The sequence below is a fragment of the Gilliamella sp. B3817 genome, from assembly GCF_026536705.1.
GTDB lineage: Bacteria > Pseudomonadota > Gammaproteobacteria > Enterobacterales > Orbaceae > Gilliamella > Gilliamella apicola_I.
On sequence record NZ_JAFNNV010000002.1, the window covers coordinates 115344 to 173014 of the forward strand.

At 35.4% G+C, this 57671-nt stretch carries 52 protein-coding genes, 3 pseudogenes and 1 riboswitch (2 of these 56 cut by a window edge); of the genes and pseudogenes, 15 read left to right on the plus strand and 40 right to left on the minus strand.

The features are described from left to right. The 5 genes from eno to ilvI all read right to left on the minus strand — a co-directional run. Positions 1-775, minus strand: the 5' portion of a protein-coding gene (eno, locus tag J3U36_RS03235; RefSeq protein WP_065559328.1) for a phosphopyruvate hydratase. It extends 527 nt beyond the left edge of the window; the window shows 775 of its 1302 coding nt (coding positions 1-775); the start codon lies at positions 773-775; its stop codon lies off the left edge, out of view. Positions 776-824: 49 nt separating this feature from the next. Further along, positions 825-2462 (minus strand): glutamine hydrolyzing CTP synthase, encoded by a 1638-nt coding sequence (pyrG, locus tag J3U36_RS03240; protein ID WP_267352489.1) that lies wholly within the window; start codon positions 2460-2462, stop codon positions 825-827. Positions 2463-2692: 230 nt separating this feature from the next. Next, the gene (locus J3U36_RS03245; protein WP_267380720.1) at positions 2693-4402 is read right to left on the minus strand and encodes an IgaA/UmoB family intracellular growth attenuator; all 1710 of its coding nucleotides are present in this window, start codon (positions 4400-4402) and stop codon (positions 2693-2695) included. Between the two features lie 75 nt (positions 4403-4477). Further along, positions 4478-4975 carry an acetolactate synthase small subunit gene (ilvN, locus tag J3U36_RS03250; RefSeq protein WP_267352487.1) on the minus strand — a complete coding sequence of 166 codons (498 nt, stop codon included), beginning with the start codon at positions 4973-4975 and terminating at the stop codon, positions 4478-4480. After that, positions 4975-6693, minus strand: coding sequence for an acetolactate synthase 3 large subunit (gene ilvI, locus J3U36_RS03255; RefSeq protein WP_267352486.1), 1719 nt, complete (start codon positions 6691-6693; stop codon positions 4975-4977). Before ilvI ends, ilvN begins: the two co-directional genes overlap by 1 nt. Positions 6694-6964: 271 nt before the next feature. On the opposite strand from ilvI, the gene ygfZ reads away from it, so the two are divergent. Continuing rightward, the gene (gene ygfZ / locus J3U36_RS03260; RefSeq protein WP_267380722.1) at positions 6965-7843 is read left to right on the plus strand and encodes a tRNA-modifying protein YgfZ; all 879 of its coding nucleotides are present in this window, start codon (positions 6965-6967) and stop codon (positions 7841-7843) included. Between the two features lie 139 nt (positions 7844-7982). Here ygfZ and J3U36_RS03265 read toward each other — a convergent pair whose 3' ends face one another. The 5 genes and pseudogenes from J3U36_RS03265 to ppdD all read right to left on the minus strand — a co-directional run bounded on the left by J3U36_RS03265 (position 7983) and on the right by ppdD (position 12831). After that, a complete protein-coding gene (locus tag J3U36_RS03265) occupies positions 7983-9137 on the minus strand; it encodes a M20 aminoacylase family protein (RefSeq protein WP_267380724.1) in 1155 nt (384 codons plus the stop codon). A 205-nt stretch (positions 9138-9342) separates the two neighbouring features. Beyond that, complete coding sequence (locus J3U36_RS03270; RefSeq protein ID WP_267380726.1) at positions 9343-10092, minus strand: prepilin peptidase; 750 nt, start codon at positions 10090-10092, stop codon at positions 9343-9345. Further along, the gene (gene hofC, locus J3U36_RS03275; protein ID WP_267380727.1) at positions 10092-11267 is read right to left on the minus strand and encodes a protein transport protein HofC; all 1176 of its coding nucleotides are present in this window, start codon (positions 11265-11267) and stop codon (positions 10092-10094) included. Before hofC ends, J3U36_RS03270 begins: the two co-directional genes overlap by 1 nt. After that, a pseudogene (locus tag J3U36_RS03280) lies at positions 11264-12355 on the minus strand (GspE/PulE family protein); the annotation flags it as partial. The pseudogene J3U36_RS03280 and the gene hofC, both read right to left, overlap by 4 nt. Before the next feature lie 44 nt (positions 12356-12399). Next, positions 12400-12831: a prepilin peptidase-dependent pilin gene (gene ppdD, locus J3U36_RS03285; protein ID WP_267352480.1), complete on the minus strand. Its 432-nt coding sequence runs from the start codon at positions 12829-12831 to the stop codon at positions 12400-12402. 200 nt (positions 12832-13031) lie between these two features. Here ppdD and ampD point away from each other — a divergent pair. Beyond that, positions 13032-13574, plus strand: a pseudogene (gene ampD / locus J3U36_RS11380) (1,6-anhydro-N-acetylmuramyl-L-alanine amidase AmpD); the annotation flags it as partial. Beyond that, positions 13575-13892, plus strand: a complete 318-nt coding sequence (locus J3U36_RS11385; RefSeq protein WP_416379856.1) for a YqcC family protein — start codon at positions 13575-13577, stop codon at positions 13890-13892. It begins immediately after the preceding pseudogene. Between the two features lie 98 nt (positions 13893-13990). Here J3U36_RS11385 and mltG read toward each other — a convergent pair whose 3' ends face one another. Next, the gene (mltG, locus tag J3U36_RS03295) at positions 13991-15004 is read right to left on the minus strand and encodes an endolytic transglycosylase MltG (protein ID WP_411596888.1); all 1014 of its coding nucleotides are present in this window, start codon (positions 15002-15004) and stop codon (positions 13991-13993) included. A gap of 6 nt (positions 15005-15010) precedes the next feature. Beyond that, the gene (alr, locus tag J3U36_RS03300; RefSeq protein WP_267380734.1) at positions 15011-16099 is read right to left on the minus strand and encodes an alanine racemase; all 1089 of its coding nucleotides are present in this window, start codon (positions 16097-16099) and stop codon (positions 15011-15013) included. Between the two features lie 242 nt (positions 16100-16341). Between alr and J3U36_RS03305 the strand changes: the two genes are divergently transcribed. After that, positions 16342-17103: a DeoR/GlpR family DNA-binding transcription regulator gene (locus J3U36_RS03305; protein ID WP_267380735.1), complete on the plus strand. Its 762-nt coding sequence runs from the start codon at positions 16342-16344 to the stop codon at positions 17101-17103. Between the two features lie 37 nt (positions 17104-17140). Here the strand turns inward: J3U36_RS03305 and J3U36_RS03310 are convergent, their stop codons facing one another. Both J3U36_RS03310 and clpB read right to left on the minus strand, forming a co-directional pair. Continuing rightward, positions 17141-17944, minus strand: a complete 804-nt coding sequence (locus J3U36_RS03310; protein ID WP_267380737.1) for a Cof-type HAD-IIB family hydrolase — start codon at positions 17942-17944, stop codon at positions 17141-17143. Positions 17945-18287: 343 nt separating this feature from the next. Beyond that, entirely contained in the window at positions 18288-20858 is a 2571-nt protein-coding gene (gene clpB, locus J3U36_RS03315) for an ATP-dependent chaperone ClpB (RefSeq protein ID WP_267352474.1), read from the minus strand. Positions 20859-21141: 283 nt separating this feature from the next. Beyond that, a riboswitch (PreQ1 riboswitch) is annotated at positions 21142-21187 on the plus strand. A 3-nt stretch (positions 21188-21190) separates the two neighbouring features. Between clpB and queD the strand changes: the two genes are divergently transcribed. Both queD and J3U36_RS03325 read left to right on the plus strand, forming a co-directional pair. After that, a complete protein-coding gene (gene queD, locus J3U36_RS03320; RefSeq protein WP_267380739.1) occupies positions 21191-21613 on the plus strand; it encodes a 6-carboxytetrahydropterin synthase QueD in 423 nt (140 codons plus the stop codon). 2 nt (positions 21614-21615) lie between these two features. Beyond that, the gene (locus J3U36_RS03325) at positions 21616-22230 is read left to right on the plus strand and encodes a 7-carboxy-7-deazaguanine synthase QueE (RefSeq protein ID WP_267380740.1); all 615 of its coding nucleotides are present in this window, start codon (positions 21616-21618) and stop codon (positions 22228-22230) included. Between the two features lie 354 nt (positions 22231-22584). Here J3U36_RS03325 and pgeF read toward each other — a convergent pair whose 3' ends face one another. Together pgeF and rluD are read right to left on the minus strand one after the other, a co-directional pair. After that, the gene (pgeF, locus tag J3U36_RS03330; RefSeq protein ID WP_411623332.1) at positions 22585-23352 is read right to left on the minus strand and encodes a peptidoglycan editing factor PgeF; all 768 of its coding nucleotides are present in this window, start codon (positions 23350-23352) and stop codon (positions 22585-22587) included. 10 nt (positions 23353-23362) lie between these two features. Next, positions 23363-24337, minus strand: coding sequence for a 23S rRNA pseudouridine(1911/1915/1917) synthase RluD (gene rluD / locus J3U36_RS03335; protein ID WP_267380742.1), 975 nt, complete (start codon positions 24335-24337; stop codon positions 23363-23365). 89 nt (positions 24338-24426) lie between these two features. Here rluD and bamD point away from each other — a divergent pair. Further along, a pseudogene (gene bamD, locus J3U36_RS03340) lies at positions 24427-25149 on the plus strand (outer membrane protein assembly factor BamD); the annotation flags it as partial. Positions 25150-25326: 177 nt separating this feature from the next. Here the strand turns inward: bamD and J3U36_RS03345 are convergent. Together J3U36_RS03345 and J3U36_RS03350 are read right to left on the minus strand one after the other, a co-directional pair. Further along, entirely contained in the window at positions 25327-25947 is a 621-nt protein-coding gene (locus tag J3U36_RS03345) for a hypothetical protein (protein ID WP_065559308.1), read from the minus strand. Positions 25948-26421: 474 nt separating this feature from the next. Continuing rightward, entirely contained in the window at positions 26422-27039 is a 618-nt protein-coding gene (locus J3U36_RS03350) for a hypothetical protein (protein ID WP_267360175.1), read from the minus strand. A gap of 228 nt (positions 27040-27267) precedes the next feature. Between J3U36_RS03350 and leuS the strand changes: the two genes are divergently transcribed. From leuS to infA, 5 genes are all read left to right on the plus strand, one after another. Next, the gene (leuS, locus tag J3U36_RS03355; RefSeq protein ID WP_267380744.1) at positions 27268-29850 is read left to right on the plus strand and encodes a leucine--tRNA ligase; all 2583 of its coding nucleotides are present in this window, start codon (positions 27268-27270) and stop codon (positions 29848-29850) included. A 33-nt stretch (positions 29851-29883) separates the two neighbouring features. Then, the gene (lptE, locus tag J3U36_RS03360) at positions 29884-30378 is read left to right on the plus strand and encodes an LPS assembly lipoprotein LptE (RefSeq protein ID WP_267352465.1); all 495 of its coding nucleotides are present in this window, start codon (positions 29884-29886) and stop codon (positions 30376-30378) included. Between the two features lie 7 nt (positions 30379-30385). Then, positions 30386-31390 (plus strand): DNA polymerase III subunit delta, encoded by a 1005-nt coding sequence (holA, locus tag J3U36_RS03365; protein WP_267380746.1) that lies wholly within the window; start codon positions 30386-30388, stop codon positions 31388-31390. Continuing rightward, the gene (gene nadD / locus J3U36_RS03370) at positions 31384-32040 is read left to right on the plus strand and encodes a nicotinate-nucleotide adenylyltransferase (protein ID WP_267380748.1); all 657 of its coding nucleotides are present in this window, start codon (positions 31384-31386) and stop codon (positions 32038-32040) included. Before holA ends, nadD begins: the two co-directional genes overlap by 7 nt. 231 nt (positions 32041-32271) lie before the next feature. After that, entirely contained in the window at positions 32272-32490 is a 219-nt protein-coding gene (gene infA, locus J3U36_RS03375) for a translation initiation factor IF-1 (RefSeq protein ID WP_025315083.1), read from the plus strand. Positions 32491-32612: 122 nt separating this feature from the next. Here infA and J3U36_RS03380 read toward each other — a convergent pair whose 3' ends face one another. Together J3U36_RS03380 and J3U36_RS03385 are read right to left on the minus strand one after the other, a co-directional pair. Beyond that, on the minus strand, positions 32613-34055 hold the full coding sequence (locus tag J3U36_RS03380; protein ID WP_267360167.1) for an amino acid permease: 1443 nt from the start codon (positions 34053-34055) through the stop codon (positions 32613-32615). 213 nt (positions 34056-34268) lie between these two features. Continuing rightward, on the minus strand, positions 34269-34535 hold the full coding sequence (locus tag J3U36_RS03385) for a YkgJ family cysteine cluster protein (RefSeq protein WP_267380750.1): 267 nt from the start codon (positions 34533-34535) through the stop codon (positions 34269-34271). A 116-nt stretch (positions 34536-34651) separates the two neighbouring features. On the opposite strand from J3U36_RS03385, the gene yeiP reads away from it, so the two are divergent. Together yeiP and ttcA are read left to right on the plus strand one after the other, a co-directional pair. Continuing rightward, positions 34652-35224 (plus strand): elongation factor P-like protein YeiP, encoded by a 573-nt coding sequence (gene yeiP / locus J3U36_RS03390; protein ID WP_220216846.1) that lies wholly within the window; start codon positions 34652-34654, stop codon positions 35222-35224. A gap of 14 nt (positions 35225-35238) precedes the next feature. Then, entirely contained in the window at positions 35239-36135 is an 897-nt protein-coding gene (gene ttcA, locus J3U36_RS03395) for a tRNA 2-thiocytidine(32) synthetase TtcA (protein WP_267360163.1), read from the plus strand. A gap of 169 nt (positions 36136-36304) precedes the next feature. Here the strand turns inward: ttcA and glnE are convergent, their stop codons facing one another. The 6 genes from glnE to rplM form a co-directional block, all read right to left on the minus strand. Continuing rightward, positions 36305-39133: a bifunctional [glutamate--ammonia ligase]-adenylyl-L-tyrosine phosphorylase/[glutamate--ammonia-ligase] adenylyltransferase gene (gene glnE / locus J3U36_RS03400; protein WP_267380752.1), complete on the minus strand. Its 2829-nt coding sequence runs from the start codon at positions 39131-39133 to the stop codon at positions 36305-36307. Between the two features lie 1133 nt (positions 39134-40266). After that, positions 40267-41211, minus strand: coding sequence for an inorganic triphosphatase (locus tag J3U36_RS03405; protein WP_267380754.1), 945 nt, complete (start codon positions 41209-41211; stop codon positions 40267-40269). 153 nt (positions 41212-41364) lie between these two features. After that, positions 41365-41775, minus strand: coding sequence for a ClpXP protease specificity-enhancing factor (locus tag J3U36_RS03410; protein WP_267352457.1), 411 nt, complete (start codon positions 41773-41775; stop codon positions 41365-41367). 47 nt (positions 41776-41822) lie between these two features. After that, positions 41823-42455 (minus strand): glutathione S-transferase N-terminal domain-containing protein, encoded by a 633-nt coding sequence (locus J3U36_RS03415; protein WP_267352456.1) that lies wholly within the window; start codon positions 42453-42455, stop codon positions 41823-41825. 317 nt (positions 42456-42772) lie between these two features. Then, on the minus strand, positions 42773-43165 hold the full coding sequence (gene rpsI, locus J3U36_RS03420) for a 30S ribosomal protein S9 (RefSeq protein WP_034901366.1): 393 nt from the start codon (positions 43163-43165) through the stop codon (positions 42773-42775). Positions 43166-43176: 11 nt separating this feature from the next. Then, positions 43177-43605, minus strand: coding sequence for a 50S ribosomal protein L13 (gene rplM, locus J3U36_RS03425; protein ID WP_034901369.1), 429 nt, complete (start codon positions 43603-43605; stop codon positions 43177-43179). A gap of 274 nt (positions 43606-43879) precedes the next feature. Here rplM and J3U36_RS03430 point away from each other — a divergent pair, with 274 nt between their 5' ends. Continuing rightward, entirely contained in the window at positions 43880-44500 is a 621-nt protein-coding gene (locus J3U36_RS03430) for a YrbL family protein (protein WP_267380756.1), read from the plus strand. On the opposite strand, the gene pmrB is transcribed toward J3U36_RS03430, so the two are convergent. The 14 genes from pmrB to J3U36_RS03500 form a co-directional block, all read right to left on the minus strand. After that, positions 44472-45575, minus strand: a complete 1104-nt coding sequence (gene pmrB, locus J3U36_RS03435) for a two-component system sensor histidine kinase PmrB (RefSeq protein ID WP_267380757.1) — start codon at positions 45573-45575, stop codon at positions 44472-44474. The two genes, J3U36_RS03430 and pmrB, sit on opposite strands and share 29 nt — an antisense overlap. Before the next feature lie 30 nt (positions 45576-45605). Continuing rightward, entirely contained in the window at positions 45606-46268 is a 663-nt protein-coding gene (gene pmrA, locus J3U36_RS03440; RefSeq protein WP_267360152.1) for a two-component system response regulator PmrA, read from the minus strand. A 134-nt stretch (positions 46269-46402) separates the two neighbouring features. Beyond that, on the minus strand, positions 46403-46930 hold the full coding sequence (locus J3U36_RS03445) for an undecaprenyl-diphosphatase (protein WP_267380759.1): 528 nt from the start codon (positions 46928-46930) through the stop codon (positions 46403-46405). 143 nt (positions 46931-47073) lie between these two features. Continuing rightward, positions 47074-47757, minus strand: coding sequence for an amino acid ABC transporter permease (locus tag J3U36_RS03450; protein ID WP_267380761.1), 684 nt, complete (start codon positions 47755-47757; stop codon positions 47074-47076). 15 nt (positions 47758-47772) lie between these two features. Next, on the minus strand, positions 47773-48498 hold the full coding sequence (locus tag J3U36_RS03455) for an amino acid ABC transporter permease (RefSeq protein WP_267380762.1): 726 nt from the start codon (positions 48496-48498) through the stop codon (positions 47773-47775). 4 nt (positions 48499-48502) lie between these two features. Further along, on the minus strand, positions 48503-49330 hold the full coding sequence (locus J3U36_RS03460) for an ABC transporter substrate-binding protein (RefSeq protein ID WP_267380764.1): 828 nt from the start codon (positions 49328-49330) through the stop codon (positions 48503-48505). A 534-nt stretch (positions 49331-49864) separates the two neighbouring features. Further along, positions 49865-51265, minus strand: a complete 1401-nt coding sequence (locus J3U36_RS03465; RefSeq protein WP_267380766.1) for a hypothetical protein — start codon at positions 51263-51265, stop codon at positions 49865-49867. Then, positions 51265-51525: a PAAR domain-containing protein gene (locus J3U36_RS03470; protein ID WP_267380768.1), complete on the minus strand. Its 261-nt coding sequence runs from the start codon at positions 51523-51525 to the stop codon at positions 51265-51267. Before J3U36_RS03470 ends, J3U36_RS03465 begins: the two co-directional genes overlap by 1 nt. A gap of 30 nt (positions 51526-51555) precedes the next feature. Then, a complete protein-coding gene (locus tag J3U36_RS03475) occupies positions 51556-52491 on the minus strand; it encodes a hypothetical protein (protein ID WP_267385838.1) in 936 nt (311 codons plus the stop codon). Continuing rightward, complete coding sequence (locus J3U36_RS03480) at positions 52481-53287, minus strand: hypothetical protein (RefSeq protein WP_267385839.1); 807 nt, start codon at positions 53285-53287, stop codon at positions 52481-52483. The genes J3U36_RS03475 and J3U36_RS03480 overlap by 11 nt, the downstream gene beginning before the upstream one ends. A gap of 1 nt (position 53288) precedes the next feature. Then, positions 53289-54224: a hypothetical protein gene (locus J3U36_RS03485; protein WP_267379914.1), complete on the minus strand. Its 936-nt coding sequence runs from the start codon at positions 54222-54224 to the stop codon at positions 53289-53291. Next, on the minus strand, positions 54214-55020 hold the full coding sequence (locus J3U36_RS03490) for a hypothetical protein (RefSeq protein ID WP_267385840.1): 807 nt from the start codon (positions 55018-55020) through the stop codon (positions 54214-54216). Before J3U36_RS03490 ends, J3U36_RS03485 begins: the two co-directional genes overlap by 11 nt. Beyond that, a complete protein-coding gene (locus tag J3U36_RS03495; protein WP_267379942.1) occupies positions 55021-57627 on the minus strand; it encodes a hypothetical protein in 2607 nt (868 codons plus the stop codon). It lies immediately after the preceding gene. A 3-nt stretch (positions 57628-57630) separates the two neighbouring features. Further along, positions 57631-57671, minus strand: the final stretch of a protein-coding gene (locus J3U36_RS03500; RefSeq protein WP_267385841.1) for a type VI secretion system Vgr family protein. 2497 nt of this gene lie beyond the right edge of the window; only the last 41 of its 2538 coding nucleotides appear in the window; its start codon lies beyond the right edge, outside the window — the gene reads right to left on this strand; its stop codon occupies positions 57631-57633.

The following is a 57671-nucleotide window of genomic DNA, read 5'->3' on the forward strand; positions in this document are numbered from 1 at the left end:
TACCTGTTTCTTTGTTATAGAATTCAGAAGCAGCACAGTCCATCGCTAAAGTAATATCTTTACCTAGTACATAACCCGCTTTTTCTACAGCTTCTTTGATACAAGCTAATGCTTCAGCATTTGAATCTAAATTAGGGGCAAAACCACCTTCATCGCCTACAGCAGTATTCATACCTTTAGCATGTAAAACTTTCGCTAAGTTATGGAATACTTCAGAACCCATACGGATTGCTTCACGTACTGTTTTCGCGCCAACTGGTTGAATCATAAATTCTTGTAAATCGATGTTATTATCCGCATGTTCACCACCATTGATGATGTTCATCATCGGTAATGGCATTGAATATTGACCTGGCGTACCATTCAAATCAGCAATATGTTGATATAGTGGAACACCTTTTGCTGCTGCTGCTGCTTTAGCATTAGCTAATGATACTGCAAGAATTGAGTTTGCACCCAAGTTAGATTTAAAATCAGTTCCATCTAAATCAAGCATGATTTGGTCGATAGCCGCTTGATCTAACGCATCTTTACCCACAACTGCTTTCGCAATTGGTCCATTTACGTTTTCAACTGCTTTTAAAACACCTTTTCCTAAAAAGCGAGATTTGTCACCATCACGAAGTTCTAATGCTTCACGCGAACCAGTTGATGCACCAGATGGAACGATTGCTAGACCAACAAAACCACCTTCTAAATGAACTTCAGCTTCAACTGTAGGGTTCCCACGAGAGTCGATGACTTCACGACCATGTACTTTAACGATTTTTGCCATGTTATTTTCCTCTATATGACAGATATATTACAAATGTAAAACTTTAAAACTATTTTTGTTGTAGCTGCTGATACTCCTTGGCAGCTTTTATAAAACTACTAAACAGTGGATGCCCATCTCGTGGTGTCGAGGTAAATTCCGGGTGGAATTGACAAGCAACAAACCATGGATGATTAGGAACCTCAATAATCTCGACTAATTTTCTATCAGTTGAAAGTCCTGTTACTTTTAATCCTGCTTTTACAATTTCAGGTAATAAATTATTATTCACTTCGTAACGATGACGATGACGCTCAGTGATTGACTCTTTTTTATACATATCAAATACTAATGAGTCTGGTTCTAAATGACATATCTGAGAACCAAGTCGCATAGTACCACCTAAATCACTATTTTCATTACGTTGGACAACATTACCCGATTCATCACTCCATTCAGTGATTAACGCAATGATTGGATTCGCACAATCTTTAACAAATTCTGTAGAATTTGCGTCTTTAATTCCAGCCACATTACGAGCATATTCAATCATGGCAACTTGCATTCCAAGACAAATACCTAAATAAGGTATTTGGTTTTCACGCGCATAGCGAGCAGCAATGATTTTACCCTCAACGCCACGATACCCAAATCCACCCGGAATAAGTATTGCGTCTAAGCCTGAAAGTAAATCCGTACCACGCGATTCAAGATCTTCAGAATCGATATAACGAATATGAACAGTTAAACGGTTTTTCAACCCGCCATGTTTTAATGCTTCGTTTACAGACTTATAAGCATCGGGTAATTCAGTGTATTTACCCACCATACCTATTGTGACTTCACCAACAGGATTGGCCTCTTCATAAATCACTTGTTCCCACTCTGATAGATCTGCTTCAACGCAATCAAGGTGGAATCGATTGCAGACAAAAGTATCTAAATTTTGTGATTTTAAAAGAGCAGGTATTTTATAAATTGAATCGACATCTTTTAATGAAATAACTGCACGTTCAGGCACATTACAAAATAGTGCAATTTTTGCTCGCTCATTAGCTGGAATGATACGATCTGAACGACAGATTAACACATCAGGTTGAATACCAATAGATAACAACTCTTTGACTGAGTGTTGTGTAGGTTTTGTTTTAACTTCTCCAGCAGAAGCTAAATATGGCACTAGGGTTAAATGCATAAATAAGGTATGTTCTCGACCTACATCAACCGCTAATTGACGAATCGCTTCTAAAAATGGAAGTGATTCAATATCCCCAACTGTGCCACCGATTTCAACAATAGCAACATCGAAGCCTTTAGCTCCTGCAATAACGCGAGATTTAATCTCATTGGTAATATGGGGAATGACTTGAACAGTTGCACCTAAATAATCCCCACGACGTTCTTTGCGTAATACATCGGAATAGATACGCCCTGTTGTGAAGTTATTTTTGCGAGTCATTTTAGTGCGAATAAAACGCTCATAATGACCTAAATCAAGATCCGTTTCTGCCCCATCTTCCGTCACAAAAACTTCACCATGCTGAATCGGGCTCATTGTACCCGGATCGACATTAATATAGGGATCAAGTTTTAACATGGTGACTTTTAAATTGCGGGCTTCTAAAATTGCAGCGAGTGATGCTGCGGCAATGCCTTTACCAAGAGAAGAAACGACACCGCCTGTAACAAAAATATAATTCGTGACCATTAATACCAGACCATTATTAATTTATAAGAACAATATTGCGTCGTTTTCAAACGATAAAAGCAACACAATATACGATAAATCAGACGGGAAAATAGTATAACAGAATCTGACCTTGCTCACAATTGAATAATTATCTTTAACAGATGTTTTATTAAGCTGATTAGATAAATTTAATGCTACTCAATCTAATCAACTTTAATTTGAAAACAGAATTATCTTCGACAATCAATCTAAACTGTAAGATTAGCATAAAAGTTATTAATCTTATTTTTTCGAACTCGATTTTGTATCCGTTTCCAAATGAAAATTAAACCATTAAAAATCGTACTTAATGCAAAAAAAGCAAATAAAGAGATACTTAAAATAATGGGTAACCACCTGTCTTGTTCATTAATTTGATATCTAATGTCAGGATTAATCGTAAATCCTGAGATAGAATTATCATCTCGATAATAAATATCTGAGACTAATCCAGAAAAATTGACTCGCCCCGATTGGCTATTCAAACTATTTTGAAAAGTTGAATTCGAAACCCGATTAGATTCTAAATCCTCTTGGTCTTTGCTATCTGTTTCGTTAAAAAACTTATTTTTCAGCGTAATGAAGAAAGAAACATTATCGGTTTGATTATGGATTTCTACTTTTCCGCACTTACTATTCACCTTTTTGTTATATTTATCACAAAGTGCCCCTTCCGTGGTAACATTTACCCAATCGCCCTCTTTTAGATTGTTGGTTAATAATTGTGAACTATCATCAAAATTCCAACTTTTCAGGTCATGATTAGCAAAGTGATACATATAAAAGATATTATCTTTAACATTGGATTTTGCATAAACAATAAATGTCAAAATAATACCTACAAGAAATAGCCATAAATTACGTCCCGCAAACTTTGGTGGTCCAAAATTTTCAATCTCTTTCGAAACTGACAATGTATAACCATAACGAATTATTTTTTTATCCTCAAAAGTAACATCAAGCTCAACATTAGTTAATGTATGTTCGGGAATATATGCTTGCCAATTATCAGGATAATTTAAAATAGAATTATGACCAACAGTAATTTGTTTCGTTTTAGAGTTTTTATTTTTAACTTTTCCTCTTATTCGATTAACAAATTGAATTTTTACTTTAGACTTTGGTTTACGACAATAAAAATAGATAACTGCTAGTAAATTTATGCCAAATAAAAACAGATCAAATAGTTCATTACTTTGCCAAAAATCTAAAAAATAATTAATTGTTAAAAAGCAAAAAAATACCGCAACTATCCCTTTATTATTTTTATTCCGATACGCTGATTCTAACGGTGTTTCTTGCCGTGTCATTAAAATTTCATAACCAAATTTTTGTTGATTTTCAATGCGATTGTTTATAGTCTCATTGTCATGATTATGATTATAATTTTCTGGATGTTGAACATCAAACAATTCACTTGCCCAATACTCCATATCATCTTTTTCTAATTTTTTTTCATTGATGATATTTTGATGCGCTGCATAACGAATATCGTGATCATTTAACCTAATCACAATGGCATAATCTTCAGTGAAAACTACTTCAGCCACATTATCATCTAAGATAAAACGATCCATATCATAGGGGATAATGACATCAATATTATTAATTTTATAGAAAAGTGTTTCGCCAACATAGTGATTGATATTTTGTTTGACTAGTTTGCCAGATATTGATATTACATCTGAATTTATTAATGACGATTCTTTTACCTCTGAAGATAAATGTTTTGTTGTTTTTAGATAAGGTGTTATAAGACGTTCTTCTAATGTGGACAATTGCCTAATAGGCCTAAGATCAACAATATAGTTTTTTTCAATTAACTTTTTCTTTTTTTTGTTACTTTTGAAGTTTTTTCTAATCGACGAAACGATCAAAACCAAAATGTGAATGACTAATATTAAACCAAATATATTCATTTTGTGACTTATTCCTTATGAAACATTATTATAGTTATATTTAACTGATAAAATTGGTCAATCTGATTCTTTTATTTAGTGATTTGCCGTTTTTTCACTACGCGATAATCCAATAATTCCCGATCGAACCATTTCGACAATATGACAAGTTTCACGTATCGACGCTAAGAAAGAATCTAGTTTTTCACTTGTACCCGATAATTGAACAATGTAATGCGTTGCGGTAACATCGACAATCGAGCCTCTAAAAATATCGGCACAACGTTTAACTTCATCTCGTGCATCAGACCCTTTAGCAGCCACTTTCACTAACATAATTTCTCGTTCAACATGAGGCCCTTCGGTTAAATCATGTACACGGTAAACATTGACAAGTTTATGAAGCTGCTTTTGAATCTGCTCTAGCACATGTTCATCACCTGTTGTTTGAATGGTCATTCTGTGCATGGTCGGATCTTCTGTCGGTGCTGTCGTAATGGTTTCAATATTAAAACCACGTTGTGAGAACAGACCAATAATTCGAGATAAAGCCCCTGGTTCATTTTCTGTTAAAATTGATAAAATATATCGCATTAGGTTCTCTCCGTTTTACTCAGCCACATTTCGTTCATTGCTCCACCACGTATTTGCATTGGGTAGACATGTTCAGTTGCATCGGTCATGACATCAATAAAGACTAATCGATCTTTAATTGACAAGGCTTTTTTAAGTTTTGTTTCCAGATCTTCACGCTTGGTAATGACCATACCAACATGACCATAAGCTTCTGCTATTTTTGCAAAATCAGGCAATGATTCCATATACGAACAAGAATGTCGCCCAGCATAAATCATATCTTGCCACTGTTTAACCATGCCTAAAAAACGGTTATTCAGATTTAAAACAATAACCGGTAAACCATATTGTAAAGCGGTAGAAAGTTCTTGAATATTCATTTGAATACTACCATCACCGGTTACACACACGACACATTGATCTGGAAAAGCAAGTTTCACCCCAAGCGCAGCCGGAAGACCAAACCCCATGGTACCTAGACCACCAGAAGTAATAAAATGACGAGGTTTATCAAATGGATAATACAAAGCAGTAAACATTTGATGTTGACCTACATCAGTAGTGACAAATGCATTACCTTGAGTCAATTTATATAAAACTTCGATTGCTTCTTGTGGTTTGATGCTTTCACCTTCATGACTATAAGCTAAACAGTGACGTGAACGCCAATGATCAATTTGTTTCCACCAATCCACTAATGCATCAAGATCACGATCAGCTTGCAATTCATTAAGTTCGGATAACATCGTTTCAACCACTACTTTAGCATCACCCACAACAGGAATAGTGGCAGAAATTGTTTTTGAAATTGATGTTGGATCAATATCAATATGTATTATTTTTGCTTTCGGACAATATTTTTCAACATTATTGGTTGTTCTATCATCAAATCTGGCACCAACAGCAAATATTACATCGGCATTATGCATCGCCATATTGGCTTCATACACCCCATGCATTCCAATCATGCCTAAATAGTGTTTATCTGTACCAGGAAAAGCGCTTATCCCCATTAATGTTGACGCAACAGGGAGATTCAATTTTTCGGCTAAACGTTTAATAGCATCACTTGCACCGGCGCTAATTACTCCGCCACCAATAAACAAAACGGGTTTTTTAGCTGCCAATAATGTCGTTAATGCTTTTTTAATTTGTCCTTTATGTCCTTGAATAGTTGGATTATATGAACGCATTGAGACAGATTTAGGATAATGGTAATTATATTTATTTGCAGGATTAACAATATCTTTTGGCAGATCAATCACAACTGGGCCAGGTCTACCTGTTGACGCAATATAGAAAGCTTTCTTAATAATTTCAGGAATGTCTTTACTGTCTTTTATTAGAAAACTATGTTTGACTATCGGGCGTGATATACCGACCATGTCGCACTCTTGGAAGGCATCATTGCCAATCAAGTTACTTGCTACCTGACCCGAAATAACAACCAATGGCACAGAATCCATGTAGGCAGTCGCAATACCAGTAATGGTATTGGTCGCTCCAGGCCCTGATGTTACGAGTACAACACCAACATCACCTGTAGCCCTAGCATAACCATCAGCCATATGTACAGCGGCTTGTTCATGACGAACTAATATATGCTCTATGCCACCTAAAGTATGAATTGCATCGTAGATATCAAGAACACTACCACCGGGATAACCAAATATCTGTTTTACTCCTTGATCAATCAAAGATTGAATGACCATTTCTGCGCCTGACAGTTTTGCCATCGTTGTTGCCTCCAATATTACAAATTAGTCATTTATTTTGCATTAACTACTACATTAAATCAATAAACTGTATAAGGTTATTAATTTTCTTTATACGATAACAGCGTAAACAAACGCTAATAAAAGTCAATATAAAACATATTGTTAAAAAATTTAACGCAAAATATAATTTTTGTGTTTTATTGTTATTTTTATGTTTTTTCTATACACTTTGGAAAAGTCTATTTAAGTCTTATCTAAACCCGACATATTATTCCTAAAAGGTATTATCATGAGCAATTATTCTTTGGAACCTATCTCGCTTACTGATTGGCAATTAGTAAAAGTGACAGGAGAAGACAATCTTAAATATTTACAAGGTCAAGTGACTATTGATATGAAAAATCTTTCCGAGCACTCAGCATTGTTTGCTGCTCATTGTGATGCTAAAGGGAGAATGTGGAGTAATCTATTATTATTTATGCGCGGTGCTGAGATATATTATTTATTGCGTAAAAGTGTTGCAGAAAAGCAAATTACCGAACTAAAAAAATATGCTATTTTTTCCAAAGTGACGATTGAAAAGGAACAAGATTTAAATATGTATGGGATTATGGCTGATGCATTACCAGCGCAAATACTATCAAAATTCAATGATGATAATTGTGTTAATGATAATGACACTACTTATATTAAATTAATGTTACCTCAACCTCGAATCATTGTCATTACACCACAGCCTATTGAAAGTCATTTACAACCAAGCAATAAATGGTTACAACTTGATTTAGAAGCAGGCTATGCCATTATTGATAGTGAAAATACAGAAAGTTTATTACCACAAGCGTGTAATTTACAACTCTATAATGCCATTAGTTTTGATAAAGGTTGTTATTGCGGACAAGAAATGGTTGCTAGAGCGCAATTTCGTGGCACAAATAAACGTGGACTTTATCTATTATCTGGCAAAAGTGATGTACTACCTATCATTGGTGATACGATAGAATATCAAATAGAAGGAAATTGGCGAGAAGGGGGAAAAGTGTTAGCAGCACTAAAACTTAATCAAAATCATGATGTGTATGTACAAGTAGTACTACCTAATGGTATAAATATCAATACTGACTTTAGAATTAAAGGACAATCAACAAGCAAGCTAAATTTTCATTGATTAATTAGTTGCTATTAATCATTCCAATTAAAAACGATATCGATTTTTCAATTTATATTCATTAAAATTAAACAATTTGAATTGATAAGAATAGCTAGAATATAGATAAATATATTCTAGCTATCAATGAAATCTTTAATTATCCCTTACCTAACTCTTGATAAACAATTTGCACAAAATAGTTTACACCCGTTGTTAATAGCTCATCATTAAAATTATAAGCAGGATTATGCAAATTTGCTCCTTGCCCTGCACCTAACCAAACATAAGCACCAGGAACCTTTTGTAACATAAAGGCAAAATCTTCAGATCCCATTGAAGGAGGAGGATCAATCGTTACATTATCATCGCCCACCACTTTTCTTGCAGCGCTAATGGCTATATCCGCCTGCTTAGCATAGTTTATGGTAGCAGGATATCGGCGCTGATAATTGACTTCCGCTTTGGCGTCAAAAGTTGATGCGATACCCTGCGCTATCTGTTTGATTCTTGATTCAGCCATGTCCTGAACATCGGAACTAAATGCTCTAACCGTTCCTCGAATTACAGCTTGTTGAGGTAATACATTCCAAGTATCACCACTATGAATTTGTGTTACGCTGACAACTAAGGAGCTAAGAGGATCGGCATTACGGCTCACAATACTTTGTAATCCATTGACGATTTGTGTTGCAGTTAAAATTGTATCTTTACCCAGATGCGGTGCCGCTGCATGTGAGCCAACACCTGTCACATTAATTTCAAAGATATCATAAGATGCCATTATTGCACCGTGATTAATATAGAAATGATTTAATGCCATATTGGGCTGATTGTGAATTCCATATACTGCTTCAATAGGCAATTTATCAAATAGCCCATTTTCCGCCATTACACGGCCACCCCCTTCGTTTTCTTCGGCTGGTTGGAAGATAACAACTACCGTTCCACTAAAATCACGATGCTGGCTCAAATATTTTGCCGTTCCCAATAACGTTACTGTATGACCATCATGACCACAAGCGTGCATTTTTCCGTGTATTGTTGAACAATAATCAATATTATTCTCTTCGGTAATATCCAAGGCATCAATGTCAGCTCGTAAAGCAATCATCCGCCCTTCTTTATTACCTTTTATGATGCCAACAACCCCTGTGGGTGCAAAGTCAGTGTATAATTCTGATATACCAAATGATTTCAACTTTTCAATGATAAATTGAGTGGTATTAGTTTCTTCAAATGCAGTTTCGGGATGAGAGTGAATATAGTGACGCCATGAGATCATCTCATTTTTTAGTTGTGTAATTGAGTCCATTAATTATTCCTTTCTGACTAATTGATTTACCAGTTATACCTCGAATTAATAGCCACTATAATACGATATCATTCTTAATAAAAATAACTAATTTTACTATGATTATTAATTTTAGTTATAAGTTTCACATTTAAAACTAGTTAAACGCCTCTATTTTCAATCAAACATTAAAACGGCTTTGAAAACAGTATATAACTGAAAAAACTCACACATGGTAATACAAAATCAAATAACCCGACATTAACAAAAACGGACCAAATGGAATTACAGTTATTGATTGATCACTTAATCCATAACGCAAAATAAGATAATAAACGATAGCTAAAAATGATGAAAAAACTAACAACAAGGGAAGATCTTCATAAGATATCCATGCGCCTAAAGCAGCCAATAACTTAACATCACCCTGCCCTAGTCCCTGTTTTTTGGTCAGCAAATAAAATAATTCTTTAGGGACAATTAATAAAAAATAACCCCAAATAATGCCAGTGATCGCTTTATTTAACGTAATGCCAAACAGATTAAAATAGCCAGCTAAAATCCCTAACCATAGTAGGGGTTGAGTAAATAGATCTGGCAATAAATAATATTTTAGATCTATCATTGCCAATAAGACAAAATAACACGCTAATATCATTAATAAAATCGTATTTAAAGTCCAGCCTTTTGTCAAAAATAGAATAGCAAAAATAACCGCAAATAAAATCTCAAATACGATATAACGATAATGAATTTTCCCTTTGCACGCCCAGCATTGTCCCTTCAGTAATAGCCATGAAAAAACAGGAAACAGTTGCCAAAATCTAAGTTGTTTGTGACAATGTGGACAACGAGAGCGATGAAAAGAAATAGCAATTAAATATTCATACCCTGAATAGATAGGCTTAAAACGACAGTAAGCCACATGAATGAAGCTTCCCAAACACATTCCCAATCCAATAATTAACCAAATCATCAATGAATAACATCCCCCAATTGGAAAATCGGTAAATACATGGCAATAATTAAGCTACCAATAATCAAACCTAGAATTAACATCAATAGCGGTTCAAACAACTGTATCATATTATCAGTCAGCGTTTGATGTTGTTCCTGATAATATTCTGCTAGTTGTTTTAGCATCAAATCTAATGTACCAGACTCTTCACCAACCAAGATCAATTGACTGCACAATGGAGGTAATAAACTTTGCTGCTCGATAACAGCACTGAATGAATAGCCTTGTTCAATTCCGGCGATAATTTGATAAATAACATGACGATAATGGTAATTTTGCATAATTGTTGCAACCGCATTCAACCCACTCAATATAGGAATACCTGCTATTTGAGTTATCGAAAGAGTCTGAAATATTTGGGTTAAATGCAAAGTATGAATTAACGAATTCAAGAATGGTAATTTCAATATTAATTTATCCATTTTTGGGGCGTAAGATTTTTTTAAGTGATAATGATAAATAAGCCAAAACAAACCAATCATGCCGACCCATTTCCCATAGTTATTCTGAATATAGTAAGACAAATCAATAATCAATAATGTAAAAAAGGGAAGTTCAGCGTCAAAACTTTGATAAATATCTACAAATTTAGGTAATACGATCAATAACATAATTAGTGTTACAACAACTGACATAAACAAAAGAAATAATGGATAACGCAATGCCTTTTTTAGTCGTTTTTGTAAATTAATTGATGCCTCTATTTGAAAAGCCAATTGTTCAAAACTCAAATCAAGTTGTCCTGTTAATTCCCCTGTTGCAATAATTTCAGCATAAAGTGGTGGAAAGACAGATTGATGTTGAGTTAGTACTGTTGATAGTCGTTCTCCTTTAGCTAGTTGCCCTGCAATTTCCGTCAATAAACATTGCCAATGCTGTTTAGGGTGTTCATGCGCAAGTAAATGCAAAATTTCAAGCAAAGGTAATCCAGCTTTTAGCATGGTAGCCAGTTGTTTTGTCAAGATAAATAATTCAATACGCTTAAAACTACTTGAAAATACATAGTGACCTGCCTTGAATTTTATAGCGATATCACCTTGCAATAATAATTGCCGTCGCGCATCGTTTTGTGAAGCCGCTATAATTTTATGTTCTACAAAATTGATGTCGTACCAATAATAGAGCCTTTTCATGTTTCACCTAATACTCTATTTATTTCTGCTAAGGTCGTTATCCCTTGCTGTATTAATTGTTCAGCTGATTGCCTTAAAGAAATTTGATTTGAAGGTGTTATAACCTGTTGATTTAAAATTTGGTGTTGAATTTCAGGGGTGATAGTTAAAAATTCATATAACCCTATTCGTCCTGAGTAACCACCTACACAGTTCTCACATCCGATTGCGACATAATGTGGAATCGGCTTTTGTCCTAGCCTAATCAGCTCGCTCGCCACCACTTTACAATGACAACATAACTTACGTACTAATCGTTGAGCGATGATTAATTTAACACTAGCAGAGATGAGATATCGTTCTATTCCCATTTGATTCAAACGTGTTATTGCTTCTATACTTGAATTAGTATGTAAGGTAGACAGGACTAAATGTCCGGTTTGTGCAGCTTGAATGGCTATTTCTGCTGTTTCATGATCACGAATTTCACCAATCATCATCACGTCAGGATCTTGCCTTAACAAAGCACGTAAAATGGTTGCAAAACTTAACCCAATTTTCATATTTACAGATGTTTGATTAATGCCTTCAACCGGTATTTCTATCGGATCTTCCACGCTACAGATATTACAATGAGGCAAGTTTAATGTTTTCAGTCCACTATAAAGCGTTACCGTTTTACCGCTGCCTGTCGGTCCTGTAACTAATATTAGTCCTTGTGGGTAATTTAATATTTGTTGAAATTGAGCAAGATCCCTATCCGTAAATCCTAAATCGTGAATCGACAGCGGTGAATCATGATTATCGAGTACGCGTAACACCACTTTTTCACCATTCATAACCGGTAAGGTTGAAATCCGCATTGCATAACGATCTATTACTAATTGCCCATCCTGGGGTAATCGCTGTTCTGCAATATTCAACTTTGCCATTATTTTCAATCTGGCAACGATTTGCTTTGCCAGTGTTAAAGGAGGAGCCAGTATGGTATGCAATACACCGTCAATCCGCATACGAATGCGATAACTTTGTTGATAAGGTTCAAAATGAATATCCGAAGCACGTTTTTTTAAAGCTTTAAGCAATAATTTATCAATACTGTCGACTAGTTGATCTTCTTGCATGACTAAAACCATTTCATTGTTGCATTAATTTAAAATTTAAAGATATCTTCACATACACTATTTAAGCTTACATCAACAGGATTAGTTACACAGGTACGTGACCAATCAACACTACCATGGGTTATATTCAGCGTCGGTGTCATCGTTACTGTTAAGCCAGATAAGGCATTTTGTCCAACTAATTCAATCATTCCATTTGTGACTGTCACTGAGGTGACATAATTGGTTGATTTAGTCATTGGAATACCATTATTTGCATTATTACAATTTGCTAATCCACCTTGCTCAATTACACATATTTCTACCGCTGTTTTGTAAGCGGTCATGGCTTGTAGCATATCGGTCATGGCTGCTTTTTTTACATAACCTTGATAAGCAGGCAAACCAATTGCCGTTAAAATAGCAATTACTATAATTGCTATCATGAGTTCAAATAAGGAAAATCCCGATTGTTTGTTCATATTCATTCTCTGTTATTAAATTGCTAACGAAACACAAGCAACTTTATAGCGTTTAAAAAAAATGAAATAATAACGGTATGCCAAGTATGGAAAAAGGATAACAATAATTGTTTTTCTGATTTCATCATTATTTAAATTATTGGAAGTCAAATCACAAATCAGTCATTTGATAACAAAGTTTTATAAGATAAGGAGTCGATATGTCCTTAAAGATCGTTAATGGTTGGTTACAAGGTGTAAAACAGGTCATTTCACCATTTTATAATGATCGACCAAGTGATAAACCCATTTCATTATTAGTGATTCATAATATAAGCCTTCCACCCAATCAATTTGGTGGCCCTTATGTAGAACAGCTGTTCACAGGTCAGCTTGATCCAAATGAACACCCTTATTTTGCCGATATCTATCAAATGCAGGTATCAAGTCACCTATTTATTCGTCGTGACGGTGAGATAATTCAATTTGTAGCTTTTGATAAACGAGCATGGCATGCAGGTATATCAGCATTTGAAGGACAAGAAAATTGTAATGATTTTTCAATAGGAATCGAATTGGAAGGATGTGATAGTGAAAAATTTACCGAAGTGCAATATCAACAACTGGCAAAAGTCACCCTTCTACTACAACAAACTTATCCACTTAACAATATCACCGGACACAGTGACATTGCACCAGAACGTAAAACAGATCCTGGGCCTTATTTTGATTGGCAATATTATAGGCATTTGCTTGCTAATAAAATGCAAACTAACTTAATTAAAGATCAATTAGAACGAATTGAGCAAGCGTTAAAAAAAATAGATTTATGGCAAGCCTTGCCACCCAGTCAGGATGCTTTTTTAAGTCAACAACCTTTTGCTCTTGATACCATGAAGTCATACGAATGGCTACAATGGATTTTTATACCCCGAATTCGAGCTATAATTGATGCCAATTCGGCTATTCCCCCCTTTGCGTTACACCCCTATTTTGAAGAAGCGTTAAAAGAGTCAGAGAAAAATATTGACCATTTGTTAGATCTGATAAAACAACTTGATGAATTGACCCAATCCAAATAGTTAATGGTGGCTTAAACATATGAAAAAGTGATATTGAATAGATCTGAGAAGTTAATTACCGCGTTCTGCCCGCGGTAATTTAATAAAAAATACAATTTTTATTTTTTTAGCTTATTTCGATACTCATTGACCGCTTTTAAATGGCTATTATAATTCGTCGTAAACGTATGTCCGCCCTTACCATTAGCGACAAAAAACAGATATTTGGTATCAGCAGGGTGTGCCGCAGCTTCTAACGACGCTAAACTTGGCATTGAAATAGGCGTAGGTGGTAAACCATTAATGACATAGGTATTATAAGGATTAGTCTTATCGGTCATATCAATACGTCTAATTTTACCCGTATATTTATCACCTAAACCATAAATAATTGTAGGATCGGTTTGCAGCTTCATTTTTGCTTTTAATCGATTAACAAAAACAGATGCTACATTCGCACGTTCAGAACTGAGACTAGTCTCTTTTTCAATAATTGAGGCAATAATAAGTAATTCATACGGTGTGCTATATGGCAGCCCACTATCACGATTTTCCCACACTCTTTGCAAGTTATTTTTCATAGTGAGATGAGCACGTTTTAAAATATTAATATCTAAGGTGTCGACCGTATAAAGATAAGTATTTGGCGAAAGCCACCCTTCAAGAGGCCCCTCAATACCTAAAATTTTTGCAATATCATCGCTTGATTTATCAACCAAAGTTTGTTGAATGTAAGGAGTATTTTTTATGGTATTTAACCAATCATTGGCTCGCTTCCCTTCCACAAATCTTAGCGTAAAACTGCTTTCTTTGCCTGACACTAATAATTTTAAAAATTCATCAACTGTCATATGGGGCTCTAACTTATATCCCCCAGCTTTAATAGTACTTAATTCAGGATTTAATTTATACAAATAAGGAAGTAGATAAGCCCTATCCATTAAATTTGCTTGATCTATTTGTTCAACTAACTGATGTATTGACGTTCCTTTTTTGATAATAAACACTTTATTATCATCGTTAACATGAATATGCTGTTTAGAAAACTGTTGTAAAAAATAGTAACCCAACGCAAGCGAAGCGGTAACAACTAAAATTATTGCCAAAAACGTGTATAAAAATATTTTTTTAATCATAACTTATTTATCTATATAGTGAACCTTAGCTCGTGTAGTTAAGCGCGTTAATAACTCATATGCACTAATACCTGTATGTTTAGCAATTTCTTCTACCGGCAACTCCTTCCCCCAAAAAATGACTTCGTCGCCTGGTTTATCCGAACTATTCAGTCCCAGATCAACAATAATCATGTCCATTGAAACACGCCCCACAATAGGAACACGTCTACCATTAATTAATACAGGCGTATTTTCGGGTATACCGCGAGGATATCCATCACCATATCCCATTGCAACAACACCTAATTTTGTCTCTTTATGACTTGTCCAAATTTGCCCGTAGCCCACAGATTCACCCTTTTTATGCTTTCTTACTGCAATTAGCTCTGACTTAAACGTCATAGCTGGGTGTAATTCGGCAATGGGATTCTCAAAAGGAGAAACTCCATATAAAGCAATACCTAATCGAATCACATCACGATGTGAATTTGGCCAGGCAAGAATACCGCCAGAAGCAGCAATAGATTGCTTATCAAGCAATGATTTACTAGAAATTGATTCAACAAATTCGTCCAATAGCAAACATTGATTTGACGTTTGATCGGAAGAAAAATCATCAGCAGAACTAAAATGACTGATAATATTTAATGGTTTACGCACAACGCAACAACTTGCTAATCGATTAAATTCACCTTGAGCCTCATCAAACCGAAACCCTAAACGATGCATACCTGTGTCAATTTTGAACCAAGCTGTGATTTGATTTTCAATTTTCATCGCATTTAACGCATCAATTTGCCAACTTGAATGAACCACAGTTTGCAAATTAAAATCAATTAAATCCGTTATTTCATCATGTGGAAAAAAACCTTCCAACAAAACAATGGGGGTAATGATCCCAATTTGCCGTAACAAAAGCGCTTCAGAAAGTCTTGCAACCCCAAAGTAGTCGACCTTATCGGATAATAATTGAGCAATGCCAGCAATCCCATGACCATAAGCATTTGCTTTGAGAATAGCCATTAAGGAGCTATTAGGTGAATTTCGTCTCACATACTCAATATTATGCAGAATAGCTTGACGATTAACATTAACGACAGCAATAGACATTACTTCCAACCTAACTCAGGTAAAAAAAGATATTTTAATTTCTGTTCTAAATAATAACAAATAAAATATGAAAGGTTAATCAAGTTTTAATACAAAAAAACCACACAATCAATAAGTTAATTAAAAAATTCGGGGGCATAAGTAATTTATCCTTTTAAAAAATCATAGGATAATTCGCTTAAAAACGGTATGATCATTAAAGATATTTTTAGAAATCAGCATAATTTTTTAAAGGATATTAGATGATTGATTATAATGCATTCCCTGAACAACGCCAATCTTTTATCCGGCAGCTTTTGACTGAAAAAGGGCGTGTTGTCAGTGCTGATTTAATTAAATTGTTAGGGGTTTCAGAACACACGATTCGTCGAGATTTACAAAAACTAGCCCGTGACGGTGTTTGCAAGCGTGTATATGGTGGAGCAGTTAGCCATTTAAAACAATCAGCCACATTTGAAACTCGTGTTAATCAATGTATAGACGAAAAATCTTCAGTAGCAATAAAATGTGCAAAATTAATCAAAAATAATTCCTGCATTTTTATTGATACTGGCTCCACCTATTTAGCAATGGCAAGTTATATCCCACAAAATTTGACATTAACAATTGTCACCAATTCTCCTCAAATTGCTTCGGTCTTAAGTAGCCGTACCAATGGTGAACTCATTTTATTAGGTGGCAAAGTCAATCCGTTAACGGGGGGAACAATGGGTGCTGATACCGTTAATCAAATCCGAAATATGGTCTTTGATCAAACCTTTATTGGCGTTTGTGGACTTGACCCGTATGCAGGGTTAAGCGCAGTTTATTATGATGATGCCTGCTTCAAAAAAGAGGTCATTAGGCAAAGCAATGAGGTTATAGCCGCAGTGATTGCCGACAAAATGCAACAAGTTGCTCGCTATAAAGTTGCCACTTGTGAAGATATAGATATCATTATCGCTAGTCGAGATAGCAAAATTGAGGGCTTTGAAGATTTTAATCTCAAAATAGAAATCGCTTAATAGATTCAGCTGTCATCAACTCAATCTGAGCATGCCATCATTTGCTTTGCAATTCAATTAGTTGCTTTATCGTATTCAGTACCGCACTATCATCATTGAAACCGGTGATAAATTTAGCGACAGCTTTGGTTTCTTCAAATGCATTACGCATTGCAAAACTGTACTCCGCTTGTTCAAGTAATTCTATGTCGTTGTAACCGTCACCAAATGCCATGGTTTCATGATAACTTACCTTAAGTAGCTGTTGTAATTTTTTGATAGTATTCCCTTTATGAACATCATGCTGAGTGATATCAATCCATGTAGCTTCAGATACCACAATATAAGCTTGATTTTCAAAAGGGGTTAAATGCTGTCGAGTTTGTAAACATTGTCCTTTTTCATCATATACAGTGATTTTGATAAAGTCATCAGCGATATGAGTCAGATCATCCACTTCAATTATTGTTGCATATGAACCTCGGACTTTAGCTTTTAATCGTTCAGGTAAATGGGCTTTGATGACGGCTCCTTGAGCAGTACAAGCAATGATAACGTGCTCTTTACTAACTTGTTCCAAGGTTTTTATTATGCGCTGTCCTAATTCGTTAGGTATGAATGAACGATAAATAAATTCACCCTTATGTTTTATGGTCGTTGCGCTATCACCGACTATCCAGATTTTGTCGCTGTAATCACCAAATAGCTCTTCAACCCGTTCACATTGTTTCCCGGTACAAGCGACAAAATGAATTTCTTGCTCAGCCATAAGCGCATACACTTGCGAAAATAGCTGACGGTCATAATCACCTTGGCTATTTAAAAATGTCCCATCTAGATCACTTATAATCAATTTAATCATTTTATTATCCTTTTTCATTGCAATTTTATTTAATCAATCAAGATATGATTGATTATGATGCTTTATGCTCGATTAAGCAATGTTGTAATCGTTTAGGATGAGATCATGATCACAAAAAAATGAAGTCATTTAAATTCTATTAATGTTTTTCAATTAGGAAATACTCAATATTATTAATATTTTAAACTTATTATTAGTGCAAATGAGTTAAAACGAGAATGGATCGATTGATTATTGAGAGATCTAAAATTGACGATGACTTATTTACCGCAATATACACTGTTAAAGTGACGGATCGGTATAATAAAAAAAAACCGACCATTAAGGTCGGTTTATTTGTTGATTACTGTTTAGCTTCGATATTATCACCCACTAAATCCAAATGAATGGTTTTACCTGGTACTAATTTACCGGACAATATTTGTTGTGCTAATGGGTTTTCAATTTCTTGTTGAATAGCGCGTTTTAACGGTCTTGCACCATAAATTGGATCGAAACCAACTTTGGCAAGATGTTCTAACGCTGCATCAGAAATATCCATTTCATAACCTCGTTCATCTAAGCGTTTTTCAACATGTGCCAATTGAATTCTAGCAATCGCTTTGATGTTTTCTTGACCCAGTGGATGGAAGACCACCGTTTCATCAATACGGTTGATAAATTCTGGTCTAAAATGTTTAGTTACCACGGTCATAACTAATGCTTTCATTTCGTCATAACTAAGCTCAACTTGTCCTTGAATTAAATCAGAACCCAAGTTAGATGTCATGATGATAACCGTATTGCGGAAATCCACTGTACGACCTTGTCCGTCAGTTAAGCGACCATCATCTAAGACTTGTAATAAAATATTAAAGACATCCGGATGCGCTTTTTCCACTTCATCCAGTAAAATTACTGAATAAGGTCGACGTCGTACGGCTTCGGTTAAATATCCGCCCTCTTCATAACCAACATAACCAGGAGGCGCACCAATTAAGCGAGCAACGGAATGTTTTTCCATAAATTCAGACATATCAATCCGTACCATTGCATCTTCACTATCAAACATAAAGTTTGCCAATGCTTTACAAAGTTCGGTTTTACCCACACCTGTTGGACCTAAGAATAAGAAAGACCCAATCGGTTTATTCGGATCAGAAAGACCAGCACGGCTACGACGAATAGCATTTGCTACAGCGACAACAGCTTCATCTTGCCCAATAACACGTTTATGTAAAGCGTCTTCCATGTGTAATAATTTATCTTTTTCGCTTTCAAGCATTCTCGAAACAGGAATACCCGTCGCTTTCGATAATACTTCGGCAATCTCGTTATCGGTCACTTTGTTACGCAATAATTTCATGGTTTTACCTTCTAATTGCGTAGCTGTTGCGAGTTTCTTTTCAAGTTCCGGAATTTTGCCATATTGCAATTCCGACATCTTGTTTAAATCCCCTGCTCGACGAGCTTGTTCTATCTCAGTGCGAGCTTTTTCCAACTCTGCTTTGATATTCTGAGTGCCCGAAAGTGCAGCTTTCTCTGATTTCCACTCTTCTTCAAGTGACGCATAATCCTTTTCTTTTTCAGCAAGTTCATTATTTAACATCTCAAGTCGTTTTTTACTGGCATCATCCGACTCTTTTTTAAGCGCTTGTTGCTCAAGTTTAAGTTGAATGATACGTCTTTCAAGACGATCTAATGATTCTGGCTTAGAATCCATTTGCATACGAATACTCGATGCAGCTTCGTCAATCAAGTCAATAGCTTTATCTGGCAACATACGATCTGAAATATAACGATGCGATAAGGTTGCCGCAGCCACAATGGCTGGATCGGTAATTTGAACATGATGATGCAATTCATAACGCTCTTTCAAACCACGCAAAATGGCAATGGTGTCTTCAACAGTCGGTTCAGCCACATAAACTTTTTGAAAACGACGTTCCAATGCAGGATCTTTTTCAATATATTGACGATATTCGTCAAGTGTTGTTGCCCCAACGCAGTGTAATTCACCACGAGCTAATGCTGGTTTTAACATGTTTCCGGCATCCATAGCACCATCGCCTTTACCTGCACCGACCATAGTGTGAATTTCGTCGATAAACAGAATAATACGACCTTCTTCTTTAGCGATATCTTTAAGAACAGCTTTCAAACGCTCTTCGAACTCACCACGATATTTAGCACCAGCAATTAAGGCGCCCATATCCAAGGATAAGACACGTTTATTACGTAATCCTTCGGGGACTTCACGATTCACAATACGTTGTGCTAATCCTTCAACAATCGCAGTTTTACCCACACCCGGTTCACCAATTAACACAGGGTTATTTTTGGTACGACGTTGTAACACTTGTATCGTACGGCGAATCTCTTCATCACGCCCAATAACTGGATCGAGTTTACCTTGTTCTGCACGCTGTGTTAAATCAATAGTGTATTTTTTCAACGCACCACGTTGATCTTCTGCATTTGGATCATTCACGTTGTCGCTTCCTCTTAATTGATTGACTGCTTGAAGAAATTTATCTTTAGTGACACCCGATTTTTTTAGGATATCGCCAAGGCTCCCTTTTTCGTCTAATGCAGCTAATATAAATAGCTCTGAAGAGATATAACTATCTCCATTTTTTTGAGATAATTTATCGCATAAATTTAAAACTTTAATTAAATCTTGAGAAGGGATAACTTCGCCACCGACACCCTGCACTTGAGGTAATCGGTCAATGGATTGATTTAATTCTTGTTGTAAAATGGCATTATTTGCCCCAGCAGCTGCCAATAATGGATTAACACTACTGCCTTCTTGATTAAGCATTGCTGAGAGTACATGGATAGGCTCTATATACTGATTATCTTTACCTAATGCTAAAGACTGCGCATCAGCTAAAGCTTGTTGAAATTTGTTTGTGAGTTTATCTAACCTCATATTATCTATCTCCTTAGCAATAAATTTGGCATAAATGATTAAACACTTATTCCATTTGCATAATGACTAAATGAGTGTGGAAGGAAAAATTTCAAGAGTTTGTCAAGAATTTTTTTACAGATAATAAAAACTGACTAACGTGAAACATTTTAGACCTAAAAATGATAAATTTAAATATATTTACAATCGCATCCTAAATAGAATATCTAGTTTCAGATAATCATTGAAAGGTGACAAATAACTTGATATCTATTATATTAACCGCTTTCTTCTGTTAGGTTAACTAACCGTGGTTCGTGATCCATCCCACGAAAAAAAACTAGGAATGTAAAATGTTCAAAATTGCCAAAGAGTTCCAATTTGATGCTTGTCACATGTTAGACGGGCATAACAAAAAATGTCATAACCTGCATGGTCATACTTACCGATTAGTCGTCGAAATTAGTGGTGAACTCATTAATAAGGGTTCCAGCGAAGATATGGTAATGGATTACGCTGATCTCAAATCCATTGTAAAAAAACATATTATTGATCCGCTCGATCATGCTTATCTTTACCACCAAAATAATGTTAATGAATGCCGTATTGCTACCTTATTGCAAGAAATGGATCGAAAAACATTTGCTTTTCCGTGTCGCACAACCGCTGAAGGAATGAGTCAATACATTTTTGATTGTTTATCGAACTATTTACCCATATCCAAGATTAAACTGTGGGAAACCCCAAGCTCTTACTGCGAGTATCAACGGGGTTAACTATGCTTGAGTTTCGTATTGTTGAAATCTTCGAATCACTGCAAGGCGAAGGTTATAATACCGGTATGCCCGCCATTTTTATTCGCTTGGCAGGTTGTAATCTAAATTGTTGTTGGTGTGATACCAATTTTCGCCAATATACCCGTTTCACATTAGATCAACTTCTCGACAAAGTGAAACAGTATAAAAGCAAAAATATCATTATTACGGGTGGCGAGCCAACCTTAGTTAAAGATCTATCTAAATTACTCTTACCCCTTAAGCAAGCGGGTTATTTTATTGCTATTGAAAGTAATGGTTTAGGCAAAGTCGACGCTTTAATTGACTATATTGCTCTCAGTCCTAAGTTTTGCTATCAATCACGTTATCAAAAAATAGTTCAGTCAATTGCTAATGAAGTGAGAATCGTTGCTGAAAATCATCCTGACTTCATTTCGTTTTGCCAATATATAGAACAAAATATTCAAGCTAAACGCTATTACTTATCGCCTTGTGAAAGAAATGGCGAGTTTAACATGCATGACACAATCATATTACTTGGACAAATTAATCAAAATCGTATTGAAAATAAATGGTTACTGAACATCCAAACGCATAAATTTGCTAATATTGAATAATTAATCACGAAAAAGCACATCTGTTTACCGTTAACGGCTCATAATTTTGCCCTGAACGATTGTGATGGTTATATAACTTAATAATTTAATAAAGTTTTTGTTACGAAAATAAGAATAACATGTTTGAATTTTGCATACTATTAGCCAAGATTAACTTGCTCAAAACATGAAAGATAAATTTTTAATGAAAATTAACTTAACTTCACTAAGTTAAACACGTAAGAATGATTATTTAGCTGGCAGAAGAGAAGTTTTATAATTTTTAGTCACCAAAATAGAATAACTGAGGAACGTCATGATTGATTTCTTTATTTGCCAGCTAATCTGAGAATGTTTGCACCATTTTTTTAAATATCACTCAAACCAAATCATTGATGCCATTCTTCCTGTTCGGTTTTCTCGTCGATAAGAAAAGAATTTATCTTGTTCTGTATAAGTACAATAATCACCACCAAATATTTTATTTACACCTGTTGAATTCAAACGTTGTTTGGCAATTAAGTAGAGATCGGCCAAATATTTTTGCTCTGGTATATTGATTAATTTAAATGCACTTTTTGCTTCTGGATCGATGGCCTCAAATTGTTTTTTTATTTCTTCCCCTACTTCATATTTTTTGGCACTTATGGCTGGTCCCATCCAAACCATAATTTCGGATGGTTTACAGGAGAATTTTTTAACGGTTTCTTCTAAAATTCCATTGCACAATCCTCGCCAACCCGCATGCGCTGCCGCGACCTCATCGCCTTTCGAAGAGCAAAATAATAAAGGCATGCAATCGGCTGTTAACACAACACACACTTGCTTTGCTTGATGAGTATAAGCCGCGTCAGCTTCAAATATTTGTTTATTATTAACGATTCCAGTGGGGGGTTGTAATTTTATTTGTGAAATATCAAGGGCGACAGTACTATGAGTTTGATTAAGCCAATAAGGTTCGCTGGGTATTTGTTCAGCGGTAATTAAGCGTTTTCGGTTTTCTGCAACATCATTTATATTATCACCGGTACGCCCTCCCATATTTAAACTTTCAAATGGCGGCATACTGACACCGCCCATTCGTGTTGTGGTCAACGCTCGAACATTTTTCGGCGCAAACCAGTAAGGATAAATCGATTTAATCATTTTTCTTTCACCAATCCAGCTCATGTTTATATAATTCTGTATCTTCTTGTAATGCTTCAACTAGTCTTTGCATATCTTCTGGTATAGGCGCATGCCATTCCATTTGCTCACCCGTTACTGGATGATATAACCTTAACATAGTTGCATGTAATGCTTGCCTATCAAATTCTCGTAATGTGTTAATAAGTGTTTCGCTGGCCCCTTTTGGTGGTCTTGGACGTCCGCCATAAAGAGGATCACCGACCAAAGGATGAGCAATATGTGCTAAATGTACTCGAATTTGGTGTGTTCGTCCAGTTTCTAATCGTAAACGCAATCTTGTATGCAATCGATATTTTTCTAAAACACGATAATGTGTTACAGCAGGTTTTCCTGTCGGAAACACAGCCATATGAGTTCGTTTGGTAGGGTGTCTGGTAATCGGCTGATCTATCGTTCCTCCCGCCGTAATAATACCCATAGCTACCGCTTCATACTCACGGGTTATTTCTCTTAATTGTAGCGATTCGACTAAATGCGTTTGGGCAACGATAGTTTTAGCAACGACCATCAAACCGGTCGTGTCTTTATCCAACCGATGAACAATACCTGCACGTGGAACGCGAGCAATTTCAGGACAGTAATGTAATAACGCATTTAATACTGTGCCATTTGGATTACCTGCACCTGGGTGAACAACTAAATCTTGTGGTTTATTTATCACTAAAATATCATCATCTTCATAAACAATATCTAATTTAATATCTTCTGGTTGATGATAAGTCTCTTCTTCAATCTCAGCATGAATAATAATTTTTTCACCACCCAATACTTTCTCTTTGGGTTTATTAACTATCACATCGTTTACTAATACTTTATTATTGATAATCCAGTCTTTAATTCTTGAGCGAGAATAATCGGGGAAAAGTTCTGATAATGCTTGGTCTAAACGCATCCCAAGTTGAGTTGACTCAATTTGATTTGATAATTTTAATTCTTGCATATGTAATTTATCTATTTTAAGCTGATATGTTTTAGAGTATTATATACTAATCATAACGGTTATTGTTTATTTTTTGGATTGGAAACTGAATGAAATTACGCTTACACTCGTTATTGGCTATCGCATTAAGTGGTGTGCTTATTGGTTGTACATCAACAAAGCCTGATGTTGAAAATGTATCAGAGGTTGAACTCCATAGTAAAGCACAAGATGCACTTAATAGTGGTAATTTAAAATCAAGTATTACTGTTTTAGAAGCATTGGATAAAAGTTACCCTTTTGGTCCCTATTCTCAACAAGTTCAACTTGATTTAATTTATGCATATTACAAAACTGCAGATTTACCACTAGCTGTAGCCTTAATAGACCGTTTTTTAAAATTGAATCCGACTCATCCAAATGTTGATTGGGTGATATATATGCGCGGCCTATCTAATATGGCTCAAGATGACAATATGATTCAGGGTTGGTTCAATGTTGATCGTTCAGATCGCGATTCCCAATATGCGATCACGGCTTTTAAAGATTTTTCCTACCTCGTTTCCAGTTTTCCATCAAGTTATTATGCCGCTGATGCACAAAAACGCTTAGTTTTTTTAAAAAATAGAATAGCACGATATCAGTTAAAAGTGGCTGAATTTTACACCAAACGTGGGGCGTATGTCGCTGTCATTAATCGTGTGACACAAATGCTATCCCTATTTCCCGATACAGATTCAACAAAATCTGCTCTATTGTTAATGCGCAATGCTTATCAAGAATTAGGGTTAACGGCAGAAGTCGAAAATGTTGATAAACTTATTCAAGCTAATCTTGAAAACATACCCAAAGAGCAACAAAAGTCATTCTTTTCACGGTTTACTAGCGTCTTTAATGGCGGCTAATTAACCATTAATCACTTCATATCCAAATTTGTATAAAATCGAGTATGGCTATTTAATTGTTTAAATAGCCATATTAGTATTTTATCATCAAGAAACATTGCCTCGTTACCTTCTGACATATAAATAACGGTATACTCCATGATCATCATTTATATTTGTTAATGCTTTTGTTAGTTCTTGGGTAAGTTTAGTTGATAAAGTTGTATCCGATGAGGATAATGTAAAATCTGGCTTTATAATTTGTTCTTCGACATATTGTATAAATTGAAGAAATTGATCAATATCTTTTTTGGATAAATATATACTTTTTGCCATCATCATATTAATAAGCTTATTGTTAAACTCCAAAATAATCGTTTGATATAGCACTACGGTACTTTTATACATTATTACTGTTTTTAATGCTGACCATTGAAACGTTTGATTCAATGTTTTATGGTCATCAATACTAATCGAATATGAATTGACATTAATCGTCATTTTTTTACGAAACAAGCGAGCAATACATATAGCAAACAGAAAGATAGAAAATAATTCAGGAACAAGCAGTCCAACAATAAAAATGACCTCAAAGTACCGGTTGGGAATCATCGGCATGATCGCATCAGAGAAAAATAAATACATGAGACAACCAAGGACTAAAACACCAAAGCAACAAATGAGTATCATTAAATTTTTAAATGAGCGCTGAGTAAAACAACGAAATTCAAATGTACGATTTTCCATAAGCTATTCCTTATATTTTTTTAGAAATATATCTTAAGTTTTTTTTAAATACTTTGAGAAGAAAAGATTTATTTCTTTTTATTTATATTGTTAACTTTATTGTGTTTAATTCATATAAATATTGGTATCAAATCATTCTTCTTGTTTCTTACATCGTTTATAAAACGTGCCAATAGAGTTACCAAATTATTTTTTATTAGCAATAATAGATAGGACATATATTCATCACGTAAGAACAATATTGCCTAGATGAGATTGAAGCCCCAAAAGTCGATGAACTTATTTAAACCAATTTCGAAAATATACCGGTTGAAGAGAAAAATCATTCTTTCTCGTATCTTAAGTGTGTTTAATGGTGGTTAATATATTGACCAATTAAAAGGCAGTTAACGTTTATCAAAACAGTTGATGGCTATTTAACCATTCAATAGCCATTGTTTTATCACTAATTTATAAACAACATATGCGCATTAGCTACTTTCTGATATAAAGGTAACGATATTCTAAATCATGTGAAACATCCACTAGAAATTCAGCTGTTTTAGATGATAAAGTTTTATCCACCGAGAATAATGTAAAATCTGGTTTGAGAACTTGTTCATGAAGATATTGTGTAAATTCAAAAAATTGATCGATATCTTTTTTGGATAATAGTGGAATTCTTCCCTTTACTATCTGCATATTAATACGCTCATTGTCAAATTCCAGGATAAGTGTCTGATTAATCCAAACAGCGTTTTCGACTTTAAACATTATTACTTTTTGTAATGCTGACCATTGAAACATTTGATTCAATTTTTTATGGTCATCAATATTAATCGAATATGAATTGACATTAAACGTCATTTTTTTACGGAATAAACTCACAATACTTATAGCAAACAAAACGCCAGAAAGTAAGCTCAACACAAGGATTCCACCAAAAAGAATCTCCATAAAATATTGTTTGGGGATCAAAGGCATGACAGCATCAGAGGTAAATAAAAAAATGAGATAACCTGCGACAAATGAAGCAAAGCTAATAACTGATATAACTAAAACAATAAATGAGCGACGAGTGAAACAACGAAATCCAAATGTACGATTTTCCATAAGCTATTCCTTATATTTTTTAGAAATATATCTTAAGTTTTTTTAAATATATTGAGAAGCAAAGATTTATTTCTTTTTATATTGTTAACTTTATTGATTTTAATTCATATAAATATTGGTATCAAATCATTCTCCTTGTTTCATATATCGTTTGTAAAACGTGCCAATAACCAATACAATTAGCAAATTATTTTTTATTAGCAATAATAGATAGGACATTAATTCGTCATGCAAGAACAATATCGCCCAGATGAGATTGAAGCCAAAGTTCAACAACATTGGCTAGAGAACAAAACATTTCACGTTACTGAAGATGCATCTAAAGAGAAGTATTACTGCTTGTCAATGCTTCCTTATCCTTCAGGTCGTTTGCATCTTGGTCATGTCCGTAATTATACAATCGGTGATACGATCTCACGTTATCAACGTCTAAATGGTAAAAATGTATTACAACCAATAGGTTGGGATGCTTTCGGTTTACCCGCTGAGGGGGCGGCAGTAAAAAACAATACCGCACCAGCAAAATGGACTTACGAAAATATTGCTTACATGAAAAAGCAATTACAATTATTAGGTTTTGGTTATGATTGGGATCGTGAAGTCACCACTTGCCGACCAGAATACTACAAATGGGAACAATGGTTTTTTACTAAACTTTATGAAAAAGGTTTAGTTTACAAAAAGACTTCAGCAGTTAACTGGTGCCCTAACGATCAAACTGTACTGGCGAACGAACAAGTCGTTGAAGGTTGCTGTTGGCGCTGTAATACCCCCGTCGAGCGTAAAGAGATCCCACAGTGGTTTATCAAAATTACTGACTATGCCGAAGAGCTACTCAATGATTTAGATACGCTTGAAGATTGGCCAGAACAAGTTAAAACAATGCAACGAAACTGGATTGGTCGTTCTGAAGGGGTCGAATTTGATTTTGCTGTAGAAAACTACAATGATAAATTGCGTGTTTATACAACCCGCCCTGATACCTTAATGGGCGTAAGTTTTGTCTCAGTTGCCGCTGAGCACCCACTAGCACAATTAGCAGCGAAAAATAATCCGAAAATTGCTGAATTTATTGCAGAATGCAAAAATACCAAAACGGCAGAAGCCGATATGGCAACAATGGAGAAAAAAGGCATCGCTACTGGATTTTATGCTATTCACCCGTTAACGGGTAATAAAGTGCCGGTATGGATTGCCAACTTTGTCTTAATTGAATATGGCACTGGTGCTGTGATGGCAGTACCGGGACATGATGAGCGAGATTATGAGTTTGCATCAAAATATAATCTGCCAATTAAACCAGTTATCTTAAATCAAGATGGGCAAGCTCCTGACCTGTCTGAAAATGCTTATACTGAACATGGTAAGCTATTTAACTCGGGTGAATTTGATGGACTTAATTTTGAGCAAGCATTCAATGCGATCGCCGACAAATTGACTGCATTGGGTATTGGTGAGCGTAAAGTTAATTATCGCTTGCGTGATTGGGGTGTTTCCCGTCAACGTTATTGGGGCGCACCGATTCCAATGGTCACCCTTGAAGATGGAACCACCATTCCGACACCAGAAGACCAATTACCGGTTATTTTACCTGAAGACGTCGAAATGAATGGAATAACCAGTCCAATTAAAGCCGATCCAAATTGGGCAAAAACGACTGTTAATGGTCAAGCGGCATTACGAGAAACCGATACCTTTGATACCTTTATGGAATCATCATGGTATTACGCACGTTATACTTGTCCGCACTATGACAAGGGCATGTTAGATGAAAAAGCAGCGAATTACTGGTTACCTGTCGATCAGTACGTTGGTGGTATTGAACATGCCATTATGCATTTACTTTATTTTAGATTCTTCCATAAATTAATGCGTGATTTTGGCTTAGTCAGTTCTGATGAACCAGCTAAACGATTACTTTGTCAAGGTATGGTACTTGCTGATGCATTTTATTATACCAGTCCAACAAACGAACGCATTTGGGTATCACCGACCGAAGTCACCATTGAACGTGATGAAAAAGGTCGCATTTGTAAAGCAATCGACAGCAAAGGCAATGAACTTGTGCATGCAGGTATGACTAAAATGTCGAAATCGAAAAATAACGGCATCGATCCACAGGAAATGGTTGAAAAATATGGTGCTGACACAGTTCGATTATTTATGATGTTTGCCTCGCCTGCTGATATGACGCTTGAATGGCAAGAATCAGGTGTTGAAGGGGCTAACCGTTTTATTAAACGCGTTTGGCGTTTAGTGTATGAATATGCACAGCAAGGTAAAAGTGTCAAATTAGATGTGACACAATTGAATGCTGAACAAAAAACATTGCGTCGTGAACTTCATAAAACCATTGCCAAAGTCAGTGATGATATTGGACGTCGACAAACATTTAATACGGCAATTGCTGCTGTCATGGAGTTTATGAATCGTCTACAAAAAGCACCTTTAGAAAACGATCAAGATTATGCATTAATGAACGAAGCTTTAAACGCGATTGTTCGTTTACTTTATCCAATGATTCCGCATGTCTGTTTTATTATGTGGCAAGCATTAGGACATAGTGAATCAATCGATGATGCAACATGGCCGATTGCTGATGAATCAGCGATGATTGAAGATGAAAAACTCATCGTAGTACAAATTAATGGTAAAGTACGGGGCAAATTCACTGTACCTGCTAATGCTGAGCAAGATTTTGTTGTAGAACAAGCTAAACAAGAACCTAATATACAAAAATATTTGGCAGATGTGACTATTCGTAAAGTCATTTATGTACCAGGTAAATTATTGAATTTGGTTGTTGGTTAATATTGTTAATAACGAAAATTGGTGGTAATACTTATGAAAAAATATATCGTCTTAATCATGCTAATGGCAATATCACTGACAGGGTGTGGATTTCATTTGCAAAATGAAACAGAGATACCTGCACGATTTAAAACCATGTCTTACGTAAGTTATGATCCTTACGGTAAATTATCAAGATATGTTAAAGAACTCTTGCATGATAATCATATCACACTAGTCAATGATGATGCTTCAGGCAAATATCCGACACTGAATATCACCAATGAAAATATTGATCGTAATACCATATCGATTTATCAAGACGGTAAAGCTGCTGAATATCAATTAGTTTTAACCGTCCATGCTCAAGCCGTAATCAATGGTAAGCAAATATATCCAATTAATGTACGGATATTCCGTACATTCTTTGATAATCCGTCAACGCCATTATCCAAAACAGCAGAGCAAAATTTAATCGAAGACGAAATGTATAGGCAAGCAGCAAAACAGATTATAGGTAAATTAAAATCTGTAGATGCCAAAAAATAACGATGTTATGATTAAAATCAATGCTGATCAAATTACTAATCACCTAGGATCACCCTATTATTTATTAGTAGGAAGTGATCCCTATCTGCAACATTATGCACAAACTCGATTGCGTCATACTTTTAAACAGAAAGGATTCGATGAGCAACTGACATATACGATAGACAATCAAACCGATTGGTCAGCAATTTATGACAGTTGTCAGGCATTAAATCTATTTTCGAATAACACGCTTATCTTTCTTGATTTTGGTGATAATGCATTAAATACAGCCTTAATAACAAAGCTTAATACACTAAGTGACGTTTTAACCCCTGAAATTGCGCTAATAATCAGTTTAAACAAAATCACTAAAACCCAGGAAAACGCAACATGGTATAAAGCGTTAAACGATAAACTTGTTGTCGTTAATTGCGTCACGCCCGATACCTTACAATTACCTCATTGGATAAAAAGTCATCTTCAGCACAGACAAATAAGCATCGAACCACAAGCGATTGAACTACTTTGTTATTATTATGAAGGTAATTTACTCGCATTAACACAAATTATTGAACAATTAAAATTACTATATCCAAATCATACCATTAGTTATGATCAAGTTGAAAATAACATTAATGATTCGGCTGTATTTACGCCTTATCATTGGATTGATGCCATGGTTGCCAATAAATCTAAACGTGCAACACATATATTACACCAACTAAAAATGAATGATTTGGAACCACTGATTTTAATGCGAATTTTTCAACGAGAGCTAATTCTACTTATTAATTTAAAAAAATCTTCAGAAAAAAAATCGCTTAAACAAACGTTTGATGAATATAAAATATGGCAAAACAAAAGAGCTTTATATACCGCCTATTTAACGCGTTGTGATATCAAAAATTTATTTACCACTTTGGCAAAATTGACCGATATTGAGATCGGTTTAAAGCATGATAGCCAATTGCAAATTTGGGACAATTTGACCAGTTTGATGATGCAATTTATGGGATTAAATCAATGCTAACCGCTTTATTTGGTGGCACGTTCGATCCTATTCATTATGGTCATCTACGCACTGCAATTTCATTAGCGCAAGAAGTGGGTTTGACACAGATAGTTTTATTACCCAATAAAATACCACCACATAAAGCGCAACCAGAAGCAACCACACAACAGCGTCTGGCAATGTTAGCATTAGCCATTGAAGATTTACCTTTGTTTACCGTTGACACCTGTGAAATTGTTCCTAGCACTGTAAATCGACCTTCTTATACCATCGATACTTTAAAGCAATGGCGTCATGAAAACGGGAAAACCGCATCACTTGCATTCATTATGGGGCAAGATTCATTACTGAATTTGCCCAGTTGGTATAAATGGCAATCATTACTCGATTATTGCCATTTGATTATTTGTCAGCGACCAAATTATGCCGCAAGAACTGATAATGTTGAATTTCAACAATGGATTGATAAAAATCGTACGACTAATATAAAAAATTTGCATGATTCTGCTCAAGGATGTATCTATTTTTCTGATACGCCTTTAGAAAATATTTCAGCAACGCAAATCAGGCAAAAAATTAAGAATCAACAAAGTTGTGAAGGTCTATTACCACTAAAAGTTTGGCAATATATCCACCAACAAGGTCTTTACCAGACAAAGAAAATTTAGAAATGACTTTACTTCTGGGAGTTTTTTCGGCATTATTTTGCGGCGATACTTATATGTTGTAAGTTGAGCTTTTTTATGTTTATACACACTATCATTTTATCTTATGATAAAATACTGAACTAGTCATTTAAGAAAAGCATCCAAAGTTGACTTTTCTTTCCCTCAAAAATAAAAGGGATATCATAAACGAGTTGTGTATAGTTAATTTGTTTTTATTATTAAGAGGCCCCAATGGCAAAAGAAGATAACATTGAAATGCAAGGTACCATACTTGATACTCTTCCTAACACGATGTTTCGTGTTGAACTTGAAAATGGTCATGTCGTTACTGCACATATTTCTGGCAAAATGCGAAAAAACTATATTCGTATTTTAACTGGCGATAAAGTTACTGTTGAAATGACGCCTTACGATCTTTCTAAAGCACGTATCATCTTCCGTAGTCGCTAATATCGTTATCAAACTTGTTATTTAAAAATTAATTAACCTTATTGGTTATTTTTCTCTTTTTTAATAAAATTCCGTCGACATAAATGTCGACGGAAGAGAAAATTTTAACCAACTTTCTCAAACTAATCCGTTTGAGAAAAATCCATATCTTCGTATTTCACCCATTTAGTTTTCTTCACAATCTTATAACCCAAATAAATAATAAAGAATAACGGGATACCGACATAAGTCGCTATTACACCATTCCAATCAATGGTATCTTGTAAAAATGCTTCATAGTTTTGCCCAAGGGTGATGGTGAGACAAAGTACAAAAGCAAATATAGGGCCAAAAGGGAAACAACTTGAACGATAAGGTAATTTATTCACATCAAAACCTTGAGCCATATATCCTTTTCTGAATCGATAATGACTAATCGCAATCCCAAGCCAAGCAATAAATCCGGTCATCCCCGACATATTAAGAAGCCATAAATAAACTTCTTGATCTTTATACATTGATGTTAAAAAACATAACATAGCAACAAATGTTGTGGCTAATAATGCAAATCGAGGCACCCCCGTTGAAGATAATCTTGAAAAGATTTTAGGTGCTTTTCCTTCTTTTGCTAAGGCATATAGCATACGTGTCGAGGCATATAGACCAGAATTACCTGCGGATAAGACTGACGTTAAAATAACCGCATTCATTATTGCTGCTGCCGATAATAAGCCCGCATGTTGGAATACTAATGTAAATGGGCTGACACTAATGTCGGTCTCCTCATTACGAAGTAAATTAGGATCGGTATAAGGAATAATTAAACTGATGACTAAAATTGCAAAAATATAAAATAGTAAAATACGCCAAAAAACTTGTTTCATGGCTTTAGGAATATTTTTTTCAGGATCTTTTGATTCGCCGGCTGCAATACCAATGAGTTCTGTGCCTTGGAATGAAAAACCAACCACCATAGCAACACCAATCATCGAAGAAAAGCCACCAACAAAAGGCGCATCACCAACAGTCCAATTTTGCCAACCAGTGCTTTCACTCCCACGTAAAATACCGACAATCATTAATAAGCCAACTGCAATAAAAATGATAACAGTTACAACTTTAATTAATGAGAACCAGAACTCAGCTTCGCCAAAACCTTTGACAGAAATATAATTTAAACAGAAGATAATGCTTAAGAATAGCAAACTCCAAAGCCAACTATACGCTCCGGCATCAAACCAATACGAAATCACCAACTGCGCAGCAACCAGATCGACCGCGACGGTAATTGCCCAGTTGTACCAATAATTCCAACCAATCGCAAATCCGAACGCCTCGTCAACATAACGCGCGCCATAAGTCGCAAATGTCCCAGATACAGGTAAATATGCTGCAAGTTCACCAAGGCTGGTCATTAAAAAGTACACCATTACACCAATAATGGCATAGGAAAGCAAAGCACCGCCAGGCCCTGCCTGTGCAACTGTCGCACCGGATGCAACAAAAAGCCCTGTCCCAATTGAACCACCGATTGCAATCATGGCTAAATGGCGAGCCTTTAAATCCCGTTTTAATTTATTTTTCATAACAAAAATCTTCTTTTAAAGAGAGTAAAGGTAATTAAGAAAACTTCAGTTTCCAATCGGATATTTTAACAAATTGATAGAAAACACTATTTATCTTAATTATTGTGTATATTTATCATTAAATAATGAAATGCGGTGAAGTGTATCAAAAAAAAAACAACACGAGATAAATAATTCTAATAATAGCGCAAGTTTGTTAAATATTAGCAATATTCAGGCGCTAGTGACCTGTTCTAATTGAGTTAAATAATCTAAAGCTTGTTCACGATTACTGCCACACATTTCCATACACGGCTTTAATCGACAACAAACCTTTGGTCTGGAGGATTGTCCAAAGAGTTGACATTGAAAACGACTATCTAAATGGATACAGGGCACACCGGCAGGCTTGCCATTGGGCATTCCGGGAATAATGGACGAAATCGAAGGTGCAATACAGCAGGCCCCACAATTTTGACGACATTTAACCAATTCTGTCATAAGATTCCTTTAATTTAAGGAACATCGATAAATTTTGATGGTGACAATAGCAAGATAGCGGTAAAATAGCGAGCTAAATTTTAAATTCAATTTTAAAACCTTACAAAGAAACTATTATGGCAAAAGCAAATGAAATAAAACGTGGCGATGCCGTCACTTATAATGGCAAATTATTACTGGTTAAAGACATTGATGTTCAAAGTCCAAGTGCCCGTGGTGCAAGTACACTCTATAAAATGCGTTTTACCGATGTCAAGACAGGCGGTAAAGTTGAAGAGCGATTTAAAGGTGACGATATTATCGAAACCATTGAACTTTTTCGACGTCCAGTCAGCTTTTCCTATATCGATGGTGATGAATATGTCTTTATGGACAATGAAGACTATACGCCATTTATTTTCAAAAAAGCACAAATTGAAGAAGAACTTCTTTTTATTCCAGAAGGTGGCATGAACGGCATTCAAGTACTCATGGCTGATGGCGAAGTCGTTGCATTGGAATTACCACAAACGGTTGATCTAGAAATTATTGAGACCTCACCAAGTATCAAAGGGGCATCAGCAAGTGCTCGTACTAAACCAGCCACATTATCAACAGGACTTGTTATTCAAGTTCCAGAATATATTGATAACAATGAAAAGGTCAAAATTCATATCGCCGAACGTCGTTATATGGGACGATCAGAATAACGTATTAATTTGTCATGAAAACCTATAATCAAAACAAACTCCATAAACGATTGCGTCGCCTTACTGGTGAAGCGATCGCTGATTTTAATATGATCGAAGAAGGCGATCGTATTATGGTCTGTTTATCAGGCGGTAAAGATAGTTATACCTTGCTTGATATTTTATTAAATTTAAAGATCAGTGCGCCTATTAATTTTGATCTTATTGCCGTTAATTTAGATCAAAAGCAACCTGGATTTCCTGAGCATGTATTACCGCAATACCTTGAGTCATTAGGCATTGAATATAAAATAGTTCAAGAAAATACCTATGGTATTGTTAAAGAAAAAATACCAGAAGGTAAAACAACTTGTTCGCTTTGTTCACGTCTGCGCCGTGGAATTTTATATCGCACCGCAACCGAACTGGGCGCCACGAAAATTGCTCTAGGTCATCATCGTGACGATATTTTAGAAACCTTGTTTTTAAATATGTTCTACGGCGGTAAACTAAAAGCAATGCCACCCAAATTAATGAATGATTCAGGTGAACATATCATTATTCGTCCGCTTGCGTATTGCAAAGAAAAAGACATTGCAAAATATGCTGAAATTAAGCAATTCCCAATTATTCCTTGTAACCTTTGTGGTTCACAGCCCAATTTACAACGTCAAGTGATTAAAGAGATGCTTAATGAATGGGATAAAAAATATCCCGGACGCATTGAAACCATGTTCCGTGCAACCCAAAATATCACCTTATCGCATCTTTGTGATACTTCACTTTTTGATTTCAAAGGAATTAAAAAGGGGGATCACGTAATTGATGGAGGAGATATAGCATTTGATCACGAAGATATGCCCCAACCGATTGGATTTGATGCATCCGACCTTGAAGATCAAGACATGATCTTATGGAAAGAAGTTAAATAAATCTTTATATTATCGCTATTTTGTAAAATTATCCCACTCAACAATTTAGTGGGATAACAAATCTAAAACATCATTTTTTCGTCAATTTTAATAGCGTTAACTCACTGATAACATTCAATCGATTATTCTATCGATAAAGTTTAAATTGATTATCAACATTAATATTTTTTCAATTTATTAACCATTTAGACCAACTCTGATTGACGATTTGTTTTTCCTCAACAAAACAGGAGTTATCAACCGTGCTGGGTAATAGTTGTAATGATAATTGATGAATTTCGTTACGCATATCTATATAAGCTTGAGTGAGCTTTTGGGCTTCATCCTGTTCCATAATCTGATAATTAGCGGCTAATTCTAATATCCGAACATTATCGCTCCAAGTTGTCATTTTAGGATAATGATGTGCGTAATTAAGCACAAGATACTGTGATAAAAATTCAATATCCCCTATTCCACCCTGATCAATTTTTAAATTAAATAAATCTAGTTGAGTTGACCCCAAATGAGTACGCATTTTTTCACGCATTTCTCTAACTTCGGTTTTTAATTGATGTTCATCACGTACTTTACAAAGTACTTTATGTCGGATTTGTTTAAAATGCTCAATAAGTTCAACTTCGCCATAAATGGCTCTGGCGCGGACTAATGCTTGATGCTCCCAAGTCCATGCTTCATGCATTTGATAGTCCTCAAAAGCAGCTAAACTACAAGCTAATAAACCCGCTTCCCCTTGCGGACGTAAACGAATGTCAACTTCATACAAAATACCAAAACTGGTACGTACATTGAATAAATGGATTATACGCTGAACTAAGCGAAGATAGAATTGACGACTATCTATCTGTTTTTCACCCGTAGTCATACTGTTAACAGGGCAGTCATGTAAAAAAACTAAATCTAAATCCGACCCATAACCCAGCTCCCAACCGCCCAATTTACCATAAGCAATAACCACTAAACCTTTATGATCATCAGTAAGATGTTCTGGCTTGCCATATCGAGCTATCATTTGATTCCATGCCATTTGAACAACAAAATCAAGGAGAGCTTCGGCCACAAACGTTAAATGATCACTGACTTTCATGGTGGTTAAAACATGCGCCACATCAGCAGCAGCGATATGCAATAACTGCATCTGCTTGAACTGGCGGAGCGCTTCAAGTTGTTGTTCTTCATCATCAACTTGAATGCGAAGCAAATATTGGTAAAGTTCACTTTTATATTCGTTAGGGGCAACCGTTTGATAAAGTGAATGAATATCGATCAGTTCATCTAACAAGATCGGATAATGTGCCAACTGATCACTAATCATCGGGGAAGCACTACACAACCGAATTAACTGCTTCAATGCGGTAGGATATTCAAGTAATAATTCTAAATAGGTGGTACGGCTAACAATATTGACTAACAAAGGAAAAATTCTTGCTAACACAATTAAGGCATTTTTTTCATTGCAGAGTATTTCTAATAATCTCGGCATAAGTTGATCAAGGATTTCTCGCCCACGCACACCTATTGTCCGTTTACCAATATCATTGCGAAATTGTAACAACAATTGACAAAGCTGATTTGCCGTTTGATCACAATAGTTAGGTAACACCGCTTTGACATCACTTAATTCTAAGTCTGGTACCCATAAATCATCAAACTTATCATTATATTGTTTAGACTGGGTGGATTCGGACTGTTCATCACCGATTAATTCATTGAATATTTCACGGTTGATCAACATTCTTTTTGCCAAGTCTTGTTCAAAGTTTTCCCAATTATTAAATCCCATACTGGTTGCTAAACGCATTTGATCTAGTTCATTGTCTGGCAAAGTTTGGGTTTGCTCATCATTAATCGCTTGTAAAAGGTTTTCACAACGACGTAAAAAAAGATAATTTTCTCGAAGTAAAATCACTTCATTGAGTTTCAGTAATGATTCTTGTTCAATAACCTGCAAAGCACTTAATAACGAACGTGTTTGCAATCCAACCACTCGACCACCTCGAATAAGTTGAAAAACTTGAACGATAAACTCAATTTCCCGAATGCCGCCAGCGCCAAGTTTAATATTGTTTTTTAAGCCACGACGACGGACTTCACGTTCAATCATACTTTTCATGTTTCGCAGTGATTGTAAAACACTAAAATCGATATAACGGCGATAAATAAAAGGTTTAAGCATTTGATAGAGTTCTTGGGTATAAGTATCATGCTGATCACCTAATACCTTTGCTTTCACCATTGCATAACGTTCCCAATCTCGACCTTGTTCTTGATAATAATCTTCCATAGAAGAAAAGCTAAGAACCAATGGACCACCATCCCCTAAAGGGCGTAAACGCATATCAACACGGTAAACAAATCCATCTTCAGTAATCTGATCAAGCGTTTTAATTAAACGTTGTCCTAAACGCGTAAAAAAAACAGCATTATCTAATTCTCGACGTCCGCCTTGTGTCTGTCCATGTTCTGGATAAGTGAAAATCAAATCAATATCAGACGAAAAGTTTAGCTCGCCACCACCCAATTTACCCATACCTAAAATCAATAACGGTTGGGGTTTACCTTGCATATTGCTTGGCGTTCCCCATTCTTGACAACTTAATGTATAGAGCCAATCACGAGCCCTTACAACAATTATTTCTGCCAATTCACTGAGTTGTAACAAAATCTGTTCATCACTACTTGCCTTTATTAATTGAGACCATGCTAAGCGAATTAGCATTTTATGGCGAAATTGCCTTAATATTTTCATTAACGAGGCTTCATCTATGACTGAAACTAACTGTTCATTCAACCAAGATTGATAATATTGTCTTTCATCTGCCAGTGGTGGGTTTTGTACAAAATCAGCAAGCCAATGTGGAAAACGAGAAAATGCCTCAACAAGAAAATTACTTTGCACTAAAATATCAAGGTTTGCTTGTACCAGTACTGGATCGCAATGTTGAAGCTGATTGATAACGCTTTGCTTTTGATCTTTAAAAAGATTAGATTGGGGCATTTTTCTGTCTCACACAAGGTATTATCGGGTTTGATTTGTTAGATCATTGCATCAACGCCATTTACTATAACCGAAAACATAATCTGAGTATTACGTTAAAATTCATTTTCACCAATACATCTATAACAACTTGTATTATGGCGTGATATTAATTTTATTTTTTGAATCAAATAACAGTTTAGTCATAATTCTAACCAGTATCGAACTTAAAATAAACACCATTGCTATCGTTATCCATGTATAACACAATAAAAAGTTATTGGAGAATCTATAGAATGCTTGTAAATATTCATACAGAAAAACAGATACCCAAAAAATTATTGCAACCAAGATACAATTGAAAATAAATATACATAACGAACTAAATATAAGCTTTTTCAGGTTTAAAATTTCTGTTACGCCTGTAAAACATTTTCTCAACAAAAAATAGCCTATCAAATTAGTCATGAATAAAAATAGAACTAAAATTGTTAGATTAATAATTGAACTTGTTAAACTGTGATAATAACCGAAAAAAATTAGAGGAAATAACAACGTGCTAAAATAACAATTATAAAGCGAAATAAATAACCCAAAATGTAACCGCTGACTTTCAGATTGAGTTAATACGTCATTGCTGCGAATAAAATTTTTATTAAACAATTTGATACTAAGATAAGTCCACAGTGTTATAAAAATATAACTAATTAATATGTTAACAAAATTAATCAATTCATAAGTTAGAGACGAAGAAGAGATAACAGAATTTGAATAATTAAGTTTAGATCTAACCCATAAAAAGATATCACTGTAGAAAAGCGATCGTCCTGCAACCTCCATTGAGGCAAATAAAATAGCAACAAGTAAAGTATTAATAATATTTCTCGAATTGACTTGATGAATGGAGTATTTATTAAATAATACGATGGAAACAACAAATAAAACAATCGAACAAGGTATTTGGAAGAAGAAGTTGATTACGACTTGCCTAGTTACATACCGAATAAATTGATTATTTGTCATATCTGACAGTAAAGGATAATCATTAAATCCAGTAACATAGACTATGATATATAAAATATTAAATAACCAATAAAATAAAACTAATAATAGTGGTAATTTAAAAAAAGTCTTGTTCAATTTCATTGTTATACCTATATTCCATTTATTTCAGAAATTAACCTAAGTTTGAGTTTTGTGTTTGCCTCGCTACAAGCAAACTTTATAATTGAGTCAATACGTTGTATCGCCATTTGCCACTGCTCAAAATCTGGCTCAATTTGAAGATTTAGGTTTATTAATACTTCGTTTATTTGAATAAGTAACTGTTTATAATAACTGAAATCATTATTTTCTAAAGCATATTCTTCGTTTTGTTGCCAAAAGTTGAGTAAATTTGGTAAATCTTGTTCAATTTGTGCAGAAAAGATTTCAGAAGTAACAGGTTTATTTAATAATAAACGGTAACCTCTTGAAGCCTTACTCTGCGAAAAAAGATGTAAGTTAAAACGACTTAATTCAATCGCAAAGTTAATCAAATCTTGTTTATTGCCTTGTTTTATTTCGAGTTCAACTTCTTGTATTGGTTTAAATTTACCATTTGAGGTTATTTTGCCTAAATCTAAAGCAACTTCAATTTCGCTATTCGCAAACGAGATTAACCACACTTGACGAGTAAAGTTAGTAGTAAAAAGTGGTTGTAAATTTTGCTGCAACTTTTCGATGTCACAATTGTTAGGAAATACGCCTACAGGAAATAGAGATAAATCGAGTTGTGGACAACTTAAATCAACATTATATTCAGCGCGTTCATGCAAACCGGCGATAGCATGACTATCACGTTTTAACGTCATTTCGTACTGTTTACTTTCGTTGCTTTCAGTTACTCTAAGTCTTAATCCACAATGATGATTTCGCAAATAATTATCCGCTGTGTCATAGTAACAGTTACACAAAGATAAGGTTGAAAATGTACGCTGATTGTTCGATAAGCTCGAAAACTCAAGCTCATCACTACTTGCCCATTGGTTTAAAAAAGATTGTAGATCAGCAATGTCACAATTATTTATCTGGAATTTTAACTCAATTTCATTACTCATGAATTTAAACGGGAATAGGATTTAATTTGCTATATCATATCCCGATTAATGAAATAAATATACACTATTAGGTGGGAATAAACAGTTGATCATCACTTTCTATAGTTAACCAACTGTTCAACTGAATTTATTATCACGTTTTAGGTTAAATTATTACTTCACTACTCGGAATGGGTTTGTTGATTTCTTCTCGGTTTTATCAGATTGCTGAATATCGGTTTCGCGTTGCTGTTTATATTCGGGTTCGTCTTCAAATCCCATGCCCACGCCATTTTCACGAGCATAAATGGCTTCTACGGCTGACATCGGCACAACAATATGTTGTGGCACACCCGAAAATCGCGCATTAAATTCAATTTTTTCATTTGTTGCCATATATTGCGCAACGGAATGTGGCGCAATATTTAACACGATCTGATTATCTTTCACAAACTCTTGCGGTACAAGAACACCGAATACCGAAGCATTTACCACGATATAAGGAGTAAGTTCATTATCAACAATCCAATCATAAAACGCCCTAAATAAGTAAGGGCGTCGAGCAGTCATTTGGTTTGGATCCATTTAGATTACCTTCTAAAATCACATAATAAATTAGAGCAGATAAATTATTATACTCTAATTTTTCTCTCATCTTCAGTTAATGAACTGATAAAAGCTGGGCGTTCAAAAATTCTTGCCATGTAGGCTAAATAATTTTTTTCCGCAACTTTAGGTAATTCTATACCAAGTATTGGCAATCGCCATAGTAGAGGTGCGAAATAACAATCGCATAGCGTAAAATCATCACTCATAAAAAAGTCTTTTTCTTTAAACATGACAGAAATTGAGACTAAATCATCAAGAAGATTTTTACGTGCGACTTTAGCGGCATCACTATTTGGATCGGCGATAATGGTTTCATAAGCACTGTACCATTCTCTTTTAATGCGATACATCGTTAATCGAGAATTAGCACGCACAATCGGATAAACAGGCATTAATGGTGGATGAGGGAAACGTTCATCGAGATATTCTAACGCTATATGAGGCTCATACAGTGTTAAATCGCGATCAATCAACGTTGGAATTGAACCATAAGGATTAAGATCCAGTAACTCCTGAGGTAAATTATCAGCAGTTACAAACTCAATTTCAGCAGTCACACCTTTTTCTGCCAACACAAATCGGATCTGATGACCATAGATATCTGTTGTATCACAAAATAATGTCATTACAGAACGTTTATTAACAGCAACAACCATGTTCACTCCAAATATGCAAAATTTAAAATAGGTTTAGAGAGTTTCTATTCTAGCAAATTGGATAACAAAATTGTTAAAAAAAATTAATTTTCTTATCATCTTTCTTCAAATAATCGTTTTAATTGTGAAAAACTTTGACAATTTACCATGTTTAAGTCAATTAAAACCGATACAATTTATCAATAACAGTTGGCTCACAATTAAATAATCCGATGAAATGAAAAAAAAGACTTTGGTAATTGGAAGTGTGATAAATTTTAGTCATAAAAAAACCCAGACAATGCTGGGCTTTTGAAATAATTTTGTAACGTCTGCAATTAACGTTTGCTGAATTGTGGACGACGACGAGCTTTGCGTAGACCCACTTTTTTACGTTCAACTTGACGTGCATCACGAGTAACAAAGCCCGCTTGACGTAATGAAGAGCGTAAAGTTTCATCATATTCCATTAATGCACGAGTAATACCGTGACGAATCGCACCCGCTTGACCTGAAATACCGCCACCTTTAACAGTGATGTAAAGATCAAGTTTGTCAGTCATTTCAACTAACTCTAAAGGTTGCATCACAACCATACGAGCTGTATCACGACCAAAGTATTGCTCTAATGAACGTTTGTTAATAACGATATTTCCACTACCTGGTTTAATAAACACACGAGCAGCAGAACTTTTGCGGCGACCAGTACCGTAATATTGATTATCAGCCATCTTCTATCCCCTTAAATATCTAATACTTGCGGTTGTTGTGCCGCATGATTGTGCTCGCTACCAGCATAAACTTTAAGTTTACGGTACATTGCACGACCAAGAGGACCTTTCGGTAACATGCCTTTTACAGCAATCTCGATGACTTGTTCAGGATGACGTTCAATCATTTCTTTAAAAGTCGCTTCTTTAAGTCCACCGATGTAACCAGTATGACGATAATAGATCTTATCAGTGCGTTTTTTGCCTGTTACAGCAACTTTTTCTGCATTGATAACGATAATATAATCACCTGTATCTACATGTGGTGTATATTCTGCTTTATGTTTACCACGCAAACGGCTTGCGATCTCAGTAGCTAAACGACCTAACGTTTTACCTGCTGCATCAACAACATACCAGTCGCGTTTAACTGTTTCTGGTTTAGCTGAAAAAGTACTCATTCGTATTTATCCAATTTTTAATTAATCTCACGTTAATAAATCAAACGATTTATTTACACTTTTTGATTGCAATGATTAAGTAACTAACCCCTTCGAGTTGTTATATTAACCTTGACAACCGAAAACAGCGTTGGGAAGAACACTGTTGTAACGTGGGTTGCAATATTATACAGAAATATAGTAAAAGTGCTAGGTTTTGTCATAAAAAATTATAGCAAGTAAAAACGCTTGCTGTTAAACTTAAAACTAATTTTACTCAATCATATTATTTTAGATGACTCAGATAATTCAACTTACCGATAAAGATTATATAAGCAAAGGCTTACATAGGAAGTGCTATCACCATCCGACTAATCCCGATCAATGTATTAAAGTCAACTATAATGATGGGGCAGAACAAGAAACTAACCGCGAAATTGCCTATTACAAACATCTTATTAAACGCAATATCTCGTGGGATGCGTTAGCCAAATATTATGGCCCTGTGCAAACAAATTTTGGTGAAGGACATCTTTTCGAATTAATTCGTAATTATGATGGCAAAACCGCTACACCACTCGAAACATATCTTGCTGACCAACAATTAACACAACAATACTATGATGAATTAATTGTTTTGTTAAAAGCATTAAAGTCGACATTGCTTGACAATCGTATCATTACGATGACCATTAAAAGCAAAAATATCTTATTTCAACATCTTTCAGAACAAAAAAATCGGCTTGTCATTATAGATAATATTGGTAATTCGACCTTTATTCCGGTTGCCAACTATATCCCCTATTTTGCTAAATCGAAGATTGAGCGCACATGGCAACGTTTTTTAAAATCAATCATCAAAGATAATTGGCATAATCCACTGGTGGCTAATTTAATTGATGAGGTAAATCAGTAAGACGTAGCTGAGCAACTGTCCCTTGATGATGATCATGACGATTTTCTAAAGTGAACGATCCATGATGCAACTTTGAAATACGATTCACAATACTTAATCCAAGCCCTATTCCATCATGTTTTCGATCCATACGGAAAAAGGCTTGAGTTAATTTTTCGCTTTTAGACTCATCAATACCGCTACCTTCATCGACGACATTAATAATAATGCCTTCGGCATCTTTAAAACAATTAACGACAATTTTGGTATTGGGTGGACTATAACGACTACTATTTTCAACCAAATTTCGAATCAATAATCTAATTAAAGTGGTATCTCCTTCAAACATCAGTTTTTTATCAGGTATGTTCCATTGAATCGCTTGTTGCTTATGGAATGCTTGCTCGGATAACTCTTCAAAAAGCGGCAACATAATATCATCATGAAAATTAATTTTTTGATAGTGTCCAACAGTAAATTTTTGACTAGCTCTGGCAAGCATTAATAACTGTTCGACGGTATTAACTAAACGATCAATACGATCAATTAATTCATGACAATCGATATGATGTGTTGTTTCTAATAACTCTAAATGCAAACGGATACCGGCTAATGGTGTTCGCATTTCATGCGCAACATCAGCCGTAAAAAGACGCTCTTGAGCAAGTGTACTACTTAATCGGACAAACAACTTATTTAAAACAGTGGTAATGGATTTAATTTCTCGCTTATTACTAATAGGATCAATAGGACTCAGATTATCTTCGGTTCGTTCATTTAAATCTTTTTCTAACACTTCTAAGGGTTTTGTAATCCATTTAATGGCTTTATACGCAAGGAATAAAGTGACTAACATCATTGAAAAAGCAGAACAAAATAAGGCAAAAATAGCTTCTAATTCTTCATGTTCAACCACTTCATCAATTTTGTTTTGACTTAAGGTCAAATTTACCAATACATCTATCTGTTCTTTACTTTCATGCCATAACCATAACACCGTAATGATCTGGCAAATGAGCATAATCGCCCCCAAAGTGAAAAAAAGATTCCAACGAATACTTTGACGAATATTATTTAACGATTTAAAGATCACCATGTTTTTCATTCAATAAAGAAAAATAATAATTTAATGGTCGCTATTGAGTTGATAACCATAGCCCCGTACAGTTTTGATTAAACTTTTACCTAATTTAGTTCGTAATCCATGAATATAAACTTCAAGCACATTAGAACTTGGATCACTTTGCCAATCATATAGATCATTTTGCAATAAATCACGGTGTACTTTTTCGCCGGCTTTTAACATCAGTCGAGAAAGAACAATAAACTCTTTAGGCGTCAATGTTACTTCACGCTGATGTTGAGTGACAATTTGTTGCTTAATATCAATGGTAATTGAACCAAAGCAAATAAGATTATCAGCAGTGCCTTGATTACGGCGAATTAAGGCTCTCACTCTGGCTAAAAGTTCAGTTAAAGCAAAAGGTTTAATAAGATAATCATCGGCACCATGATCTAATCCTTCAACTCGATCTTCAATGGTATCTCGAGCGGTTAAAATAAGCACTGGGGTATCTATCTGTTTTTTACGCCAACGCGTTAGCAAATCTAAACCGTCACAATCAGGTAAACCCAGATCCAATATTATCAGACTAAATTGACCAAATTGAATAAACTGCTCAGCTTGTTTACCATTAGATGCCACTTCACACACATAACCGTTAGAAGTAATGCCATCATAGAGTCCTTTTTGAAGAAGGCTATCATCTTCAACAATAAGTATTTTCATTAAATGTTATCCTATTGTCGATTGGACATTCATATTAAATGTTCCTTAATTAACGTAAAAATAGTGATATCGAAAAAATTCAATTACTGAATTTATTGACTCAACTTTATTGAATTAACGATAAATACACTCAATCATTTAAGAAAAGCAACCCAAGATTTAGACACAAAATAAGCCGATAAAAGACTGACAATAAAACTGATAATAATATCTAAAGGCCAATGAATACCTAAATAAATTCGGCTCCAACAAACCAATAAGGCAACAATAAAACAGCAATAATATAATTTTTTAACTTGCTGCTTTGTATTGAAAAAAATCGAAAAAAACAGTGTCCATACAAAAACAGCATGTTGGCTTGGCAACGAACTATTGGTTTCGTGATACAGATAATGGGTTCCAACATCAAGCGCAAAAGGGCGAGGCGAATAAAATAGATGACGTATCACAAAAGAAATCAATAGCGCTAACACTAAACTAACCATAGTTTTAACAATCGATTGTCGATAATCGGGCTTCAAAAACCAATAGCCAGCTAACATGATAATTGGAAAAAACATTAAATAATTAGCACAAAAGATTGCAAAATAGATAAAAGATTTTGATGCTTGATCAGAAGCATTAATCAATAAAAAGAGTTTAGTATTAATATCATACCACATGAAAAGTTGAACAGACTGAATTATTCATATCAAAAATGTAACCTATTAACCTTAAAAAAACCTTAATAACCCCTTTAATCTATTTTACATGAGTGAATTATCGTTATACGGGTTTAATTTAAATACTGAAAAGTTAGACATGTTTATTTGTGGTCGATGCCATAATGCAACCAACATCTTGCCAAAAATGAAACCGTAATATCAAGCAACCAACAAATGAAAAAATAAACCAGAATGACAAATAAAAAAATCTCAGTCGGATAAACCATACTACGATTATTAATTTGTGTTGCCACAAAGGTAAACTCGGCAACACCAACAATGTAGGCCAAGGAAGTATCTTTAATGAGTGAAACCCACTGATTAATAAACGACGGCAACATCATTTTTAATGCTTGTGGTAAAATAATTGCAATAATCACTTGCGCTTTATTCAGCCCCAATGAATAAGCCGCTTGCCACTGATCTTTACCAACTGCATTCATACCGGCATGAACAGAATGCCCAATATAAGCTGCTCCAATTAATGATAAAGCAAAGATCACGGTAGCAATAGCCGGTACATCGACATTAAAAATCACGGGTAATAGAAAATAAGTCCAAAAAATTAACATAATGACTGGAATTGCTCGCAAAAAAGCAAGAAGCGTGATGAGTAACTGACGCACTCCCCCTTTTAGCACGGTTAAACCAACACCGGCTACTATGCCTAAAATAGTTGAAAAAACAATTGCAACAACACTCATTAATAACGTTAAAAACATGCCACCAGGAAAGTTACCCCACATCAGGTAACCCAGATTATTCCAAATAACAGCAAATCCCATAAGATCCATAACTGACTAACCTTTACTTATTTGCAACCGACTTGCTTGATAAATATTGCCAACCGTTCCTACTATTACAATGGCTAAAATATATAACAAGGTTGCAATAGCAAAATCTTGAAACGTCTTTAAGGATTCCGTTTCGACTTGCCGAGAAACATAAGAAAGTTCAAGCACGCCGATAGCCATGGTTAATGATGAATTTTTGATAATATTCATATATTGCCCAATTAATGGCGGAAAAGCGATGCGCACACTTTGTGGTAAAATGATAAACCGCATAGTTTGCCACCACGTTAACCCCAACGCTAAAGACGCTTGTTGTTGTCCCTTCGCCACACCTAAAATACCAGCCCGAAACTCTTCAGCAATAAAAGCACTGGAATAAAACGTTAAAGCAATCAAACCAATAATAAACTCAAAAGAAGGCATTTTTAACGTTAAAAAAAAGAGTTGAATTTGGGGTTCATCAAATAAGCACACTTTAAATTCAATTGGTAATAAATTACCGACACCAAAATACCAAAAAAACAGTTGAGGCAGTAAAGGCGAATAACGAAAAATTGCATTATAGAATGTCACCAAACCTTTTATGATTTTGATATGGCTTTGTTGAGCAATCACTAACAAAAAACCCAGCACAGTTGACAATATTATGGTGAATAACGAAATCGCAAGCGTCACTAAAAAACCGTCCCACAGCCACCACAAATATCGTGGTTCAAGTAATTGCTCAAACATCTATTTATTGACCTTTACCGATTTTAAAATCACCACGAGGCATTGCTGACGTCGTTTCGGGTCCAAACCAGCGATTATAAATCGTCACCGCTTCACCGTCTGTTTCAAGATTTAACAGGATTTGATTCACTTTATCTTTTAAACGAGTTTCGCCTTTGGGAATGCCAACCGCTTGATATTCTTGGGTAATACTAAAGGGTGAGATTTCAAAAATAGCACGTTGCTCTTCGGGTACGTTGGCAAGTAAACCAATTAATTTAGCATCATCTTGTGTAATAGCTTGCACCACCCCATTACGTAAAGCGGCAAACGCAAACGGCGTATCATCATACGAAATTACTTTAGCGGTAGGATATTTTTCACGTAAAGTAATTTCCATTACTGTCCCTTTATCGGCGCCTATACGAAGATTTTTCAAATCATCTGGTGATGTTAATACCCCTTTTTTTGCCACAAATTTTTGTCCGGTAGCAAAATAAGGCAAACTAAAATCAACCGCTTTGGCACGCTCCTCAGTTACAGTAAAATTAGCCACAATTAAATCGGCTTTTTGTGAAGTTAATAATGGTATACGATTGGCAGGATTAGTCGGTACAAGTTCAACCTTTACCTTTAAAGCTTTACCGATTTGATTGGCATAATCCACATCTAACCCGACAATATTATGCGATTTTTCATCAACAAATCCAAAGGGTGGATTACTATCAAATACCGCAATTTTAATTACCCCTTTTTTTTCGATATCATCAAGACGGTCAGCATAAGCCGAACTTGCGACCAATAATGAACCGATTAATGCAGCTACCGACAGTGATTTAGTAAAAAATTTCATTGTTATTATCCCCCTTTGGACTTAATAGGGTTTTAAGTTTATCAATAAAGTATTGGGGGGATAAATAACGATTATTTAGATGCTTATAACTTAAAGTTATATTTAAAAATGTCTTATAGTTTAATAAGTAAAGCAAAAAATTATCTGAATTTAGAGAACATTCTATTTACACTCACTCGGGCGGATTTGACACTCAAAAAAGTAAATAAAAAGTAAGATAAATTTCTGCTCTTTGCCGAAGAAATAATTCAATTATCATAAGCCAAACTCGCCACCCAAAATGAGCCGATTAAGGTAACCACCGTCAGTGACTTAGTTAAAAATATTATTGTTATTACCCCCCTCTTTCTTGATAGGGTTATAAGTTTATCAATAAAATATCGGGTGGATACATAACAATTATTTCGATACTTTTAACTTAACATTATATTTATAAAAAACTTAGTGAAAATAAAATCAGTTAAAACTAAACATATCAAAATGCCTTTAAATAATTATTGCTATCAGCAATTTTTTATTACGTCTACTTGGTATTTATGGATCAAGTTTTGCCAATTCTGATGACCACATTTCTTGGAAGTCATGCTCATAATTTTTAATTTCTCCATACTGAGAAACCGCAATGACGAAAGCTAAAGCAATGGATGCCACTAAATTAATGATAAAACAGGTCATCAAAATATTTTCGTTAGCCGGAATTAAAGCAATCAGGGTAAACAGTAACGAAATGATACTTATAAGATAAACAACCGGTAAAATAAATAATTCATTTTTTTGATTTGAAGGCTGCATATTTTTATCATACAACTGCATGATATGAATTTCATCACCACACTGCGCTACCACCATTTGCCCTTTTTGACCTTGATTTACGGCTTCGGCAGCAAGCGATAACGTCAACCATGCGTGGCTATCATCTAAAACACCTAAGTTCTCATCCAAATGATAAAGCTTATTCGGTTCAATAATGATCTCACTGTCATTATCTAAAAATGTTCCTTTTAGAATATTCAATGCAGAAGAAGGTAAATGCGCAGCCCATAATTGTCGAACTTGCTTTTTATCAATTTGCTCAGCTTTAATTAGATACTCAATATCGTCACTTAAATCCGTTAATTTGGTTGTAAGAGGGCGAAATACTCTTAATTTTGAAAGTTTTGACGCTTTATATTCATTTGAAAACAATAAAGCGCAACAATATTCACTAAAAGGTAAACTATTTTTGACATCAAACACCAAATTAATAATCAATGTTGTTTGATTATCATATTCATCTACCCATTCATTAATCATTTTTGGTGAAGGGATTTGATCTGATGCACTGATATTTGAATCACGAATACTGATATTATTTGAATGACAAAAATTAATCAAATTAGTCATTGCTAAATCTGAATTGTTTAATGTATTCAATTGCACTTTTATATTTGAAAATTGATTAATTTTCTTTTTCATTGGAAGCAGTATTTTTTCAAATACATAAAAAAAGGCTGAACTATTCAAATTATGCAAAGTCGAAATGGGAACTTGTTTTTCTGGGTTCATTGGTTGACTACCTTCTAAACCCATAATTTTCAAGCCTAGATTTTCAATATCGGTAAGATATTGTGAATCAACTAACCAAATGGATTGACGAGTCCAATTTTGCCACTGTTCGTGTTTACTTTCGATTTTTTTATTAAAAAAAAGTACGTAAAGTAATTTATGATGATAAATATTATACACTATCCCCGTTATCGACAAACCAAAACATAGTGGTGCAATAACAAAATATAAGCAACTTAATCCTAGACTAGGTAATATGTTTTCAGCATTGATAAGTACTACAGCAAAAGCAAAAATAGCAATACTTACCACAAAAACTAATAAATATAAAAAGATAGAAAAGTTTTTAGGCAATGCTTTTTCGGGTATATTAGGAAATTTCCACTGCATTATTCGCTTCCTGCTACGGGTAAAGTTGAGATTAAAGAACAACCACAAGCAGTTTTACAACCATTCACAGCTACATTGCGATCAAACATTTTCCAAGTAGGATGGCCTTCAACAATATTATTCACCCCATGACCTTTTTTGGGACACGAAACTTGATCACCAACTAAAGCAACCGGTTTTCCCTCAAATTTAGCGCCTGACGCACTAATAACATTTCCACCATGTGAATGGGGATCACCCAAGCGAATCACACCTTTCATAATATTAATAACTCCTTTTTTTATATATTTTTACTTTTCCGTCCCAACAACACAGCGAATCTTATCCCAGCCTTGGTAAGGTTCGGGGTGGATGCTTCGTGCAGCTTGCACCCGTTCTAAATAATGAGATGTGTGATATATTCGCCAATATGCTCCAAATGATTGCATACCTAATAAATTAGGATCTTTTTGCTGAATAAGGCTTAGGTCGATATCTTGCAAAGAATGAAATGATTGCTGATTTTTTGTTCCAAACCTGTCATTATCATAGAATACTGTTTCCCCAAACAGTACATTACCATTTTTTAATATAAAATAACCGGTATTGCCCGGAATGGTGATGGTTTTGGTAAATCCATTTGAATCATTCTTTCTTATATCTTCAAATGTTACATTAAGTGGACTATCATCCACACCAATAAAACGCTCGACCTTTTCTGCCGGCACTGCGGCATAGCTTGTCACTTCACCAATGTGAAACGTTCGCCCTTGATCTAACGAAAACAGAACAAATGACATATCATTTGCTGGTATAGCAATATAATTTTTGCCCGGATTGTAATAGTGAAACGTCGGCAATTGTGTTTTGGTGAAAAACGGAATATTGATTCGGGTATGAATATTGTTAGCGTCATCGTGATACCACATTAACCCTTCACAGTTTTCACCTTGTAACTCTAAATAGCGGTGTTCGTCGTAACGATAAACCACCTGACGCTTTTGGCTTAAATAATAATATGTTGCCTTTTCGTAATTAGTTATGGTTCTTGTTGTGAGTTCATTAGGTAAGTCATACATATATGGGTAGACGATTTCATACCCTTCCCGTGGCTCAGCCATTGGAATATCTAACCCCACTTTTTGAACCTGATCGGGTCGAGCATTCCCAACCCAATAAACTGACAACCAGATTATTGCCGGCACCACAACCAGCAGCAAAAATAGCCCTTTTAATTTATGATTCATGCGTTACCTCGTCATGACTTAATCCTATTACCGCTCGCAGCTTGTTTTGCCATTGATGAAACGGTTTAAAGCGACTTTGGATTATCACCTCTTGCTTTAGACTTGGGTCACACTGCCAACGGTCCCAGCCTGTGTACTGGTCTGGCATTGTTGGCAGGCTTGCAGGCGGATTGTCCCAGCGGGGGCCCATATAGCGATCATAACCTTCTAAAATGGCTTGATTGATTGGCGATAATAAATCATAAGCAATGCTTGTACCATAAGGCTGTGGCGAACGATATATGCCTCTGTTTTTATCCAACACAAATATTTGATTATTCAGCACCACTATTTGTTCAACCGTATCAACCATTGGGCGGTAATACCTCTTTACCTTATCTGAAGTATGAAAATGGGTGGTTTGAAAGGTACGCCCGCCGTCACGGGAGTAGTCAATCCCTGAATAATCATCTAAAGGCACAAATATATAATCTTCGGGCATATGACTAAACGGTTCGGTTAGTGCTCGGGCTGAATGTAGCGCTAATTCCGAGTAAATCTGTTTTTGTTCGTCAATATAATATAACCGCCCTTGACATCCTAAACCGGTCAGCTGCAACGAACGGTAATTATCAAATTTAAACACTATTTGGGTTGGCGCTCCTAAAACCGTGCGGTCTTGACCCGGTATCGGCATTAATGCCAAAAAACAGATTAGAAAAGCGCAATAGCTAATCGCCATTAACCCTCGCTTTTTTTGGACATAACTGTAAATGACTAACCCTGTTGTCACAAAAAGATAACAAAATGCTAACATATTACTTTTCCGCCCCGACAACACAGCGAATCTTATCCCAGCCTTGGTAAGGTTCGGGGTGGATGCTTCGTGCAGCTTGCACCCGTTCTATATAGTTAGGTTTGTGATATATTTGCCAATATCTTCCAAATGATTGCATACCTAATAAATTGAGTCTTTTTTGCTGGATAAGGCTTGGATCAATATCATTCAATGAATGAAATGACTGCCTATTTTGGATTCCGAACTTGTCATTATCATAAAATACAGTTTCCCCAAACAGTACATTACCATTTTTTAATATAAAATAACCGGTATTGCCCGGAATGGTGATAGTATTCATAAATCCACTTGAATCACTCTTTCTTATATCTTCAAATGTTACATTAAGTGGACTATCATCCACCCCAATAAAACGCTCAACCCTTTCTGCCGGCACTGCGGCATAGCTTGTGACTTCACCAATGTGAAACGTTCGACCTTGATCTAACGAAAACAGAACAAATGACATATCATTTGCCGGAATAGCAATATATTTTTTGCCCGGATTGTAATAGTGAAACGTTGGTAATTGTGTTTTGGTGAAAAACGGAATATTGATTCGGGTATGAATATTGTTAGCATCATCGTGATACCACATTAACCCTTCACAGTTTTCACCTTGTAACTCTAAATAACGGTGCTCGTCGTAACGATAAACCACCTGACGCTTTTGGCTTAAATAATAATATGTTGCCTTTTCATAATGAGTTATGGTACTTATAGTGAGTTCATTTGGAAAATCATACATATATGGGTAGACGATTTCATATCCTTCTCGTGGCTCAGCCATTGGAATATCTAACCCCACTTTCTTAACCTGATCGGGTCGAGAACTCCCAACCAAATAAACTGACAACCAGATTATTGCCGGCACCACAACCAGCAGCAAAAATAGCCCTTTTAATTTATGATTCATGCGTTACCTCGTCATGACTTAATCCTATTACCGCTCGCAACTTGTTTTGCCATTGATGAAACGGTTTAAAGCGACTTTGGATTATCACCTCTTGCTTTAGACTTGGGTCACACTGCCAACGGTCCCAGCCCGTATACTGGTCTGGCATTGTTGGCAGGCTTGCAGGCGGGTTGTCCCAGCGGGGGCCCATATAACGGGTATGCCGTTCTAAAATAGCTTGGTTGGTTGGCGATAATAAATCATAGCCAATTCTTGTACCATAAGGCTGCGGCGAGCGATATATGCCTCTGTTTTTATCCAACACAAATATTTGATTATTTAGCACCACAATTTGTTCAACCGTATCAACCATTGGACGGTAATACCCTTTTACCTTATCCGAAGTTTCAAAATGCGTAGTTTGAAAGGTACGCCCGCCGTCACGGGAGTAGTCAATCCCTGAATAATCATCTAAAGGCACAAATATATAATCTTCGGGCATATGGCTAAACGGTTCGGTTAGTGCTCGGGCTGAATGTAGCGCTAATTCCGAGTAAATCTGTTTTTGTTCGTCAATATAATATAACCGCCCTTGACATCGTAAGCCGGTTAGCTGCAACGAACGATAGTTGTCAAATTTAAACACCATTTGAGTGGGCGCCCCGAAAACCGTACGGTCTTGACCCGGTATCGGCATTAATGCCAAAAAACAGATTAGAAAAGCGCAATAGCTAATCGCCATTAACCCCCGCTTTTTTTGGACATAACTGTAAATGACTAACCCTGTTGTCACTAAAAGATAACAAAATGCTAACATTTAAGGCTCCTTAATATCGGGATCGGGTAATTGCCATTGTGGCTCTTCGCTTAATTTTTGATATTTTTCTTTCTTTAATTCTCTATACACAATTGGGTTGGGAGATACATGATAAAAACTATTGACGACCAAATCCTGTCTAATTGGCATATGTTTAGTTGGAAAATTCATCGCTTCTTTTATAGGTTTTGGCAAAATGCCATAACGACTATATAAGACTGTTTCCGTATCGTTATTTTCGGGGTGGCGCCAATCGGCTATAGCGCGCCATTCAAAAAGTAGTTGCTGTTTTTGCGGGGTAATGCCATTCACCACGCCAAGGGCTAGATCGTAAGCCATAATTTTTGCCGGTGCATCTTTGCTGTTGGTGATGCCTGAATGGTGACTACTTTCATCCTTTTTACTGTCCACCAGTTCACGAATGGCATCCTTTAATTGTTGATTTGATAGATAATAATAAATTCGAATTTGGTCTTTATCTTTACCCATATCGTTATTACCGATATACCTAAAATATTTAATCCCCCGATCCGACAGTTGCAAATCATCGTTAAGTTTTTTTAATAAAACCGGATCGGTAATGACTGGTTTCCCGAATAGATCAATCGGGTTAGACGGCGGTATATAACTTGGTCGGGGCACAGTTAATTTGATTGTCCCTTGTTTTAGTTTTTCTATTTTTTGAGGATTTTTATTGTAGATATCCCCATAATGTATGGCTCGGCTCAGTTTAGTTTTATCACCGGGCTGATCAACTTGATAAATCATGGTTTCGGGCACTTCTTCACCATTGATAATCCGCTCTGTAAGGATAAAAGGCGCAGTTTGAATGTCACCGGTAGCATAGTTATCACATTGTGCCGTTGTAAATTTCAACATTTGTATCGATGCATCGAGTGAATTATTGGGTCTGATTTTTAAACTTGGATTATCGCGCAATAGCACGTCCGGACTTGAACACATTGCACCCTGTTTTTTCATTTCACTAGCCGATACCTTATTATAGGTTTGTTCTGGGTGGTCTTTTGACATTTCGGCAAAAGTCGGGCGATATACCACTCTCACTTTGCGACCGTATTTAATATATTGACCATGTTCGATTATCCCCTCAAATTTGCTGAATAACGGTTCTTGCTTCAGTTTTTGCAACTGTTCAGGAAGTAATTCAACTGCGTTCGCTATTTTTTCTTCACGGACAGTAAAATACGTAACTCGTTGTTTATAATCCTCAAAACTGATATAGTCCGGGTAATCTTGCTCATCAATAGTCATGCTCACTAAAGGAAGAATAAAATTTGGATTGATCGGATTGTTACCGGCGATGACTTGGTGAGAAAACACTCGCTGCCTTAAATTTTCATGGCACGCTTTAATGATATGATCAGGAATCCCTTTCCACCCCATCCCTTGCACATTCCATAACGAAACCACGTGATCATTGGGACTAAAATAGTGATACACTTTGCCGAAGTTATCGCGATAAAACATTTCTTTATCTTTGCCCAAGCGATCATACTGCTTTTCGCTGCCGTCGGCTTGCATATATTTTTCATCAGGGTTAACGGTGGTATTAATAATGTAGTTTTCTTTTAGTGTTTCTGGCGTGAATGTTATATTTCTTAAAGTTTGTAGATCTTTAATTTTTTTAACAAAGTTGACAAACGTCTGTTCGCGACTTTGTTTACTTTGAATGCCCATAGCCAAATCTTTAGATACCTTTTCAGCAGACGATGGTTCAAAAGCATAGGGTGAGTGTGCCAAAATTACGCAATCAGCAGGCAAAACATTGTCTTTTGCTAATAAAAAAGTTGCCAACATAGTAATAATAGTACCTTGACTGTGCGCCACAATGTTAATCGGAATATCTTGCCCTTTGGTATCTTCCCTAATTTTTTTAATCAATTCTGCTAACCGGTAAGCTGCAAATGCAAAATAGATACGATGCGGGTTATCATAACTTTTTGAACCTTCAGGGGTCAATTTTTTTCCGCCAAAGGCAAGTAAACCTGACATGCCTGGTCCATACATATCGGGGATCGAGGTGGTCGCATTGGCAAACGGCCCCCCATTACGGTGATAACCATAATCGATCCAATTAAAAAAATTATCGCTATTGAGTTTATCGACAGCAAGGGTACCGGTATCTAATTTAAATTCCCGATCTAGCCAATAACTGCTGTAGGGTAATTCAGGATCAATCACCGACGGATCTTTGAGTCTTTTTTCATAAGCGCGTTGATCTTCGTCATACTTTTGTTTATCGACCGGACGATACCCCCAAAAAAAGGGAATAACTGGGGAGTAGTGACTTTTGGTTATTGCTATTCTTGGTGCAAAGTTGTCACTTTCCTCTTGAATCGTCGCCCATTCATTGGGAATTAAATCACAACGACCTAATCGCTTATTTAATCCTTTACAGATACCTTGATCCTGATTTTCAAATGCTTCACCAATATCATTTACCCCGTGGATTAAAATAACTATACAAGGTAATGGTGCCGGTACATCAACGTTACACGTCAACATTGCATCGGTCGAATTTGATGGAACGCCACTCACCTTTTCAACTGAATGAAGTACTTTATCTGAGTCTGTTTTATTCGACATTCATCATTCCTTTGTTAATATTTCAATTTTTAAATCATCTAATT

Excerpts from the sequence above, each read along its gene's own strand:
- pyrG (WP_267352489.1), bottom strand. The coding sequence starts at position 2,462 with ATGGTCACGAATTATATTTTTGTTACAGGCGGTGTCGTTTCTTCTCTT.
- J3U36_RS03245 (WP_267380720.1), bottom strand. The coding sequence starts at position 4,402 with ATGAATATATTTGGTTTAATATTAGTCATTCACATTTTGGTTTTGATC.
- ilvN (WP_267352487.1), bottom strand. The coding sequence starts at position 4,975 with ATGCGATATATTTTATCAATTTTAACAGAAAATGAACCAGGGGCTTTA.
- ilvI (WP_267352486.1), bottom strand. The coding sequence starts at position 6,693 with ATGGCAAAACTGTCAGGCGCAGAAATGGTCATTCAATCTTTGATTGAT.
- ygfZ (WP_267380722.1), top strand. The coding sequence starts at position 6,965 with ATGAGCAATTATTCTTTGGAACCTATCTCGCTTACTGATTGGCAATTA.
- J3U36_RS03265 (WP_267380724.1), bottom strand. The coding sequence starts at position 9,137 with ATGGACTCAATTACACAACTAAAAAATGAGATGATCTCATGGCGTCAC.
- J3U36_RS03270 (WP_267380726.1), bottom strand. The coding sequence starts at position 10,092 with ATGATTTGGTTAATTATTGGATTGGGAATGTGTTTGGGAAGCTTCATT.
- hofC (WP_267380727.1), bottom strand. The coding sequence starts at position 11,267 with ATGAAAAGGCTCTATTATTGGTACGACATCAATTTTGTAGAACATAAA.
- ppdD (WP_267352480.1), bottom strand. The coding sequence starts at position 12,831 with ATGAACAAACAATCGGGATTTTCCTTATTTGAACTCATGATAGCAATT.
- J3U36_RS11385 (WP_416379856.1), top strand. The coding sequence starts at position 13,575 with ATGCAAACTAACTTAATTAAAGATCAATTAGAACGAATTGAGCAAGCG.
- alr (WP_267380734.1), bottom strand. The coding sequence starts at position 16,099 with ATGTCTATTGCTGTCGTTAATGTTAATCGTCAAGCTATTCTGCATAAT.
- J3U36_RS03305 (WP_267380735.1), top strand. The coding sequence starts at position 16,342 with ATGATTGATTATAATGCATTCCCTGAACAACGCCAATCTTTTATCCGG.
- J3U36_RS03310 (WP_267380737.1), bottom strand. The coding sequence starts at position 17,944 with ATGATTAAATTGATTATAAGTGATCTAGATGGGACATTTTTAAATAGC.
- clpB (WP_267352474.1), bottom strand. The coding sequence starts at position 20,858 with ATGAGGTTAGATAAACTCACAAACAAATTTCAACAAGCTTTAGCTGAT.
- queD (WP_267380739.1), top strand. The coding sequence starts at position 21,191 with ATGTTCAAAATTGCCAAAGAGTTCCAATTTGATGCTTGTCACATGTTA.
- J3U36_RS03325 (WP_267380740.1), top strand. The coding sequence starts at position 21,616 with ATGCTTGAGTTTCGTATTGTTGAAATCTTCGAATCACTGCAAGGCGAA.
- rluD (WP_267380742.1), bottom strand. The coding sequence starts at position 24,337 with ATGCAAGAATTAAAATTATCAAATCAAATTGAGTCAACTCAACTTGGG.
- J3U36_RS03345 (WP_065559308.1), bottom strand. The coding sequence starts at position 25,947 with ATGGAAAATCGTACATTTGAATTTCGTTGTTTTACTCAGCGCTCATTT.
- J3U36_RS03350 (WP_267360175.1), bottom strand. The coding sequence starts at position 27,039 with ATGGAAAATCGTACATTTGGATTTCGTTGTTTCACTCGTCGCTCATTT.
- leuS (WP_267380744.1), top strand. The coding sequence starts at position 27,268 with ATGCAAGAACAATATCGCCCAGATGAGATTGAAGCCAAAGTTCAACAA.
- lptE (WP_267352465.1), top strand. The coding sequence starts at position 29,884 with ATGAAAAAATATATCGTCTTAATCATGCTAATGGCAATATCACTGACA.
- holA (WP_267380746.1), top strand. The coding sequence starts at position 30,386 with ATGATTAAAATCAATGCTGATCAAATTACTAATCACCTAGGATCACCC.
- nadD (WP_267380748.1), top strand. The coding sequence starts at position 31,384 with ATGCTAACCGCTTTATTTGGTGGCACGTTCGATCCTATTCATTATGGT.
- infA (WP_025315083.1), top strand. The coding sequence starts at position 32,272 with ATGGCAAAAGAAGATAACATTGAAATGCAAGGTACCATACTTGATACT.
- J3U36_RS03380 (WP_267360167.1), bottom strand. The coding sequence starts at position 34,055 with ATGAAAAATAAATTAAAACGGGATTTAAAGGCTCGCCATTTAGCCATG.
- J3U36_RS03385 (WP_267380750.1), bottom strand. The coding sequence starts at position 34,535 with ATGACAGAATTGGTTAAATGTCGTCAAAATTGTGGGGCCTGCTGTATT.
- yeiP (WP_220216846.1), top strand. The coding sequence starts at position 34,652 with ATGGCAAAAGCAAATGAAATAAAACGTGGCGATGCCGTCACTTATAAT.
- ttcA (WP_267360163.1), top strand. The coding sequence starts at position 35,239 with ATGAAAACCTATAATCAAAACAAACTCCATAAACGATTGCGTCGCCTT.
- glnE (WP_267380752.1), bottom strand. The coding sequence starts at position 39,133 with ATGCCCCAATCTAATCTTTTTAAAGATCAAAAGCAAAGCGTTATCAAT.
- J3U36_RS03405 (WP_267380754.1), bottom strand. The coding sequence starts at position 41,211 with ATGAGTAATGAAATTGAGTTAAAATTCCAGATAAATAATTGTGACATT.
- J3U36_RS03410 (WP_267352457.1), bottom strand. The coding sequence starts at position 41,775 with ATGGATCCAAACCAAATGACTGCTCGACGCCCTTACTTATTTAGGGCG.
- J3U36_RS03415 (WP_267352456.1), bottom strand. The coding sequence starts at position 42,455 with ATGGTTGTTGCTGTTAATAAACGTTCTGTAATGACATTATTTTGTGAT.
- rpsI (WP_034901366.1), bottom strand. The coding sequence starts at position 43,165 with ATGGCTGATAATCAATATTACGGTACTGGTCGCCGCAAAAGTTCTGCT.
- rplM (WP_034901369.1), bottom strand. The coding sequence starts at position 43,605 with ATGAGTACTTTTTCAGCTAAACCAGAAACAGTTAAACGCGACTGGTAT.
- J3U36_RS03430 (WP_267380756.1), top strand. The coding sequence starts at position 43,880 with ATGACTCAGATAATTCAACTTACCGATAAAGATTATATAAGCAAAGGC.
- pmrB (WP_267380757.1), bottom strand. The coding sequence starts at position 45,575 with ATGGTGATCTTTAAATCGTTAAATAATATTCGTCAAAGTATTCGTTGG.
- pmrA (WP_267360152.1), bottom strand. The coding sequence starts at position 46,268 with ATGAAAATACTTATTGTTGAAGATGATAGCCTTCTTCAAAAAGGACTC.
- J3U36_RS03445 (WP_267380759.1), bottom strand. The coding sequence starts at position 46,930 with ATGTGGTATGATATTAATACTAAACTCTTTTTATTGATTAATGCTTCT.
- J3U36_RS03450 (WP_267380761.1), bottom strand. The coding sequence starts at position 47,757 with ATGGGATTTGCTGTTATTTGGAATAATCTGGGTTACCTGATGTGGGGT.
- J3U36_RS03455 (WP_267380762.1), bottom strand. The coding sequence starts at position 48,498 with ATGTTTGAGCAATTACTTGAACCACGATATTTGTGGTGGCTGTGGGAC.
- J3U36_RS03460 (WP_267380764.1), bottom strand. The coding sequence starts at position 49,330 with ATGAAATTTTTTACTAAATCACTGTCGGTAGCTGCATTAATCGGTTCA.
- J3U36_RS03465 (WP_267380766.1), bottom strand. The coding sequence starts at position 51,265 with ATGCAGTGGAAATTTCCTAATATACCCGAAAAAGCATTGCCTAAAAAC.
- J3U36_RS03470 (WP_267380768.1), bottom strand. The coding sequence starts at position 51,525 with ATGAAAGGTGTGATTCGCTTGGGTGATCCCCATTCACATGGTGGAAAT.
- J3U36_RS03475 (WP_267385838.1), bottom strand. The coding sequence starts at position 52,491 with ATGAATCATAAATTAAAAGGGCTATTTTTGCTGCTGGTTGTGGTGCCG.
- J3U36_RS03480 (WP_267385839.1), bottom strand. The coding sequence starts at position 53,287 with ATGTTAGCATTTTGTTATCTTTTTGTGACAACAGGGTTAGTCATTTAC.
- J3U36_RS03485 (WP_267379914.1), bottom strand. The coding sequence starts at position 54,224 with ATGAATCATAAATTAAAAGGGCTATTTTTGCTGCTGGTTGTGGTGCCG.
- J3U36_RS03490 (WP_267385840.1), bottom strand. The coding sequence starts at position 55,020 with ATGTTAGCATTTTGTTATCTTTTAGTGACAACAGGGTTAGTCATTTAC.
- J3U36_RS03495 (WP_267379942.1), bottom strand. The coding sequence starts at position 57,627 with ATGTCGAATAAAACAGACTCAGATAAAGTACTTCATTCAGTTGAAAAG.